General features: G+C 72.1%; 46 protein-coding genes and 3 pseudogenes (1 of these 49 only partly in view). 26 read left to right on the forward strand and 23 right to left on the reverse strand.

Annotated elements, in window-relative coordinates; translation table 11 throughout:
* Positions 1 to 535 precede the first annotated feature (535 nt).
* Positions 536 to 1,303, reverse strand: a complete 768-nt coding sequence (locus ACGFYV_RS20455) for a hypothetical protein (protein ID WP_393879809.1) — start codon at positions 1,301 to 1,303, stop codon at positions 536 to 538.
* A gap of 166 nt (positions 1,304 to 1,469) precedes the next feature.
* The gene (locus ACGFYV_RS20460) at positions 1,470 to 3,143 is read right to left on the reverse strand and encodes a PucR family transcriptional regulator (protein WP_393879810.1); all 1,674 of its coding nucleotides are present in this window, start codon (positions 3,141 to 3,143) and stop codon (positions 1,470 to 1,472) included.
* Positions 3,144 to 3,497: 354 nt separating this feature from the next.
* Between ACGFYV_RS20460 and ACGFYV_RS20465 the strand changes: the two genes are divergently transcribed.
* The 6 genes from ACGFYV_RS20465 (at position 3,498) to ACGFYV_RS20490 (ending at position 10,900) form a co-directional block, all read left to right on the forward strand.
* Complete coding sequence (locus ACGFYV_RS20465) at positions 3,498 to 4,391, forward strand: FAD binding domain-containing protein (protein WP_393879811.1); 894 nt, start codon at positions 3,498 to 3,500, stop codon at positions 4,389 to 4,391.
* Entirely contained in the window at positions 4,391 to 4,966 is a 576-nt protein-coding gene (locus ACGFYV_RS20470; RefSeq protein WP_393879812.1) for a (2Fe-2S)-binding protein, read from the forward strand. Before ACGFYV_RS20465 ends, ACGFYV_RS20470 begins: the two co-directional genes overlap by 1 nt.
* 1 nt (position 4,967) lies before the next feature.
* On the forward strand, positions 4,968 to 7,349 hold the full coding sequence (locus ACGFYV_RS20475; protein WP_393879813.1) for a xanthine dehydrogenase family protein molybdopterin-binding subunit: 2,382 nt from the start codon (positions 4,968 to 4,970) through the stop codon (positions 7,347 to 7,349).
* A 159-nt stretch (positions 7,350 to 7,508) separates the two neighbouring features.
* Positions 7,509 to 8,966, forward strand: coding sequence for an NCS2 family permease (locus tag ACGFYV_RS20480; protein WP_393879814.1), 1,458 nt, complete (start codon positions 7,509 to 7,511; stop codon positions 8,964 to 8,966).
* Between the two features lie 54 nt (positions 8,967 to 9,020).
* Positions 9,021 to 10,172 carry an XdhC family protein gene (locus tag ACGFYV_RS20485; protein WP_393879815.1) on the forward strand — a complete coding sequence of 384 codons (1,152 nt, stop codon included), beginning with the start codon at positions 9,021 to 9,023 and terminating at the stop codon, positions 10,170 to 10,172.
* 86 nt (positions 10,173 to 10,258) lie between these two features.
* Positions 10,259 to 10,900, forward strand: coding sequence for a LysE family translocator (locus ACGFYV_RS20490; RefSeq protein ID WP_393879816.1), 642 nt, complete (start codon positions 10,259 to 10,261; stop codon positions 10,898 to 10,900).
* Positions 10,901 to 11,044: 144 nt separating this feature from the next.
* On the opposite strand, the gene ACGFYV_RS20495 is transcribed toward ACGFYV_RS20490, so the two are convergent.
* Both ACGFYV_RS20495 and ACGFYV_RS20500 read right to left on the reverse strand, forming a co-directional pair.
* The gene (locus ACGFYV_RS20495) at positions 11,045 to 11,488 is read right to left on the reverse strand and encodes an SRPBCC family protein (protein WP_393879817.1); all 444 of its coding nucleotides are present in this window, start codon (positions 11,486 to 11,488) and stop codon (positions 11,045 to 11,047) included.
* Positions 11,489 to 11,557: 69 nt separating this feature from the next.
* Positions 11,558 to 12,420 (reverse strand): annotated as a pseudogene (locus tag ACGFYV_RS20500) (polysaccharide deacetylase family protein).
* 219 nt (positions 12,421 to 12,639) lie between these two features.
* On the opposite strand from ACGFYV_RS20500, the gene ACGFYV_RS20505 reads away from it, so the two are divergent.
* From ACGFYV_RS20505 to ACGFYV_RS20520, 4 genes and pseudogenes are all read left to right on the forward strand, one after another.
* Positions 12,640 to 13,293 carry a phosphoribosyltransferase gene (locus tag ACGFYV_RS20505; protein ID WP_393879818.1) on the forward strand — a complete coding sequence of 218 codons (654 nt, stop codon included), beginning with the start codon at positions 12,640 to 12,642 and terminating at the stop codon, positions 13,291 to 13,293.
* Positions 13,294 to 13,310: 17 nt separating this feature from the next.
* Complete coding sequence (locus ACGFYV_RS20510; RefSeq protein ID WP_393879819.1) at positions 13,311 to 13,799, forward strand: TIGR03668 family PPOX class F420-dependent oxidoreductase; 489 nt, start codon at positions 13,311 to 13,313, stop codon at positions 13,797 to 13,799.
* Positions 13,800 to 14,203: 404 nt separating this feature from the next.
* A pseudogene (locus ACGFYV_RS20515) lies at positions 14,204 to 15,181 on the forward strand (IS481 family transposase); the annotation flags it as partial.
* A 261-nt stretch (positions 15,182 to 15,442) separates the two neighbouring features.
* Positions 15,443 to 15,898 (forward strand): hypothetical protein, encoded by a 456-nt coding sequence (locus tag ACGFYV_RS20520; RefSeq protein WP_393879820.1) that lies wholly within the window; start codon positions 15,443 to 15,445, stop codon positions 15,896 to 15,898.
* Here the strand turns inward: ACGFYV_RS20520 and ACGFYV_RS20525 are convergent.
* The 5 genes from ACGFYV_RS20525 to ACGFYV_RS20545 all read right to left on the reverse strand — a co-directional run bounded on the left by ACGFYV_RS20525 (position 15,875) and on the right by ACGFYV_RS20545 (position 23,488).
* Entirely contained in the window at positions 15,875 to 16,717 is an 843-nt protein-coding gene (locus ACGFYV_RS20525) for a patatin-like phospholipase family protein (RefSeq protein WP_393879821.1), read from the reverse strand. The genes ACGFYV_RS20520 and ACGFYV_RS20525 overlap by 24 nt on opposite strands.
* Before the next feature lie 109 nt (positions 16,718 to 16,826).
* Complete coding sequence (locus tag ACGFYV_RS20530) at positions 16,827 to 17,984, reverse strand: magnesium and cobalt transport protein CorA (RefSeq protein WP_393879822.1); 1,158 nt, start codon at positions 17,982 to 17,984, stop codon at positions 16,827 to 16,829.
* Between the two features lie 340 nt (positions 17,985 to 18,324).
* Positions 18,325 to 19,116 carry a S1 family peptidase gene (locus ACGFYV_RS20535; RefSeq protein ID WP_393879823.1) on the reverse strand — a complete coding sequence of 264 codons (792 nt, stop codon included), beginning with the start codon at positions 19,114 to 19,116 and terminating at the stop codon, positions 18,325 to 18,327.
* Between the two features lie 204 nt (positions 19,117 to 19,320).
* On the reverse strand, positions 19,321 to 22,173 hold the full coding sequence (locus tag ACGFYV_RS20540; protein WP_393879824.1) for an AAA family ATPase: 2,853 nt from the start codon (positions 22,171 to 22,173) through the stop codon (positions 19,321 to 19,323).
* Positions 22,174 to 22,645: 472 nt separating this feature from the next.
* Positions 22,646 to 23,488 carry a response regulator transcription factor gene (locus tag ACGFYV_RS20545; protein ID WP_393879825.1) on the reverse strand — a complete coding sequence of 281 codons (843 nt, stop codon included), beginning with the start codon at positions 23,486 to 23,488 and terminating at the stop codon, positions 22,646 to 22,648.
* A gap of 163 nt (positions 23,489 to 23,651) precedes the next feature.
* On the opposite strand from ACGFYV_RS20545, the gene ACGFYV_RS20550 reads away from it, so the two are divergent.
* Both ACGFYV_RS20550 and ACGFYV_RS20555 read left to right on the forward strand, forming a co-directional pair.
* Positions 23,652 to 25,325 (forward strand): AMP-binding protein, encoded by a 1,674-nt coding sequence (locus tag ACGFYV_RS20550; RefSeq protein ID WP_393879826.1) that lies wholly within the window; start codon positions 23,652 to 23,654, stop codon positions 25,323 to 25,325.
* On the forward strand, positions 25,322 to 26,911 hold the full coding sequence (locus ACGFYV_RS20555; RefSeq protein WP_393879827.1) for an AMP-binding protein: 1,590 nt from the start codon (positions 25,322 to 25,324) through the stop codon (positions 26,909 to 26,911). The genes ACGFYV_RS20550 and ACGFYV_RS20555 overlap by 4 nt, the downstream gene beginning before the upstream one ends.
* Positions 26,912 to 27,003: 92 nt before the next feature.
* On the opposite strand, the gene ACGFYV_RS20560 is transcribed toward ACGFYV_RS20555, so the two are convergent.
* A complete protein-coding gene (locus ACGFYV_RS20560; protein WP_393879828.1) occupies positions 27,004 to 27,819 on the reverse strand; it encodes a hypothetical protein in 816 nt (271 codons plus the stop codon).
* A 194-nt stretch (positions 27,820 to 28,013) separates the two neighbouring features.
* Here ACGFYV_RS20560 and gcl point away from each other — a divergent pair, with 194 nt between their 5' ends.
* The gene (gene gcl / locus ACGFYV_RS20565; protein WP_393879829.1) at positions 28,014 to 29,801 is read left to right on the forward strand and encodes a glyoxylate carboligase; all 1,788 of its coding nucleotides are present in this window, start codon (positions 28,014 to 28,016) and stop codon (positions 29,799 to 29,801) included.
* Positions 29,802 to 29,897: 96 nt separating this feature from the next.
* Here gcl and ACGFYV_RS20570 read toward each other — a convergent pair whose 3' ends face one another.
* From ACGFYV_RS20570 to ACGFYV_RS20590, 5 genes are all read right to left on the reverse strand, one after another.
* A complete protein-coding gene (locus ACGFYV_RS20570) occupies positions 29,898 to 30,482 on the reverse strand; it encodes a TIGR04222 domain-containing membrane protein (RefSeq protein WP_393879830.1) in 585 nt (194 codons plus the stop codon).
* 161 nt (positions 30,483 to 30,643) lie between these two features.
* On the reverse strand, positions 30,644 to 30,877 hold the full coding sequence (locus ACGFYV_RS20575) for a hypothetical protein (RefSeq protein ID WP_393879831.1): 234 nt from the start codon (positions 30,875 to 30,877) through the stop codon (positions 30,644 to 30,646).
* Between the two features lie 403 nt (positions 30,878 to 31,280).
* On the reverse strand, positions 31,281 to 32,753 hold the full coding sequence (locus ACGFYV_RS20580) for a catalase (RefSeq protein ID WP_393879832.1): 1,473 nt from the start codon (positions 32,751 to 32,753) through the stop codon (positions 31,281 to 31,283).
* A 181-nt stretch (positions 32,754 to 32,934) separates the two neighbouring features.
* The gene (locus tag ACGFYV_RS20585) at positions 32,935 to 33,840 is read right to left on the reverse strand and encodes a 2-hydroxy-3-oxopropionate reductase (protein ID WP_393879833.1); all 906 of its coding nucleotides are present in this window, start codon (positions 33,838 to 33,840) and stop codon (positions 32,935 to 32,937) included.
* Positions 33,841 to 33,882: 42 nt separating this feature from the next.
* A complete protein-coding gene (locus ACGFYV_RS20590; RefSeq protein WP_393879834.1) occupies positions 33,883 to 34,722 on the reverse strand; it encodes a TIM barrel protein in 840 nt (279 codons plus the stop codon).
* Positions 34,723 to 34,904: 182 nt separating this feature from the next.
* Between ACGFYV_RS20590 and ACGFYV_RS20595 the strand changes: the two genes are divergently transcribed.
* The 7 genes from ACGFYV_RS20595 to ACGFYV_RS20625 all read left to right on the forward strand — a co-directional run bounded on the left by ACGFYV_RS20595 (position 34,905) and on the right by ACGFYV_RS20625 (position 40,696).
* Complete coding sequence (locus ACGFYV_RS20595; protein ID WP_393879835.1) at positions 34,905 to 35,156, forward strand: hypothetical protein; 252 nt, start codon at positions 34,905 to 34,907, stop codon at positions 35,154 to 35,156.
* 47 nt (positions 35,157 to 35,203) lie between these two features.
* Positions 35,204 to 35,515: a helix-turn-helix domain-containing protein gene (locus ACGFYV_RS20600; protein ID WP_393879857.1), complete on the forward strand. Its 312-nt coding sequence runs from the start codon at positions 35,204 to 35,206 to the stop codon at positions 35,513 to 35,515.
* 152 nt (positions 35,516 to 35,667) lie between these two features.
* Entirely contained in the window at positions 35,668 to 36,180 is a 513-nt protein-coding gene (gene uraD / locus ACGFYV_RS20605; protein WP_393879836.1) for a 2-oxo-4-hydroxy-4-carboxy-5-ureidoimidazoline decarboxylase, read from the forward strand.
* 4 nt (positions 36,181 to 36,184) lie between these two features.
* Positions 36,185 to 36,586: a hydroxyisourate hydrolase gene (uraH, locus tag ACGFYV_RS20610; RefSeq protein ID WP_393879837.1), complete on the forward strand. Its 402-nt coding sequence runs from the start codon at positions 36,185 to 36,187 to the stop codon at positions 36,584 to 36,586.
* A gap of 7 nt (positions 36,587 to 36,593) precedes the next feature.
* Entirely contained in the window at positions 36,594 to 37,517 is a 924-nt protein-coding gene (pucL, locus tag ACGFYV_RS20615; protein WP_393879838.1) for a factor-independent urate hydroxylase, read from the forward strand.
* A 127-nt stretch (positions 37,518 to 37,644) separates the two neighbouring features.
* Positions 37,645 to 39,024 carry an 8-oxoguanine deaminase gene (locus ACGFYV_RS20620; RefSeq protein ID WP_393879839.1) on the forward strand — a complete coding sequence of 460 codons (1,380 nt, stop codon included), beginning with the start codon at positions 37,645 to 37,647 and terminating at the stop codon, positions 39,022 to 39,024.
* Positions 39,025 to 39,370: 346 nt separating this feature from the next.
* Positions 39,371 to 40,696 carry a nucleobase:cation symporter-2 family protein gene (locus ACGFYV_RS20625; RefSeq protein WP_393879858.1) on the forward strand — a complete coding sequence of 442 codons (1,326 nt, stop codon included), beginning with the start codon at positions 39,371 to 39,373 and terminating at the stop codon, positions 40,694 to 40,696.
* 123 nt (positions 40,697 to 40,819) lie between these two features.
* Here the strand turns inward: ACGFYV_RS20625 and ACGFYV_RS20630 are convergent, their stop codons facing one another.
* Both ACGFYV_RS20630 and ACGFYV_RS20635 read right to left on the reverse strand, forming a co-directional pair.
* Positions 40,820 to 41,440 (reverse strand): hypothetical protein, encoded by a 621-nt coding sequence (locus ACGFYV_RS20630; RefSeq protein ID WP_393879840.1) that lies wholly within the window; start codon positions 41,438 to 41,440, stop codon positions 40,820 to 40,822.
* A 268-nt stretch (positions 41,441 to 41,708) separates the two neighbouring features.
* Positions 41,709 to 42,917: a pyridoxal phosphate-dependent aminotransferase gene (locus ACGFYV_RS20635; RefSeq protein WP_393879841.1), complete on the reverse strand. Its 1,209-nt coding sequence runs from the start codon at positions 42,915 to 42,917 to the stop codon at positions 41,709 to 41,711.
* An 81-nt stretch (positions 42,918 to 42,998) separates the two neighbouring features.
* On the opposite strand from ACGFYV_RS20635, the gene ACGFYV_RS20640 reads away from it, so the two are divergent.
* Positions 42,999 to 43,625: a winged helix-turn-helix transcriptional regulator gene (locus ACGFYV_RS20640; protein ID WP_393879842.1), complete on the forward strand. Its 627-nt coding sequence runs from the start codon at positions 42,999 to 43,001 to the stop codon at positions 43,623 to 43,625.
* A gap of 450 nt (positions 43,626 to 44,075) precedes the next feature.
* Here ACGFYV_RS20640 and ACGFYV_RS20645 read toward each other — a convergent pair whose 3' ends face one another.
* From ACGFYV_RS20645 to ACGFYV_RS20655, 3 genes are read right to left on the reverse strand one after another with little or no spacing between them, the layout of a single operon-like run.
* Positions 44,076 to 44,900 (reverse strand): hypothetical protein, encoded by an 825-nt coding sequence (locus ACGFYV_RS20645; RefSeq protein WP_393879843.1) that lies wholly within the window; start codon positions 44,898 to 44,900, stop codon positions 44,076 to 44,078.
* Positions 44,900 to 46,162 (reverse strand): VWA domain-containing protein, encoded by a 1,263-nt coding sequence (locus ACGFYV_RS20650; protein WP_393879844.1) that lies wholly within the window; start codon positions 46,160 to 46,162, stop codon positions 44,900 to 44,902. Before ACGFYV_RS20650 ends, ACGFYV_RS20645 begins: the two co-directional genes overlap by 1 nt.
* A 9-nt stretch (positions 46,163 to 46,171) precedes the next feature.
* Positions 46,172 to 47,686: an IucA/IucC family protein gene (locus ACGFYV_RS20655; protein ID WP_393879845.1), complete on the reverse strand. Its 1,515-nt coding sequence runs from the start codon at positions 47,684 to 47,686 to the stop codon at positions 46,172 to 46,174.
* Between the two features lie 259 nt (positions 47,687 to 47,945).
* Here ACGFYV_RS20655 and ACGFYV_RS20660 point away from each other — a divergent pair, with 259 nt between their 5' ends.
* The gene (locus ACGFYV_RS20660; protein ID WP_393879846.1) at positions 47,946 to 49,457 is read left to right on the forward strand and encodes an IucA/IucC family protein; all 1,512 of its coding nucleotides are present in this window, start codon (positions 47,946 to 47,948) and stop codon (positions 49,455 to 49,457) included.
* A gap of 128 nt (positions 49,458 to 49,585) precedes the next feature.
* Positions 49,586 to 52,652, forward strand: a pseudogene (locus ACGFYV_RS20665) (NPCBM/NEW2 domain-containing protein).
* Between the two features lie 96 nt (positions 52,653 to 52,748).
* Here the strand turns inward: ACGFYV_RS20665 and ACGFYV_RS20670 are convergent.
* From ACGFYV_RS20670 to ACGFYV_RS20680, 3 genes are all read right to left on the reverse strand, one after another.
* Entirely contained in the window at positions 52,749 to 53,129 is a 381-nt protein-coding gene (locus ACGFYV_RS20670) for a hypothetical protein (protein WP_393879847.1), read from the reverse strand.
* Positions 53,130 to 53,153: 24 nt separating this feature from the next.
* Positions 53,154 to 53,531, reverse strand: a complete 378-nt coding sequence (locus ACGFYV_RS20675) for a hypothetical protein (RefSeq protein WP_393879848.1) — start codon at positions 53,529 to 53,531, stop codon at positions 53,154 to 53,156.
* Positions 53,532 to 53,678: 147 nt separating this feature from the next.
* The gene (locus ACGFYV_RS20680) at positions 53,679 to 54,164 is read right to left on the reverse strand and encodes a hypothetical protein (RefSeq protein WP_393879849.1); all 486 of its coding nucleotides are present in this window, start codon (positions 54,162 to 54,164) and stop codon (positions 53,679 to 53,681) included.
* 408 nt (positions 54,165 to 54,572) lie between these two features.
* Between ACGFYV_RS20680 and ACGFYV_RS20685 the strand changes: the two genes are divergently transcribed.
* From ACGFYV_RS20685 to ispH, 3 genes are all read left to right on the forward strand, one after another.
* Complete coding sequence (locus ACGFYV_RS20685) at positions 54,573 to 54,860, forward strand: helix-turn-helix domain-containing protein (protein ID WP_393879850.1); 288 nt, start codon at positions 54,573 to 54,575, stop codon at positions 54,858 to 54,860.
* Positions 54,861 to 55,058: 198 nt separating this feature from the next.
* On the forward strand, positions 55,059 to 55,973 hold the full coding sequence (locus ACGFYV_RS20690; RefSeq protein WP_393879859.1) for a HipA family kinase: 915 nt from the start codon (positions 55,059 to 55,061) through the stop codon (positions 55,971 to 55,973).
* Positions 55,974 to 56,325: 352 nt separating this feature from the next.
* Positions 56,326 to 57,127 carry the 5' portion of a 4-hydroxy-3-methylbut-2-enyl diphosphate reductase gene (gene ispH, locus ACGFYV_RS20695; RefSeq protein WP_393879851.1) on the forward strand. 332 nt of this gene lie beyond the right edge of the window, so 802 of the gene's 1,134 nt are visible here — the first part of the coding sequence; the start codon lies at positions 56,326 to 56,328; its stop codon lies beyond the right edge, outside the window.

A 57,127-nucleotide genomic window follows, 5' to 3' on the forward strand; every position in this document is an offset into this window, starting at 1 on the left:
GTACCGCGACTCCTCAGGGGCGCGGGAAACCGCGCGATCGGCCCCCACCGGGCCGCACGGGCCGGACGACCCGCACCCGCACCCCGACCGCTTAGCCGTGCGCAGGCGTGAGGCCTCGGGGTCGGATTCCGTGTCGGCCAGGGAGACCAGGGCTGGGGCCGTGCCGGTGTGTTTCGTTTGTCCGCGCTCGCGGGGTGTACTCATCGCGGCGGGCGGTACCGCGACTCCTTTGGGGGCGCGGGGAACCGCGCGATCGGCCCCCACCGGGCCGCACGGGCCGGACAACCCGCACCCGCACCCCGACCGCTAAGCCGTGCGGAGGCGTGAGGCCTCGGGGCGGACTCCGTGTCGGCTAGGGAGACCGGGGCCGGGGCCGTGCCGGTGCGTTTCGCTTGTCGGCGCCCGTGGGGTGCCGCTGGGTACTTATTGCGGCGGGCGGTACCGCGACTCCTTTGGGGGCGCGGGGAACTACGCGATCGGCCCCCACCGGGCCGCACGGGCCGGACGACCCGCACCCGCACCTGCCCTTCGACCGCTACGCCGTAGCCGTGTCCGGTGCGTCCGGGGTCAGTTGGCGGGCCAGCCAGGTGGGGACGCCGCCGAGGAGACGGAAGAGGCGGCGGGCCTCCTCGCGCAGGCGTGAGGCCTCGGGGTCGGACTCCGTGTCGGCCAGGGAGACCAGGGCCGGGGCCGTGCCCACCAGGTAGCCGAGTTCCTCGCGGATGCGCAGGGACTCGGCGAAGCCGTGCCGCGCTTCGGCCAACTCGCCTTCGCGCAGGGCGAGTCCGGCGATGTGGCGCCAGGTGAAGGACAGCAGGAGCGGGTCGGAGTGGGCGGTGGCGCCCGCGTGGGCGCGGCGGTAGGCGGCGCGGGCCGCCTGGGGGGAGCGGGCCAGGTTCTCGGCGAGCAGGCCCCGGCGGAAGTCCAGGAGGGCTCGGCCCGCCGCTCCCGGAGGGATCAGGGCCGCCGCCCGCCCCAGTGCCGCGCGTGCCTCGTCCGCCCGGTCCCGCACCCCGTGCAGGGTCGAGGCGTAGGCGAGCTGGCCGCGCTCGCAGGCGGCGGCTCCGCGCTCCTCGTCGGTCCCCGCCCGCGCCTCCGCCGTACGCAGCGCGTCCTCCGCCTCCTGCCAGCCCCGCTCGGTGTACAGGCACCGTTCGACGAGGAGGACCGCCCGCTGGAGCGAGGCCGTCGGGGTGTCCCGTGGCAGCAGGGCCGCCGCGTCGGCCCAGCAGGCCCGGGAGCGCAGCCGCCACACCGCGATCTGGAGCGGATCGTCACCGGCGGTCGTTCCGTTTCCAGACATGGCGGAATACGCCACGTTGCCCTCCCCGAGCACGCCGTCGAGCTGTTGAGTGGTGGCGGCATTCCAGCACCAATATCGGCACCGGGCCAAGAGGGTGGGTGAAAGATTTCACAAAGTGTCGCAGGCCGGGAGCGAGCGGACCCGTCCGCCTCGCGTCCCGCTGACCTCAGCTCATGCGCAGTGCGAGGAAGAAATCGAGCTTGTCCTCAAGGCGCGACAGGTCCCGTCCCGTCAACTGCTCGATACGCCCCACCCGGTAGCGCAGCGTGTTGACGTGCAGGTGGAGACGGGTGGCGCAGCGGGTCCAGGAGCCGTCGCAGTCAAGGAACGCCTCCAGCGTCGGGATCAGCTCGGCGCGGTGGCGGCGGTCGTAGTCCTTGAGCGGGTCCAGCAGGCGGGCGGTGAAGGCGCGGCGGACGTCGTCGGGGACGAACGGCAGGAGCAGGACGTGCGAGGCCAGTTCCTGGTGGCCGGCCGCGCACACCCGGCCGGGGCGGGCCGCGGCGACCCGGCGGGCGTGCCGGGCCTCCTCCAGGGCGCCGCGCAGCCCCTCCGCCGAGTGGACGGCGGCGCTGACGCCGAGGGTGAGCCGGCCGTCGTCGTCCAGGCCCCCCGACAGCGGCTCGCGCACCGCCTGGAGCAGGGCGTCGGCGAGCAGCCCGGTCTCCGAGCCGTCGTGCTCGGAGGAGACGGCGGGCAGCGGGACCAGGGCGATCGCCTCGTCGCCGGTGTGCGCCACGGCGATGCGGTCGGAGGGCTCGGGGCCGGTGGCCAGCGGGTCGACCAGGATCTCCTCCAGCAGCGACTGCGCGACCGGACCGCCCTCCGACTCCGCGCCCTCCCACTCGACGCGGGCCACGACCACCTGCCAGTGCGGGGCCGCGCCCAGACCGGGCAGCAGGACCGGGGCCGCGACGCGCAGGCGTGCGGCGATCTCGGCGGGCGCGGCACCCGTCTGCACCAGTTCCAGCACTTCCTGCGCGAGCCGGCGCCGTACCGTGCGCGCCGCGTCCCTGCGGTCCCGCTCGACGGCGATCAGCTGGGTGACGCCCTGGAGCAGGTCGAGCCGCTCGGCCGGCCAGTCCCCGGCGTCCGCCTCGACGGCCAGCAGCCAGTCCGACAGGACCGTCTCGCGCACGTCCCGGGCGGCCTGCGGGGAGCGGCCGGAGGAGCGGATCGGGAACAGGGAGTACGTGCTGCCGTCCAGCAGGACTCGGTGAGGTCCGCGACGCCCGGCGCGGGTCGCCGAGAGGTGTTCGGCGGCGAGCTTCGCGCAGCTGTCCGGGGGCAGCGCCGGGCCCGCGACCTTGGAGCCCGCGATCAGCCGGCCGGTCGGCGAGAGCACCCAGGCGCGCAGGTCCAGGTCGGAGCCGAGCAGGTCGAGGACCACGTCCGGGCCGCCGCCCGCGGGGCCCGCGGTCATCATCCGCCGGTGCCGGTCCACCACCGCCGCGAGATCCCCGGCGCGCTCGCCGGAGACCTGCCGTACGACGTGCTCGGTGATCGCCGCGAACGCCACCGACTCGTGCACGGCGAACAGCGGCAGCCGGTGCCGGGCGCAGGCCAGTACGAGGTCCTCCGGCACGTCCCCCAGCTCGGCCTCACCGGCGGCCAGCGCGGCCACCCCGGCCTGCACCAGGAGTCGTACGAACGCCTCGGAGTCGTCGGCGTCCCGGCGCCAGGCCAGGCCCGTCAGCACGAGTTCGCCGCCGGAGAGGTAGCGGCTCGGGTCGCGCAGGTCGGTGGTCATGACGCCGCGGACCGAGCGGTCCAGCTCGTCCTCGCCGCCGAGCAGCCGCAGGCCCAGCGCATCGGTGTCCAGGAGTGCGCGCAGCCGCATCTCGTCGCCGCCGTTCTGTGTCTAGAAAACTACGATGGATCTTGGGTGGACGACGGGGAGCGGTCCGGCGCGGTGGTGGCCAGGCCTTCTCCGGGGACCTCTCCCAGGTCGTCCGGCTGTTTCCTGCGTTTCCCGAGGAAAACGGAGAGGTTACCGATGACCTCCGTTCATACGAATCTACAAGATGCCCGCCGTGGCCAGCCAACTCCTTCATGGTTTCGGTGACTGACCCTGCCGGAGTACTCGGCGGTGTACTGACTCCACTGCGCGTTAACAGGACATGAACGAGCCGGGCCCGCCGCACACGGATTGGCTCAATCCGAACGACCCACGAGACGAAGAAGAGAGCCGGTCATGGACTTCCTTCGCCCCGCCAGCTGGGAGGAGGCGCTCGCCGCGAAGGCCGAGCACCCCACCGCTGTGCCGATTGCGGGTGGCACCGATGTGATGGTCGAGATCAACTTCGACCACCGCAGGCCCGAGTACCTGCTCGACCTCGGCCGCGTCGGCGACCTCTACGAGTGGGAGGCCGGCGAGGACACCGTACGACTGGGGGCCTCGGTCCCGTACACCAGGATCATGCAGAATCTCCGTGCCGAGCTGCCGGGCCTCGCGCTCGCCTCGCACACGGTCGCCTCCCCGCAGATCCGCAACCGCGGCGGCGTCGGCGGCAACCTCGGCACGGCCTCGCCCGCCGGTGACGCCCACCCCGCCCTCCTCGCCGCCGGCGCGGACGTCGAGGTGGAGTCGGCCGCCCGGGGCACCCGCCTGATCCCGATCGACGCGTTCTACACCGGGGTCAAGCGCAACGCGCTCCAGCCCGACGAGCTGATCCGCGCCGTCCACATCAAGAAGGCGGACGGACCGCAGCAGTACTCCAAGGTCGGCACGCGCAACGCCATGGTCATCGCGGTGTGCGCCTTCGGTCTCGCGCTGCACCCCGAGACCCGCACGGTCCGCACCGGCATCGGCTCGGCCGCGCCCACGCCCGTCCGGGCGAAGGCCGCGGAGGAGTTCCTGAACGCGGCGCTCGACGAGGGCGGCTTCTGGGACAACGGAAAGATCATCACCCCGTCGGTCGCCAAGCAGTTCGCGGACCTGTGCTCCGCCGCCTGCAACCCGATCGACGACGTCCGGGGCACCGCGAGCTACCGCCGCCACGCGGTCGGCGTGATGGCCCGCCGGACGCTCACCTGGACCTGGGAGTCGTACCGCGGCGCCCGCCGCACCACTGAGGGAGCTGCGTGATGCGCGTCAACTTCACCGTCAACGGACGCCCGCAGGAGGCCGACGACGTCTGGGAGGGCGAGTCCCTGCTGTACGTCCTGCGCGAGCGCCTCGGCCTGCCCGGCTCCAAGAACGCCTGCGAGCAGGGCGAGTGCGGCTCCTGCACCGTGCGCCTGGACGGCGTCCCGGTCTGTTCCTGCCTGGTCGCGGCCGGCCAGGTCGAGGGCCGCGAGGTCGTGACCGTCGAGGGCCTGGCCGAGTACGCCAGGCAGCGTTCCTGCGGGGACTCCGGGGTGTGCGGCACCTCGCTGGACGAGGCCAAGGGATGGCAGGCCAAGGGCACCGACTCGCAGACCGGCGAGGGCGCCGGACTCAGCCCGATCCAGCAGGCGTTCATCGACGCCGGCGCCGTCCAGTGCGGCTTCTGCACCCCGGGCCTGCTCGTCGCCGCCGACGAGATGCTGGAGAGCAACCCGAACCCGACCGACGCGGACATCCGCGAGGCGCTGTCGGGCAACCTGTGCCGCTGCACGGGCTACGAGAAGATCATGGACGCGGTCCGCCTGGCGGCCGCCCGCCAGTCCGAGGGGGTCTGACATGCCGGCCAACGGCGCTCCTACGAAGATCACGCAGGGCACCCGGACCAAGGGCGGCATCGGCGAGTCCACGCTCCGCCCCGACGGCACCCTCAAGGTCACCGGAGAGTTCGCGTACTCCTCCGACATGTGGCACGAGGACATGCTCTGGGGCCAGATCCTGCGCTCCACCGTCGCCCACGCCGAGATCGTGTCGATCGACACCGGCGAGGCCCTGGCCACACCGGGCGTGTACGCGGTCATGACGTACGACGACCTGCCCACCGAGGTGAAGAACTACGGCCTGGAGATCCAGGACACCCCGGTCCTCGCCCACGGCAAGGTGCGCCACCACGGCGAGCCGGTCGCGATCGTCGCCGCCGACCACCCGGAGACGGCCCGCCGCGCCGCCGCCAAGATCAAGGTCGAGTACCGCGAACTCCCGGTGATCACCGACGAGGCGTCCGCCACCGCGCCGGACGCGATCCTCGTCCACGAGGGCCGCGACGACCACCACATCGGCCACGTCCCGCACCCGAACATCGTGCACCGCCAGCCGATCGTGCGCGGTGACGCCGACGAGGCCGCGAGGCGCGCGGACGTCGTCGTCAAGGGCGAGTACACCTTCGGCATGCAGGACCAGGCCTTCCTCGGCCCCGAGTCCGGCCTCGCCGTGCCCGAGGAGGACGGCGGCGTCCACCTCTACATCGCCACCCAGTGGCTGCACTCCGACCTGCGCCAGATCGCGCCCGTCCTCGGCCTGCCCGAGGACAAGGTGCGCATGACGCTGTCCGGCGTCGGCGGCGCGTTCGGCGGACGCGAGGACCTGTCGATGCAGATCCACGCCTGCCTGCTCGCGCTGCGCACCGGCAAGCCGGTGAAGATCGTCTACAACCGGTTCGAGTCCTTCTTCGGCCACGTCCACCGGCACCCGGCCAAGCTGTACTACGAGCACGGGGCCACACGCGACGGCAAGTTGACCCATATGAAGTGCCGGATCGTCCTGGACGGCGGCGCCTACGCCTCCGCCTCCCCGGCGGTCGTCGGCAACGCCTCGTCCCTGGCGGTCGGCCCGTACGTCGTCGACGACGTCGACATCGAGGCCATCGCCCTCTACACCAACAACCCGCCCTGCGGCGCCATGCGCGGCTTCGGCGCCGTCCAGGCGTGCTTCGCCTACGAGGCGCAGATGGACAAGCTGGCCAAGGAACTGGGCATGGACCCGGTCGAGTTCCGCCAGCTCAACGCCATGGAGCAGGGGACGATCATGCCGACCGGGCAGCCGGTGGACTCCCCGGCCCCGGTCGCCGAACTCCTGCGCCGCGTCAAGGCGATGCCCCTGCCGCCCGAGCGCCAGTGGGAGTCCAGCGAGGGCGCCGACGTACGGCAGCTGCCCGGCGGTCTGTCCAACACCACGCACGGCGAAGGCGTCGTCCGCGGCGTCGGCTACGCGGTCGGCATCAAGAACGTCGGCTTCTCCGAGGGTTTCGACGACTACTCCACCGCCAAGGTCCGCATGGAGGTCATCGGCGGCGAGCCGGTCGCCACCGTGCACACCGCGATGGCGGAGGTCGGCCAGGGCGGTGTCACCGTCCACGCCCAGATCGCCCGCACGGAACTGGGCGTCGCCCAGGTGACCATCCACCCCGCCGACACCCAGGTCGGCAGCGCCGGTTCGACCTCGGCCTCCCGCCAGACGTACGTCACCGGCGGCGCCGTGAAGAACGCCTGCGAACTCGTCCGCGAACGGGTCCTGGACATCGGCCGGCGCAAGTTCGGCACCTACCACCCCGCCTGGGCGACGGCCGAACTCCTGCTGGAGGGCGGCAAGGTCGTCACCGACGGCGGCGAGGTCCTCGGCGACCTGGCCGACGTACTGGAGGACGAGAGCGTCGAGATCGAGGCGGAGTGGCGGCACCGGCCCACCGAGGCCTTCGACCTGCGCACCGGCCAGGGCAACGGCCATGTGCAGTACTCCTTCGCCGCGCACCGCGCCGTCGTCGAGGTCGACACCGAACTCGGCCTGGTCAAGGTCATCGAACTGGCCTGCGCCCAGGACGTCGGCAAGGCGCTCAACCCGCTCTCCGTCATCGGCCAGATCCAGGGCGGCACCACGCAGGGCCTCGGCGTCGCGGTGATGGAGGAGATCATCGTCGACCCGAAGACCGCGAAGGTCAGGAACCCCTCCTTCACGGACTACCTCATCCCGACCATCCTCGACACGCCGACCATCCCGGTCGACGTCCTCGAACTCGCCGACGACCACGCCCCGTACGGGCTGCGCGGCATCGGTGAAGCCCCGACCCTGTCGTCCACCCCGGCCGTCCTCGCGGCGATCCGGAACGCGACCGGACTGGAGCTCGACCGCACACCGGTGCGGCCCGAGCACCTCACGGGCACCTGACCCTACGGGGTCCCAACCGGTGTTTTCCTGGGGGGACTTCGTCCCCCCGGCCCCCCAATGTTCGTCTCGGGCCGTCCCCCGGGTCGTCCATACCCCAAATCCCGTGCGCCGCCTGCGGCGTGCGCACGGGTGCCCCTGTGAACCTTGGGAGATGGCACCATGACCCAGCAGTCTGTGGAGCCCAGGACCGCGGCCGAGGACGCCGGCGACGGCAGTCGCGTCCCCGCGGGTCGGTCCTGGCTCGACCGGTACTTCCACATATCCAGAAGAGGATCCACGGTCTCGCGCGAGATCCGCGGCGGCGTCACCACCTTCATGGCGATGGCCTACATCCTTCTGCTCAACCCCCTCATCCTGTCCGGCAAGGACGCGGCGGGGGACACGCTCGGCCAGAAGGCCCTGATCACCGCGACCGCGTTCGCGGCGGCCCTCACCACGTTGCTCATGGGCTTCGTCGGCAAGGTGCCGCTCGCCCTCGCCGCGGGCCTGTCCGTCTCCGGTGTCCTGTCCTCGCAGGTCGCCCCCGCGATGACCTGGCCGCAGGCCATGGGCATGTGCGTGATGTACGGCGTGGTCATCATGCTGCTGGTCGTCACCGGCCTCCGCGAGATGATCATGAACGCGATCCCGCTCGCGCTCAAGCACGGGATCACGATGGGCATCGGCCTGTTCATCGCCCTCATCGGTTTCTACAAGTCCGGCTTCGTGCACCAGGGCAAGGCCACCCCGGTCACCCTCGGCCCCGCCGGTGAACTCGCCGGCTGGCCCGTCCTGCTCTTCGCCGGCACCCTGTTGCTGATCTTCATGCTCCAGGCCCGCAACGTCCCCGGCTGCATTCTCATCGGCATCATCTCCGGCACGGTCGTCGCCGCGGTCCTCAACGCCGCCGGCGTCGTCAGCGCCAAGGAGTGGGCCAACGGCGCTCCCGAACTGCACGGCGGCGCGGTCTCGATGCCCGACTTCTCGCTCTTCGGGCACGTCGAGTTCGGCGGCTGGGGCAAGGTCGGCGCCATGACCGTCGGCATGATCGTCTTCACGCTCGTGCTCGCCGGGTTCTTCGACGCGATGGCCACCATCATCGGCGTCGGCACCGAGGCGAAGCTGGCCGACGACAAGGGCCGTATGCCGGGCCTGTCGAAGGCGCTGTTCATCGACGGCGCAGGCGGCGCGATCGGCGGTGTGGCGGGCGGCTCCGGCCAGACGGTGTTCATCGAGTCGGCCACCGGCGTCGGCGAGGGCGCCCGCACGGGCCTGGCCTCCGCCGTCACGGGCCTGCTCTTCGCGGCCTGTCTCTTCTTCACCCCGGTCACCGCGATCGTCCCGCAGGAGGTCGCCTCCGCCGCCCTGGTCGTCATCGGCGCGATGATGCTGATGAACGCCCGGCACGTGGACTGGGCCGACCGCGCCACCGCGATCCCGGTCTTCCTGACCGTCGTCCTGATGCCGTTCACGTACACCATCACCACCGGTGTCGCCGCGGGCGTCATCTCCTACGTGGCCATCAAGACCGCCCAGGGCAAGGCCCGCGAGATCGGCGCCTTCATGTGGGGTCTGACGGTCATCTTCCTGATCTACTTCGCACTGCATCCGATCGAGGGCTGGCTCGGGGTTCACTAGCCGCCCCCATTCCCCAACGCCCTTCGTACGCAACCCCCGTGAGGAGACCGAGAGATGCTGGACATCGCCGAGGAGCTGAACCGGTGGGTCGAGCAGGGACGTGACTTCGCCGTCGCCACCGTGGTGGCCGTCGGCGGCAGCGCCCCGCGCCAGCCCGGCGCCGCCCTCGCGGTGGACGCCGACGGCACGGCGATCGGCTCGGTCTCCGGGGGATGCGTCGAGGGCGCGGTGTACGACCTGTGCCGACAGGCGCTCGAGGACGGCGAGACCGTGCTGGAGCGCTTCGGGTACAGCGACGAGGACGCCTTCGCCGTCGGTCTGACCTGCGGCGGCGTCATCGACATCCTCGTCACGCCGGTCCGGGCGGACGGTCCCGCCCGACCGGTGTTCGCGGCCGCGCTGGCCGCCGCCGACCGCGGGGACGCGGCGGCGGTCGCGCGGATCGTGGACGGACCGGCCGAACTGCTGGGCCGGGCCCTCCTCGTCCGCCCCGACGGCTCCCGGTACGGCGGCTTCGGCGCCCACCCCGAGCTGGACCGGACCGTCGCCGCCGAGGCCGGCGCCTTCCTGGACGCGGGCCGCACCGGCACCCTGGAGATCGGCGAGCAGGGTTCGCGCTGCGGCTCCCCGCTCACGGTCCTCGTCGAGTCCTCCGTCCCCGCACCCCGGATGATCGTCTTCGGCGCGATCGACTTCGCGTCCGCGCTGGTACGGGTCGGCAAGTTCCTCGGCCACCACGTCACCGTGTGCGACGCCCGCCCGGTGTTCGCCACCCGCACCCGCTTCCCCGACGCCGACGAGATCGTCGTCGAGTGGCCCCACCGGTACCTGGAGCGCACGGACGTCGACGCCCGGACCGTCCTGTGCGTCCTCACCCACGACGCCAAGTTCGACATCCCCCTGCTGCAACTGGCCCTGCGGCTGCCGGTCGCCTACGTCGGCGCGATGGGCTCCCGCCGCACCCACCTCGACCGCAACGAGCGCCTGCGCGAGGTCGGCGTCACCGAACTCGAACTCGCCCGCCTGCGGTCCCCGATCGGCCTCGACCTCGGCGCCCGCACGCCCGAGGAGACGGCGATGTCGATCGGCGCGGAGATCGTCGCCGCGCGCCGCGGCGGCAGCGGGGTGGCCCTGACGGGCGCGCACACCCCGATCCACCACGACATGACGTCGCGGCCGGCGGGCCGGATCGGGTCGGTGGCCTGAGGGCGGCACTCCATGGGGAGGGGGGCGGCTCGCGGTGCCGGAAAAGCGGTTGCCGCCAGGCCCGGCCCCCGTGCTTGCATGAGGCCATGTCCACCGACCGGCTGCCGGCCTTCGCGGCCCTGTCCTTCCTGCTGATCGTCGTGCCCGGCCCCAGTGTGCTGTTCGTGATCGGGCGGGCGCTCGCGCACGGGCGCCGGGCCGCGCTGACCACGGTCGTGGGGAACACGCTCGGTGCCTACGTGCTCGTCGTCGCCGTCGCGCTCGGCATCGGAACGATCGTGGAGCGCTCGGTCCTCGCCTTCACCGTCCTCAAGCTCGCGGGCGCCGCCTACCTCGTGCACCTCGGCGTCAAGGCCTGGCGGCAGCGCGGCTCGCTGCGGACCGCCTTCGCCGACTCCGGGCCCGCGGTGCACGGCGGGCCGCTGCGCACGCTGGGGGAGGGGTTCGCGGTCGGTGTGGCCAACCCCAAGACGATCGTGTTCTTCGCCGCCGTCCTGCCCCAGTTCGCCGACCCGGGCCAGGGGCACGTACCGGCCCAGATGCTGCTGCTCGGCCTGGTCTTCAACGTCATCGCCCTCGTGTCCGACAGCGTCTGGGGGCTGATCGCCTCCGCCGCCCGGAACTGGTTCGCCCGCTCGCCCCGGCGGCTCGCCGCCGTCGGCGGGGTGGGCGGACTCACGATGATCGGCCTGGGGGTGACGGTGGCGGCGACGGGGCGCAAGGACTGAGTCAGGGGCGGGCCCGGACGCTGGCGCTGTCTCCGGCGGGCCGGGACTCCAGCCCTGTCTCCGTCGGGCCGGGATCCCGGCGCTGTCTGCGCCGGGCCCGCACCCCGGCCGCCGGCGTGGTGGGCGGCGCCGTGGGCCGTCCGCTCACGGGCGTCGCCGCAGCAGCCGGTTCACCGCCCGCCCGAACATCCGGCGCGCCGCGACCTCCACGAGACCGTCGAGGAAGCGAGGGAGGGAGCGGACCCGCAGGTCCTCCCGCCACACCACGCGGGAGTGGCCGCCGGGAGCAGGCCGGACCTCGATCTCGGCCCAGCCCAGCACGACCCTCCCCTGTTTCTCCAGTCGGCACAGGCCGGGTTCGTCGTCGTCCGGCGGCAGCCAGACCGTGACCTCCATGGGGTCCTCGAAGCCGAGCGGGCCGATGCCCGTGCGGGCCGTGAAACGGGTGCCCGCGCCGGCCGGCCCGGGGGTGAGCACGGTGATCCGGGTCAGCGGGACGACGTCACCGTGGCGCGGCCAGTCGGTGAGCCGGCGCCACGCCTCGCCGGGAGGGAGCGGGACGATGCGTTCGAGGGTGAAGAGGGGCACGGCACGATCGTAGGCAACCGGCGCCCGTCACCTGCGCGTTCGCCCCCCGATGTCCCAGGTGTCGGGCCGTCAGCGGTACACCTTCCCGGGCTCCGCTTTTCCGGGCGCCAGCAGTTGAGGCACCGTCACGAAGACGTAGCCGCGTGCCTTCAGCGCGTCGATGATGCCGGGTACGGCGGGCACGGTGCCCGGGTAGATGTCGTGCAGCAGGATGATCCCGTCCCGGGACGACTGGTCGAGGACCCGCTTCTCTATCAGCGCGGAGTCGTTCGTCGTGTAGTCCTTGGCCGTCACGGTCCACAGCACCTCCGCCAGCCCCAACTCCTCGGCGATCCTGTGCGCATCGGCGTCCGTGCGGCCCTGCGGCGGGCGCATCAGCGTGGGCTTGTGCCCGGTGAGCCGTTCTCTCGCGTCGTCGGGCCGCTTCAGTTCCTCGCGGATCTTCGCGTCGGACACGCGGGTGAGGATCTTGTGGTCCCAGGTGTGGCTGGCCACCTCGTGGCCCTCGGCCGCCATCCGCCTGACCAGCTCCGGGTACTTCTCGATGTGCCGCTTGCCGAGCAGGAAGAAGGTGGCCGGGACCTCCTTCTCCTTGAGGATGTCCAGCAGCCTGGCCGAGTTCTCGCTGGGCCCCGCGTCGAAGGTCAGCGCGATGCACTTCGCCGCGCGGCAGTCGACGCTCCCGAACCGGGCCTGTGTCGTCCCGTGTGCCGCCGCGCCGCGCGCGCTGCTCGGTGAGGTCGTGTCGACCTCCGCGCAGCCGGACAGGGTCAGGCCAGGCAGGCCGCCGCGGAGACGAGCGCGGCCGGACGCAACCTCCGGGCCGCTCCGATCATCTTCCTGGGCGCGGACCGCGAGGTCCGTGCGGACCGCGAGGTCGGCAGGGCGGCGGGGTTCTTCTCGGTCGATCCGGTCGGTGTCAGCTGAGGCATGCCGGGACTATACACACAGTTTATAGTTCATGTGTGCGAATTTCTGCGGCGTGTCGATCGCGCCGCTCGCTGCTTGATGCTCGCCGCTCGCGCACCGCGCGGAAGCCACCTCCGTGCCGTCCCCGTGCCGCCTGCGCGCCGCGGCCCTCATCGCCGTAGCACCATGGAGATGCGACGGAGGAACACCCCTCCGCTGACCTCCGGCGAGAGGACGGACCCATGCGCTACCGGGACCGTGCCGAGGGTGGCCGCGCGCTCGCGGGTCTGCTGAAGGGCCTGCGCGACCGGGGCGAGCTGCCCGGCCCCGTCGTCGTCCTGGCCCTGCCGCGCGGCGGGATCGCCGTGGCCGCGCCCGTCGCCCGCGCCCTCGGCACCCCGCTCGACGTGCTGGTCGTCCGCAAGATCGGTGCCCCGCACCACCAGGAGTTCGCCGTGGGCGCCCTCGCCGCGCACGACCCGCCCCTCTTCGACACCGACACCCTCGGACACCTCGGCCTGACCGAGGGCCGGCTCGCCGACGCCGTGGAGCGGGAACGGCGGGAGCTGGAGCGCCGCGAGCGCCGTTACCGCGGCGACCGGCCGCCCCCGGAGGTCACGGGCCGTACGGTCGTGGTCGTCGACGACGGCCTGGCCACCGGCGCCACCGCCCGCGCCGCCCTGCGCCATGTACGGCGCGGAAGGCCCGCCCGGCTCGTGCTGGCCGTCCCGGTCGGCGCCCCGGACTCCCTCGACCTGCTCGCCGCCGAGGCCGACATGGTGCTCTGCCCGCTCCGGCCGGCCGGCTTCAGCGCCGTCGGCCAGTGGTACGACGACTTCGGCCAGCTGACCGACGCCGACGTGCTCGACGTGCTGCACGCGCTCCAGGCGCACTGAACCCCGAGGGAGCCGGCATGCCCGTACTGGACGCGGCCGAGGCGCGACGCCGGTTCACCGCGGCCCGCGTGGCCCGGCTCGCCACGCTCGACCCGGCGGGCCGCCCCCACCAGGTGCCGGTCGTCTTCGCCCGGCACAGCGCCGTCGGCGCCGACGGTGCTGACGGCGCTGACGGTGCCGACCGGATCGTCACCGCCGTCGACCACAAACCCAAGTCCACCGTCCGGCTGCGCCGGCTGGCCAACATCGCCGCACATCCCTCGGTGTGCCTGCTCGTGGACGTCTACGACGAGGACTGGGACCGTTTGTGGTGGGCCCGCGCCGACGGCGAGGCCCGGATCCTGCACCCGGACCCGGACGACCCGGACGTGTGGCGGTCGTACGCGACCGCCGTCGCGGCGCTGTGCGCCAAGTACCCGCAGTACCGGGACCGTCCACCGTCCGGACCGGTCGTCGCCGTCACCGTGGACCGGTGGAGCGGCTGGGAGGCCCGCCCGGACGGGTAGTTCATCGTGGTTCGCCAACTCCCCACGAAACGCTGGCCTTTGATGGAGTGTCATCGGGTCGCCCTCTGGCTCCTTTCCGCCCGTGACGACCTCGTGCACACCTGTGGTAACGGCACGACACACGGAGTAGCCTCGATTGACATGACGCGCACAGGGGAACGAGCCGTCACGTCGTGGCTACGGATGCCGCTCTGGATCGCCCGTACCGAGGCACCGGGCGGGCAGTTGTCGGTGCCGGGGTGCTAATCGGCCGTGATCGGGTGCTCACTGCCGCCCATGTGGTCCGTCCCGGCGCGCCCTAGGTGTATTGATCACGAGCGTTGTTGACAGGGTCGGGGTCTTGATCATGGGGAAGACCTCCGGTGTGGTGGGGGTGTCTAGGACTGCACCGCACGGAGGTCTTCTTGTCTCACCGTAATGCCCGGCTGACCGTTCACGGCAGGCGGCTCCTGGTCGAACGTGTCCTGTCGGGGCGTCCGGTCGCGCATGTCGCTGCAGAGATGGGCATATCGAGGCCCACGGCCCACAAGTGGGTCCGCCGCTGGCGGGCGGAGGGCGACGCGGGCCTTGCCGACCGCTCCAGCCGCCCCCTCACGACACCGCACCGCACCACGGCCACGTCCGAGGCGGCCGTGTGCCGACTGCGGACCGAGCGCAAGCTCGGGCCCGCGCGGATCGGGCCGATCCTCGATCTCCCCGCCTCGACCGTGCACCGGATTCTGGTCCGGCACGGCCTGAACCGCCTGGCCTGGCTGGACCGTCCCACCGGCGAAGTCGTCCGCCGCTACGAGCGGGCACGGCCCGGTGAGCTGATCCACATCGACATCAAGAAACTGGGCAACATCCCCGACGGCGGAGGCCACAAGGTCATGGACCGCCGCACCGCTATGGACAACAAGATCGCCACCACCGCGCAGCGCAAGAGCTGCAAGCCGGTGATCGGCTACTCCTACATCCACTCCGCGGTCGACGACCACTCCCGCCTGGCCTACAGCGAGATCCTCACCGACGAGCACAAGGAAACCGCCGCCGGTTTCTGGCAGCGGGCGAACGCCTTCTTCGCCGCCCACGGCATCGCCGTCGAACGGGTCCTGACCGACAACGGCTCCTGCTGCAAGTCGAAGCTGTTCGCCCAGTGCCTCACCGCGGCCGGCATCGTCCACAAACGCATCCGGCCCTACCGCCCGCAGACCAACGGCAAGGTCGAGCGCTTCAACCGCACCCTCCTCGACGAGTGGGCTTACCTGCGGCCCTACACCAGCAACAACGAGCGGACCGAAGCCCTGGCAGACTTCCTCCACACCTACAACCACCACCGCTGCCACACCGCACTCGGCGGCCACCCACCCATCAGCCGCGTGAACAACGCTGCGGGTCAATACACCTACGTCGTCCACTTCGTTGGTGCGGGCGACCGGCGGGGCGTGCGGCCCCCCAGCGTCGACGCGGGAGAGGGTGCCGTCTTCAGTGACATGAGTCCCACCGAGACCATCCTGAGCCATCTGCCGCAGGTGGCCGCCTGGACCGACGGCGCCGAGGCCGTCGACCCCAAGCTGCGCGGCGGCGCGACGGGCGCCCCGGGCCGGCTCGACCTGCCCCTCGCCACCGAACTCGCCTCCTGACTCCGGGGCGAGGGCTGGCCGGTGCTCGTCACCCACGTCTCCGCCCGTGGCAACCGCGCCTGGACCCTGGAGCGGGCGATCACCCTGGCCGACCGGGAGCTGCGCACGGCGCACAACACCAGCACCTACGGCCAGGGCCCGCCCGAGACCGTCCCGCCGGCCGGCGGCCTCGATCTCGCCCTCGATATAAGGAGCATGACGGTCACTCAGGTCATGCACCGCATCGCCGAACGGCTCGGCATCGAGGACGACCCCCGGCCCGAACGGCTCGGCGCCCTGCGCGTCCCGCTCTCCGCCGTCCTCGTCGGCATCGACCAGGCCACCGACCCCGACGCCCTGCTCGGCCTGCTGGACCGGCTGGCCCGGCAGGGGGCGCGGCTGCTCCTGGTCTTCCGCCAACGCGGGGCACGCCTCGACCAGGCCGGCGAAACCTTCGTCCAAGTGGCGGTTCACTCAGGCGCGGCTCCACAGCGGTAGCAGACCCCTGCCCTGGGACCGGCCCGCTTCGGCGGCGGGGTGGCGGGTGGTCGGGTCGAGGGCGTTGTCGCCGATCGCGGTGAGGGAGGCCTCGTCGGGGGCGATGACCGTCACCTCCGTGCCCTGGGCGCGGAGGTCCTCGACGGCCCGCTCCAGTGGCTGTTCGCTCGGGAACGGCTCGGCGCTGCCCATCGGCGCGATCACGAGCACCCGTGCGCAGCCGGCGGCCAGGTCGGCGTTGGCGATCGAGCGGACGCCGCCGTCGACGTACCGGCGCGCCCCGATCGTCACCGGCGGCCACACCCCCGGCACGGCGCAGCTCGCCGCGACCGCGTCGACCAGGGGCACGTCGGAGTCCCGGTCGAAGATCCGCGGTTCCCCCGTCTCCGCGTCCACGGCGACGACCTTCAGCGCACGCTCGGGCCAGGTGTGGGAGGGCAGCCGGGACTCGATCACCGCGCGCCGCTCCGGTTCCGGGACCGTCCGGGCCTCAAGGGCAACCCGTCCCACCGCGCGCCGCATCTCCGGTACCGACGCCGCGCTGCCCAGGGCCGCCCCGATCTGCTCGGCGAACTTCTCCAGGTCCATCTCGGCCATGATCTCGGCGGACTGCAGCGCGGGATCCACCTGCCGGGCGTACAGCTCCTCCAGGCCGAGTCCGCTGCCCACCTGCGCCGCGACCGCCGACCCGGCGGAGGTGCCGACCAGCAGCCCGGCGCCGGTCACGTCCTGCCCGGCGTCCGCGAGCCCCGCCAGCAGCCCGGTGATCCAGGCGATCCCGCCCACACCGCCGCCGCCCAGCACCAACGCGTCGGTCATGTCAGCTCCTCGAATTCCGTGATCCGCAAGGCACGTTCGTGATCCACAAGGGACAACGGCGGCCGGCCCGCGCGCGTTCCCCGGGCCCCGGGACCGGGTCCGAGTCCGGCTACAGCCAGTCCTTGCGCTTGAAGACGAGGTACAGGCTGACGCAGACCACACCCATCAGGGCGATCGCGAACGGGTAGCCGAGCACCCAGTGCAGTTCCGGCATGCTGTCGAAGTTCATGCCGTAGATCGTGCCGACGAGGGTGGGCGCGAACAGGATCGCCGCCCAGCTGGAGATCTTCTTGACCTCCTCGTTCTGCTCGAACCCCGCCTCCGCCAGCGCCCGCATCTCCGCGTTCTGCTGCTGGGTGACCAGCGTCGCGTTGACGGTGAGGATCTCGGTGAGGGCCTGGCGGAAGCCGTCGACGCGCTCGCTGGTGTGGGTGACGTGGTCGGCGACGTCCCGCAGATAGCGCTGGAGCTCCTCGTGCGTCTCGTACTTCGCGAACCCGGCGATCAGCCCGTGCAGCATGCCGACCAGGGGGCGGGTGGCGCGCTGGAACTCGACCGTCTCGCGGGAGAGTTCGTAGATGCGCCGGGAGACCTCGGGGTCGCCGCGGAAGACCTCCGTCTCGATCTCGTCGATGTCGTTCTGGACACCGGCGACGACCGGCGCGTACCCGTCGACGACCGCGTCGAGGATCGCGTACAGGACCGCCTCCGGGCCCAACTTGAGCAGGTCGGGCGAGTCCTCCATGCGGCGCCGCACCGCGGACAGGTCGGGCGCCGCCCCGTGCCGGACCGTGATGACGAAGTCGGGGCCGACGAAGACGTGCAGCTCGCCGAAGTCGACCTCCTCCGGCGCGTCCAGATAGCGGGCGGCACGCAGGACCACGAACAGGGTCTCGCCGTACCGCTCCAGCTTCGGCCGCTGGTGCGCCTCCATCGCGTCCTCGACCGCGAGCGGGTGCAGATCGAACTCGGCTGCCAGGGAGAGGAGTTCGTCCGCCGGGGGCCGGGCGAGGCCGATCCAGGCCATACCCGAGGGCTGCTCGCGCAGCTCGCGGAAGGTCTCGGCGAGCGTGGCGGGGGAGGAGACCCGGACGCCGTCCCGGTACAGGGCCGCCTCGACGACGCTCACCGGCACGGCCTCCTCGGGCTCCGGGCCGGGCGAGGTCCCGACGGCGGGGGCGGCCGGCGCGGCGGTGACGGCGCGGCGCCAGACGGACTTCCGGCCGCCGTTCCGGCCGCCGTTCCTGCCGCCTGGACGCTCAAGCATCGGGGCTGCCTCTCCGTCGAGCCTGGGTACGGCGTGATCACGATGCGGGGGTACGTGCAGGATAGCCGTGGCTTCCCGCTCCGTGTGCCCGGTGCCGGTCCAGGGTTCGGTGAGAGATCGTGCGCGCGGGTTCGTACCGCGCTGAACCGCCTGAGGACGGATCAGGGCCGTACGGCGCCGAACCACCCCCTGACGGATCAGGTTCGTACGGCGCTGAACCGCCCCCCCGGACGGTTCAGCGCCCCACGTATGGAGAGGGAGGCGTTGCGGGCCGCTCGTGGAGGCCCGCAACGCCTCCCTGGTATTCGCCCGAGCGCTGCTCAGGCGGTCTTCTTCCGGGTCACGAGGCGACCTGCGCGCTCACCAGGTCCGAGAAGGTGGCCAGCCGGGTGTAGACACCCGGGTAGCCGGCCTCCGCGCACCCCTCGCCCCAGGAAGTGATCCCTGCCAGGACGCCCCCGACAAGCAGGGGACCGCCGCTGTCGCCCTGGCAGGTGTCGACGCCGCCGGACTGGTATCCGGCGCAAACCATGTCGGACTGGACGAAGTCCGAGCCGTAGGAGCCGCGGCAGTCGCTGTCGGCGACGATCGGGACGGTCGCCGTCCGCAGCTGGTCGGAGGAACCGCCGCTCTCCGAGGTGGTGCCCCAGCCGAGGATCCGGGCCGTGGTGCCGGCCGTGTAGACATCCGTCCGGGACGAGGAGACGTACGACGCCGGTGTGTACGGCATCGGCGCCGACAGGGTCAGGACGGCCACGTCGCCGCCGCTGGTGGCGTCCGTGTAGTCCGGGTCGACCCAGATCCTGCTGACCTTGCCGACCGTACCGCCGGTGCCGTTCAGGTAGGTCCGGCCGCCGACCACACGGACACTGCCCGCCGACTCGCCGACCATGCAGTGCGCGGCCGTCACCACCTTCTTGGCGGCCACCAGGGTGCCACCGCAGAACTGGCTGCCGGACGCGTCGGTGATCTGCATCATGAACGGGTAGGCCGTCGTGGTGGTGGCCGTGCCGCCCACGATGGGGCTGGGTGCGGCGGTCGCCGTGGGGGAGGCGATCAGCGCGGTCGCCGCGGCGGCGGCGGTGGCCACCACCGCCGTGGCGGTCTTTCTTGCACGTCTGAGCCCGAACATGCGTCTCCTCGTGGGGGGTTGCCGGTGGGGGGTCGCACGGGCGGGAGGTACGGCACGGGGGTCTCGGGACAGACCCCCGTATGCCCGGGCGAGCGGCACGCCCATTACGCTAGGACCCGGAACTCCCGCCTCCCAATGAGGGAACCCCCTAGGGGGGCAGGTGAGGGAAAACCCTCGGTCCGGCTCAGTTAACTCGCGCCGCACTCAGCGCGCGCGCTTACCTGCGGCCAATCGGACGATGTCCACCCGCGACCGGATCCCCAGCTTGCGGTAGACCCGGGTCAGGGTCGCCTCCACCGTCTTGACGCTGACGAACAGCCGGGCGGCGATCTCCCGGTTGGTGGCGCCCTCCATGACCAGCGCGGCGACCTGACGCTCCATCGCGGCCAGCCCCGCCAGCACGTCCGGGGCGTCCGGGACGCCCTGGGTGTCCGGCACCGGGCGGGCGGGGACCGGCTCGGGACCGGTGACGGCCTCCTCCACCTGGCGCAGCCAGGGCAGCGCCCGGCAGCGCCGGAAGAGCCTGCCGGCCTCGTCGTACGCCGTCGCCCGGCGCAGGCCCGCCTCGGGGCGGCGCAGGCGCAGCCGGGCCAGGGCGAACGCGGCCCGGCCCTCCTCCAGGCCGTAGCCGAGCTTGCCGAGCCGGTCCTGAGCGGACGTCAGCTGGGCGACGGCCGCCTCATGGTCCCCGTGGGCGGCCCGCACCAGCGCCTCCGCCCGGTCCAGGACGGCGAGGACACTCTCCCGGCCGAGCCGGAGGGCGTGCTCGCGGCTGGAGTCGATGACGTCCTGCGCCTCGGCCGGCTCACCGACACGGACCAGCGCCTCGGCGAGGTCGCCGTGCCAGCGTCCACGTGCCGGGTCGGTGATGCCCAGGTCCTGCTCCAGCCGGCGCACCCGGCGCAGCGAGCGGACCGTGCCGGCCGGGTCGCCGGCCACCAGCTGGGCGTACCCGAGCGCGCCCAGCGCCCGCGACAGGTACATCTGGTCGCCGTCCTCCTCGGCGTGCCGCACGGCCTCCCGGGCCAGGGCCAGCGCCCGGTCCACGTCGCCGCCCGAGGCCTCGGTGAGCGAGGTCAGCATCGCCGAGGCGGTCCTGCCGATCCCGCAGTCCCGGGCCAGCCGCAGGCTGTCCCAGGCCAGTTCGAGGGCCCGGCCGCACTGCCCGGTGTGCAGCTCGACCTCGGCGAGGGCGCGCAGGAAGTGCACCTCGCTCTCCACCGAGCCGCGCCGGCGCACCTCGCGCAGCAGCACGGTGATCGTGGCGCGGGCCTCGGCCAGCTGGTCGCCCATGACCAGCCAGCGGAACCGGGCGCTGCCCGCGCCGTTGTGATGGAACGCCACCCGGGGGTCCTGGGGCTCCTGAAGGGCACGCTTGATGGTGTGGGGCGCCTCCGGGTGGCCCATCAGGGTCTCCGCCTGCGCCTGGAAGGCCAGCGAGAGCAGCTCGGTGCGCCGGTCGTCGCCGCGCGCGGCGAGGTCGGCGGCGTGCGCGGCGGCCTCACGGGCCTCGGTGAAGTCGCCCTCGACGATCAGCGCGCGCCAGGCCAGCTGGTAGTGCACGAGGGCCAGCAGCCGCGGGTCGTCGCCGGCGTCGGCGAGGGCCTGCGGGAAGAGGGCGTCGACCTCGACCATGGTGTGGCCCGCGGTGTCGATGACGATCATCCAGGCACGCACCCGCTCCACGGGCGCCGTCGCCCGGGTCAGCACCTCGCGGGCGATGTCCCGGGCCAGGTCCAGGTCCCCCGCCGTGATCGCGTCCTCGGCGGCCTGCAGGCGCCGCTCCTCCGGTCCCGGCAGGCTGTCGGCGGGGGTGTGCCGGGCGGCGAGCAGCCCCAGCTGGGCGGCCACCGACGGCGCGCCACGGTCCCGGGCGAGGGCCGCGGCCTCGGCGAGCCTGGCGGCCACCTCGGGGTCGGTGCCGGTGGTGGCCAGGGCCAGGTGCCGGGCGCGTTCTATCGGGTCGGAGGCGGCCGTGGACAGGGCGGCGTGCGCGGCCCGCCGTTCCGGTGCCGGTGTCTCCGCGTACAGGGCGGCGGAGATGAGCGGGTGCGCGAACCGTACGGCCGGGGCCTGCGTGTCGGTGGCGAGCAGTCCGAGTTCGGCGGCCTGGGCGCACTCGGCCTCGGCGTTCTCCCGGCCGGCCGCGCGCAGCAGCGCCGGGGTGGGGCGGGCGCCCGCGCTGGCGACCAGCAGGGTGCGGCGGGCCTCGACCGACAGCATGTCGAGACGACTGAGCACCAGGGCGCGCAGCGAGGTCGGTACCGGCAGCGGCTCGCCGGGCCGGGGCGGGGTGGGGCTGTCGCCGAGGGCGCGGCCGAGTTCCAGGGCGAACAGCGGGTTGCCGCCGCTGGTGCGGTGGATCTCGCGGACGGTGGAGCGGGACAGGGCGCCGTGGCCGCGGTGGTCGAGCAGCTGTGCCACCTGGGTCCGGCTGAGCGCGCCCAGCCGGAAGGAGACGGTGTCCGGCGGGCAGGCGCGCAGATGACGGTCGTACTCCTGGCTGTCCTGGCCCTCCGTGCGTACCGCGCACAGGAGTTGCACCGGGGTGCCCTCAAGCCGGCGGGCGGCGAAGCCGAGCAGTTCGGCGCTGGCGGGATCCAGCCACTGCAGATCGTCGGCGACGATCAGGACCGGCCCCTGGGCGGCGAGCGCGCGCAGCGCGGAGAGCACCGCGAGGCGCAGGGCGAGGCCGTCGCGCTGGAGACTGGACTCGCCGCGTCCGGTGAGGGCCGACTCCAGGGCGGTGCGCTGGGCGGCGGGCAGCCGGGGCGCGACCTCGTCGAGGACCAGGCCGAGGAGGTCGGCGAGGGCGAGGAAGGGCAGGTGCGATTCGGACTCGGTGGCCGAGCAGCGCAACACGGTCCGGGCCGTGCCACCGTATTCGTCGGCCAATGCCCGCAGGACGGTCGATTTTCCTATTCCGGCGGGGCCGTGCAGCAGCACACTGCCCCCGGAGGCCAGGTGGTCCCGTGCGCCCGCGAACAGTTCGTCGCGGCCGATGACCAGGTCGGGGCGGCATCGGGCAGGCTCCTGGAAGTCCCGTCGCACGGTCACCGCTCCCCTCGTGTGTCGTGTCCGGGCCAAATTCTAGGCAACGATCCATGGAATTCGGACGGAAGTCGTGGTGAGGGAAATAACAAACAGTCAAAGATGTGGGAATTCAATGCACCGTCCCATGAATGGGCAGGTTTCCTTACTGGCGCCGGGCTCCCTGGGAAGCGGGCCCGGCCAGGGGGTGTCGTTCGGATCAGGCCGGCTGGGACCGACAGTACGGACCGGCCGACCCGAGCGGGGCCGGGTGCGTGCGGCTGCCCGGCGGAGGAACGAGCCGACGCGATGAGGGTCCCCCCGCGCGAGCGGAGTCGGGCGTGGGGGAGCTGAGCGTGCGGGAGTCGTGCGTGCGGGACTTGTGCGTGCGGGAGTTGAGCGTGCGGGACTCGTGCGTGCGGGAGTCGGCGAGCGACGACAACGCCGCAGATGTGCGCGCCAGGCCCCGCGACGCCGGGGTGATCCATACGACCCCTCCCTAGGGCAGCAGTCCGGCTCGGCGTGCCGCGGTCACCGCCTCCCCTCGCGTGTGCGCGCCCAGCTTCCGCATCGCCGAACGCAGGTACCCCTTCACGGTCTCCGGGCGCAGGCCCAGCCGCTCGGCCACCACCGCGTTGGTGGCACCCGCCGCGACCCAGGACAGCACGTCCAGCTCGCGCGGCGCCAGGCTCGCGACCCCGGCGGTGTGCGGACCCGTCAACAACTCGCAGGCGGCGAGCAGTTCGGCACGCAGCCGCGGGTCGGCCAGCCGGGGCGCGAGGGCGCGCAGCGCGGCGTGCGCCTCACGCACCTGCTCCCAGTCGGCCCCCGCGCCCGGCTCCGGCCGCGCCGCCGCCAGCAGCCCGCGCGCCTCCTCCCGCACCACCAGCGCCTGTTCCACGTCCCGGGCCGCGGCCACCGCCGCCGACAGCGTGCGGTCGCCGAGCGGCTGGGCCGAGCGCAGCGCGCCGTACAGCACCCCGCGCACGCGCCGGCGCACCACCACCGGCACCGCGAGCACCGAGTGGATGCCCTCGGCCGCCACCGGGACGTCGTACTCGTGGCTGATCTGCCGGGAGCTGGAGTAGTCCGTGACGGCGCACGCGCGGGCCAGCGCGACCGCCTTGCCGCCCAGCCCGTTGCCCGAGGTCACCGCGAGCGAGCGCAGGGCCGCCGTGGTGGTGCCGCTCAGCTCGCTGATACGGATCTGCGGCCGGCCGGCCTCGACCAGCCCGCCGAAGGCGACCGGGAGCCCGGTCGTACGCCGCAGCCGGGCCAGCGCACCGCGGATCTCCACCGCCGCCACGGCCTCTGCTGCCACGTCATCGCTCCTTCGGCGCATCCTTCGATGCGGCTTTCTCGCTGCCACTACCCCCGTTCGGGGGTAGTGAGACCTGCATCACGGATTAGACGATGCGAAGGAGCCGCCCGGCAATGGCCGGGAACCGGGAGTGAGCCCCCGGGCGCGCCGGGGCGAACCACCGGAACGAGCGAGGAGGACGCTGATGACGACGGCGACGGAGCTGTTCCGCGGTGCGCGGGACTTCCTGCTGGAACACCGCGAGGACTACGCCACCGCCTACGAGGGCTTCGCATGGCCGCGGCCCGAGCGGTTCAACTGGGCGCTGGACTGGTTCGACGTGATCGCCGACGGAAATGACCGGATCGCGCTGCACATCGTCGAGGAGGACGGCGGCGAGACCAGGCTGTCCTTCGCCGAACTGGCCGAGCGCTCGGCCCGGGTCGCGAACCATCTGCGCGCCCGGGGCGTCGGAGCCGGGGACCGCGTCCTCGTCATGCTCGCCAACCAGGCCGAGCTGTGGGAGATCGCGCTGGCCGCGATGAAGCTGCGGGCCGTCGTCATCCCGGCCACCCCGCTGCTCGGGCCCGCCGACCTGCGCGACCGGGTCGAGCGGGGCGAGGTGCGGCACGTGGTCGTCCGCTCCGAGGACGCCGCCAAGTTCGCCGACGTGCCCGGTACCTACACCCGGACCGCCGTCGGGGGAGCGGTCCCGGAGGGCTGGGAGCCGTACGAGGACGCGTACACCGCGCCCGCCGCGTTCGAGCCCGACGGCCCCACACGGGCCGACGACCCGCTGATGCTGTACTTCACCTCCGGTACGACCGCCCGCCCCAAGCTGGTCGAGCACACCCACGTCTCGTACCCGGTCGGCCACCTGGCCACGATGTACTGGGTCGGCCTCAAGCCCGGCGACGTGCACCTGAACATCTCCTCGCCCGGCTGGGCCAAGCACGCCTGGTCCAACCTGTTCGCCCCGTGGAACGCCGAGGCGACCGTCTTCCTCTTCAACTACACGCGCTTCGACGCCGGCCGGCTGATGGCCGAGATGGACCGGGCGCAGGTGACCACCTTCTGCGCGCCGCCCACCGTGTGGCGCATGCTCATCCAGGCCGACCTCGGCCGGCTCGCCACCCCGCCCCGCGAGGTCGTCGCCGCGGGCGAGCCCCTCAACCCCGAGGTCATCGAGCGGGTCCGGCGGGCCTGGGGCGTCACCATCCGGGACGGCTTCGGCCAGACCGAGACCGCCGTCCAGGTCTCCAACAGCCCCGGCCAGCGGCTGAAGACCGGCTCCATGGGCCGGCCCAGCCCCGGCTACCGCGTCGAACTGCTCGACCCGGCCACCGGCGCGCCCGGCGCCGACGAGGGCGAGATCTGCCTCGACCTGTCCGCGCACCCGGTGGGCCTGATGACCGGCTACCACGGCGACCCCGAGCGCACGGCGGAGGCGATGGGTGGCGGCTACTACCGCACCGGCGACATCGGCTCCCGCGACGCCGACGGCTACATCACCTACGTGGGCCGCGCCGACGACGTCTTCAAGGCGTCCGACTACAAGATCAGCCCGTTCGAGCTGGAGAGCGCGCTGCTGGAGCACGAGGCGGTGGCCGAGGCCGCCGTCGTGCCCGCGCCCGACGAACTGCGGCTCGCCGTGCCCAAGGCGTACGTGGTCCTCGCCGAGGGCTGGGAACCCGGCCCCGACACGGCGAAGGTCATCTTCGAGCACTCCCGTGAGGTGCTCGCGCCCTACAAGCGCATCCGCCGGCTGGAGTTCGGCGCGCTGCCCAAGACCGTGTCGGGCAAGATCCGCCGCATCGAGCTGCGCGAGGCGACCGCCGCGGGCTCGGCCGGCGAGTACCGCGAGGAGGACTTCCGGTGAGCGAGTCGTCGTACACGCACGGCACGGGCACGACCGCGCTGCTCGGTGACACGATCGGCGCGAATCTCGACCGGGCGGTGGCCGCCTGGCCGGACCGTGAGGCGCTGGTCGACGTGCAGCCGGGGCGGCGCTGGACGTACGCCGAGTTCGGGGCGGACGTCGAGGAGCTGGCGCAGGCGCTCGTCGCCAGTGGCATCGCCAAGGGTGACCGGGTGGGCATCTGGGCGGTCAACTGCCCCGAGTGGGTGCTCGTCCAGTACGCCACCGCCCGCATCGGCGCGATCATGGTGAACATCAATCCGGCCTACCGCACCCACGAGGTCGAGTACGTCCTCGACCAGGCCGGGGTCTCGCTGCTGTTCGCCTCGCTCAGCCACAAGGCCAGCGACTACCGGGCGATGGTCGAGCAGGTCAGGGGCAACTGCCCCGCGTTGCGTGAGGTCGTGTACATAGGGGACCCGAGCTGGACGGCGCTGCTCGGCCGGGCGACCGGCGACGCCCCGTACGAACTCCTGTCCTGCGACGACCCGATCAACATCCAGTACACCTCGGGCACCACCGGCTTCCCGAAGGGCGCCACCCTCTCCCACCACAACATCCTCAACAACGGCTATTTCGTCGGGGAGTTGATCGCCTACACCGAGCAGGACCGGGTCTGCGTCCCGGTGCCGTTCTACCACTGCTTCGGCATGGTCATGGGCAATCTGGCGGCCACCTCGCACGGCGCCTGCATGGTGATCCCGGCCCCCTCCTTCGAGCCGAAGGCCACGCTGGAGGCCGTCCAGCAGGAGCGCTGCACGTCCCTGTACGGCGTCCCGACCATGTTCATCGCCGAGCTGAACCTGCCCGACTTCGCCTCGTACGACCTGTCGTCGCTGCGCACCGGCATCATGGCGGGCTCGCCCTGTCCGGTGGAGGTGATGAAGCGGGTGGTCGCCGAGATGCACATGGAGGAGGTCGCCATCTGCTACGGCATGACGGAGACCTCCCCGGTCTCCCTCCAGACGCGCCGGGACGACGACCTGGAGCACCGCACCGGCACGGTCGGCCGGGTGCTGCCCCACCTGGAGGTCAAGGTCGTCGACCCGGCCACCGGGGTGAATCAACCACGCGGCACGGCAGGGGAGTTGTGCACCCGCGGCTACAGCGTGATGCTCGGCTACTGGAACGAGCCGGAGAAGACCGCCGAGGCGGTCGACGCGGGCCGCTGGATGCACACCGGGGATCTCGCGCTGATGCGCGAGGACGGGTACGTGGAGATCGTCGGCCGGATCAAGGACATGATCATCCGGGGTGGCGAGAACATCTACCCGCGCGAGGTCGAGGAGTTCCTCTACGCCCACCCGGGGATCCGGGACGTCCAGGTCGTCGGCGTGCCGCACGAGACGTACGGCGAGGAGGTCCTCGCCTGCGTCATCCCGCACGACGGCACCGACCCGCTCACCCTGGAGGCGCTCCATGCCTTCTGCCGCGGCCGGCTCGCGCACTACAAGATCCCGAGCCGGCTGCAGATCCTCGACTCCTTCCCGATGACCGTGTCCGGGAAGGTGCGCAAGGTGGAACTGCGGGAGCGGTACGCGGGCTGAGGCGGGGGAGAGCTGCGCGGGCTGAGGCGCGGGAGGGGTGCGCGGGCTGAGCGTGGCCGTGGCCGATCGGCGGGAGTGCCGGGGGCGGTGGGTCAGGTGTCCGTGGTGTTCAGCTTCTCGGCCGGGTCGTTCACCGGCTGAGGGCTGCCCGTGAGGTCCAGCACGAACAAGGGGACGCCCAGCGTGTCGGCACGCGCGCGGGCGTCCTCGGTGTATCCGGCGAGGGAGAAGTAGACGCACACCGCGGACTCCGTCATGGCCGTCAGCCACAGGCACTCCACGTCCCGTACCGAGGCCGGGCGCACGGTGGGGTCCACCTGGGCGACCAGGCCCGGAGCGGCGATCCCGATGCCGGACGGGGGCCGCTGGTCGGCGCGGCGGACGGCGCCGTACCCGAGCCGGCGCAGATACAGAACCGCGGCGGTGACCGCGTCGCGGGCGGTGCGTATGGTGACGGGCCGGAACGCGGCCCGGCCGGCGGCGGCCTGTGAGGCGTCCGCGATCTGTGAGGCGTCCGCGATCTGTGAGGCGGCCGGGACCTGTGAGGTGCCCGCGATCTGTGAGGCGGCCGGGACCTGTGAGGTGCCCGCGATCTGCGAGGCGGCCGGGGCCTGTGAGGCGGCCTGGGTCGGCCGCGGCGGCGCCGGGGCGTCGGTCACCGCGAGGCGCAGGACCGTGCCGCACGGGCAGCCCAGCTCCGGGTGCGGCCAGTGGCTGGTGCGGCCGCAGCCGCCGCACCGCACGGTGACCCAGTCCTCGTCCCAGCTGCGGTGCTCCAGCACGGCGGGCCCGGTGGCCGGGTCCAGCCGCGGGGCGGCCGGGGTGCCGCAGGCGCACGGATACGGCGGCGCGGTGTAGAGGTGCGCCCGCCGACAGGCCGGACAACGCACCGGCACGCTCTCGGGCATGGCCCCTCCCGGCGTCATGGCGATACGGCGCTCCCATCGTGCTCCTGCCGGACCTTCCGTGTCCCTCTCTTGACGACCTTCGGCACCCCCCCTACATTGATTTCAGATAGCAGAAACTACTTTCCGCAATACGGAAGTACTCGCCGCGGGGCGCGACGGGAGTACGCATCCGACAGCCGAAGCAGGAGTACTCGATGGCTCGTATGACCGCTGCCCGAGCGGCAGTTGAGATCCTCAAGCTCGAGGGCGTCACCGACGCCTTCGGCGTGCCGGGCGCGGCGATCAACCCCTTCTACAAGGCGCTCAAGGAGGGGGGCGGCATCAGCCACACCCTCGCCCGCCACGTCGAGGGTGCCTCCCACATGGCCGAGGGCTACACCCGCACCAAGCCGGGCAACATCGGTGTCTGCATCGGCACGTCGGGCCCGGCCGGCACCGACATGATCACCGGCCTGTACTCGGCCATCGGCGACTCCGTCCCGATCCTGTGCATCACGGGCCAGGCGCCCACCCACGTGATCCACAAGGAGGACTTCCAGGCCGTCGACATCGCCTCGATCGCCAAGCCGGTCACCAAGATGGCGGTCACCGTCCTGGAGGCCGCGCAGGTCCCCGGCGTCTTCCAGCAGGCCTTCCACCTGATGCGCTCCGGCCGCCCCGGACCGGTCCTGATCGACCTGCCGATCGACGTGCAGCTCACCGAGATCGAGTTCGACCCGGAGACCTACGAGCCGCTGCCGGTCTACAAGCCCGCCGCGACCCGCGCCCAGATCGAGAAGGCCCTCTCCTTCCTGCTGGACGCCGAGCGCCCGGTCATCGTCGCAGGCGGCGGCATCATCGGCGCCGACGCGAGCGACCTGCTGGTCGAGTTCGCCGAGCTGACCCAGACCCCGGTCATCCCGACCCTGATGGGCTGGGGCGCGCTGCCCGACGACCACGAGCTGAACGCCGGCATGGTCGGCGTCCAGACCTCGCACCGCTACGGCAACGCCAACTTCCTGGAGTCCGACGTCGTCCTCGGCATCGGCAACCGCTGGGCCAACCGCCACACCGGCTACAAGCTCGACGTCTACCGCGAGGGCCGCAAGTTCGTCCACGTCGACATCGAGCCCACCCAGATCGGCAAGATCTTCCCGCCGGACTACGGTGTCGTCTCCGACGCCAAGGCCGCGCTGGAGCTGTTCGTCCAGGTCGCCAAGGAGCTGAAGGCCGAGGGCCGGCTGCCCGACCGCGCAGACTGGGTCGCCTCCACCCAGGAGCGCAAGGCCACCCTGCTGCGCCGCACCCACTTCGACAACGTGCCGATGAAGCCGCAGCGCGTGTACGAGGAGATGAACAAGGCCTTCGGCCCGGACACCCGCTACGTCACCACCATCGGCCTCTCCCAGATCGCCGGCGCGCAGATGCTGCACGTCTACAAGCCGCGCCACTGGATCAACTGCGGCCAGGCGGGCCCGCTCGGCTGGACCATCCCGGCCGCGATCGGCGTCGCCAAGGCCGATCCGGACTCCCCGGTCGTCGCCCTGTCCGGCGACTACGACTTCCAGTTCCTGATCGAGGAGCTGGCGGTCGCCGCCCAGCACCGGATCCCCTACGTCCACGTCCTGGTGAACAACGCCTACCTGGGCCTGATCCGCCAGGCGCAGATCGGCCTGGACATCAACTTCCAGGTCAACCTGGAATTCGAGAACGTCAACGCCCCGGAACTCGGCGTCTACGGCGTCGACCACGTCAAGGTCGCCGAGGGCCTGGGCTGCAAGGCGATCCGGGTCACCGAGCCCGAGCAGCTGGGCGCGGCCTTCGAGCAGGCCAAGAAGCTGGCGGCCGAGTACCGGGTGCCGGTCGTCGTCGAGGCGATCCTGGAGCGCATCACCAACATCTCGATGAGCCGGACGATGGACATCAGCGACATCTCCGAGTTCGAGGACCTGGCCACCGAGCCCGGCCACGCGCCGACGTCGATCAAGCCGCTGAAGGTCTGAGCATGCGAAGGTCTGCGCATGTGAGGGCCTGAGCATATGAAGGTCTGAGCACAGGCGCACGAGGGGCGGTTCCATCCTGGGGGATGGGGCCGCCCCTCACGCATGGACGTCCCCGCAGCCGAAGCCCCCGCCGCCCCCGCCCTCGCCGCTGCCCCAGGACGTGCGCAGTCCGCGTTCCGTGGTGCCGCCGCGGCCCGTCAGGCCCGCCTCCCGGGTGAAGCGGGGAGCCAGCAGGGTCAGCGCCTTGTCGCCGTGGAGGGCCACCAGCAGGAGCGTGTCGTCGGGGGACAGGCCGGAGCGGTGGGCGGGCAGCGGGTTGCGGGAGCGCAGGCGCCTGAGCACCCGGCGGGCGGCCCGGGTGGGGCCCGGGAGGGTGCGGCGCAGCATGCCCGCCGCGATCAGTTCCGCGCGCAGTCCCGCCAGGGCCTTGCGGACGCCCTGCCGGTCGAGCAACTGCCGTAGCCCGGCGGGACGGTAGAGGGCCGCGTGCACCGCTCGCGCGAGGGCCGGCACAGGGCCTCGCGGCGCCGGGCCCGAGGTCCGCATCGTGCCCGCGCTTCCGGCCTCCACGGCACCCCGCAGATGCAGCCCCAGCACGGCCACCGTCACCGCGGCGCGGGTTCCCCCGCGCAGCAGGGCGAGCGCGTGCGGGTCCGTCGGAACGTTCGTCTCACCGGCCATGTCACACCCCCCTGCGGGGCCCGCCGTCCCCGTGCCGACGGGCCCCGCTCAACGGTGTTGTGCCCGCCCGAACCGGCGGGCCAAGCCTCCTCGGCGGTAGTTCAGAGGTGGATCTGAGGGTTGCGTAGGCCCGGGTACGGCCGCTGCCGTACCCGGGGTCGTCACACCTCGTGCTCCGACAGTCCGGGCCAGTCGTCCGGGCCGCCGCCCTGCCATTCGACGACGTCGCTCTCCTCGACCTCGACCCGGTCCAGGTCGGCCAGCCGCAGGATCTCGATGACGTCGTCCAGGTGGGAGGCGAGCCCCAGGGTCACGTCTCCCTCGGTGACCCGCCGGGATCCGTCCAGGGCCGGGGCGTGGACCACGATGTGCGGGTACTGCGTCGGATTGCCCATGGCTTCAGCGTCCTGCGGATACGGCCGTCGCGCACGTCGTGTCCGGGACACCGGCCGGGGCATGCGAAAGCGCCCCCGGGCCGGGGGCGCTGCGGTGGTGCGTGGTGTCCGTCCGACGGCGCGAGGCTGGGCGCGACAGGTCGTTCGCGCCGCCGGACGGGGCATGGGGCCTCCTGCGGAGGCGGTGGCTGGGGACCGCGGCGCATGCGATGAGACCCGGGGCCCTTCCCTCTGGTCGAGAAGGGGACTCGGATCCTTCACCACCGCACTGGCTCGCACGGCGCCGCGGTCCTGCCCTGCCCGCACTGCCGGGCGATCACCCCTCATCCGGATCGCTCGGCGGCGGGTCCTGCGCGTCCGGAGACCCGACCTCCCCGTCGGGTCCCGGACGCAGTTCGTCGGCTCAGTCCTCGCGCAGGGCGCGGACCGCCTCCTCCACGCGCCTGCCGTACTCCGGGTCGGCGGCGTGGAAGTGGGCCAGGTTCTTCTCGATCACGTCGTCGCGCGAGACCTGGGAGAGGCCGCCGGCGATGTTCGCGACCAGGCGGGACTTCTCCTCCGCGGACATCAGGCGGTACAGCTCGCCCGCCTGGTAGAAGTCGTCGTCCTTGGTGTGCTGCGGGGCCACGTGGGTGCCGGTGTGGCCGGACACGGCGAGCGGGGCCGACAGCGGGCGGCCGGTCTCGGCCGGGCCGTCGTACGAGTTGGGCTCGTAGTTCTTGGCGTGGCGGCCCTGGGAGTTGGACGCCATGAGACCGTCGCGGCCGTAGTTCTGCGCGGTCGTCGCCTTCGGGGCGTTGACGGCCAGCAGGGTGTGGTTGACGCCCAGGCGGTAGCGGTGCGCGTCCGCGTAGGCGAACAGGCGGCCCTGGAGCATCTTGTCGGGGGAGGGGCCGATGCCCGGAACGAAGTTGTTCGGGGAGAACGCGGCCTGCTCGACCTCGGCGAAGACGTTGTCCGGGTTGCGGTCCAGCACGAGGCGGCCGACCCGCCGCAGCGGGTAGTCCTTGTGCGGCCACACCTTGGTCAGGTCGAACGGGTTGAAGCGGTAGTCGGCCGCCTCGGCCGCCGGCATGATCTGGACGTACAGGGTCCAGGACGGGTGCACGCCCCGCTCGATGGCCTGCAGCAGGTCCGTCTGGTGGGAGTTCGGGTCCTTGCCCGCGGTCTCCGCGCCCTGCTCGCTGCTCAGCGAGCGCACGCCCTGGTTCGTCTTGAAGTGGTACTTGACGAAGAAGGCCTCGCCCTCGGCGTTCGTCCACTGGTAGGTGTGCGAGCCGTAGCCGTTCATGTGGCGGTACGACGCCGGGATGCCGCGGTCGCCCATCAGCCAGGTCACCTGGTGCGTGGCCTCGGGGGCGTGGGCCCAGAAGTCCCAGACGTTGTCCGGCTCCTGCTTGCCGGTGAACGGGTCCCGCTTCTGCGAGTGGATGAAGTCGGGGAACTTGATCGGGTCCTTGATGAAGAACACCGGGGTGTTGTTGCCGACGAGGTCGTAGTTGCCCTCCTCGGTGTAGAACTTCAGCGCGAAACCGCGCGGGTCACGGACCGCGTCGGCGCCGCCGAGCGAGTCGGCGACGGTCGAGAAGCGCGCGAACACCTCGGTGCGCTTGCCGATCTCGCCGAGGAAGGCCGCGTGGGTGTAGCCGGTGACGTCGTCGGTCACCTCGAAGTGGCCGTAGGCGCCGGAGCCGCGGGCGTGGACCACACGCTCCGGGATCCGCTCACGGTTGAAGCGCGCGAGCTTCTCCAGGAGGTGCTGGTCCTGGAGGAGGAGCGGGCCGCCGACGCCGGCGGAGGCGGAGTTCTGGTTGTCTGCGACCGGGGCGCCGGACTCCGTGGTGAGAGTTCGCGCCGTGAGCACGCGCTTCGACATCGTGGACCTTCCGTGCGAGAGTCAGCGGAAACCTGTTTCCGCTTCGTGGAGCCTAGAAGTGGGGCGATCTGAGCGTCAACAGTTTGTTGAAGCAGATTCCGGGCCGCGGCGCCGCCTGGGCGCGACAGGACAGGTGTCGGCGGCGCCGCGGACCGGAGGTTCGGGGGTCGTCGGACCGTCGTCAGACCTGGGCGCCCGAGAGGCGCTCCACGGCCCGCAGCAGGGCCGAGTGGTCCAGGCCGCCGTCACCCTGCGCGCGCAGGGAGGCGACCATCTGGGCGACCACGGCGCCGACCGGCAGGGCCGCGCCGACGTTGCGGGCGGCGTCGGTGACGATGCCCATGTCCTTGTGGTGCAGGTCGATGCGGAAGCCCGGCTTGAAGTCGCGGTTCAGGAAGTTGTCCTTCTTGCGCGTCAGCACGGTCGAGCCGGCGAGGCCGCCGTTGAGGACGTCGAGGGCGGCCGCGAGGTCCACGCCCGACTTCTCCAGGAAGACCACGGCCTCGGCGCACGCCTGGATGTTCACGGCGACGATCAGCTGGTTGGCCGCCTTCACGGTCTGGCCCGAGCCGTGCGGACCGCACAGCACGATGGTCTTGCCGAGCGCCTCGAAGATCGGCTCGGCCTGCTCGAAGTCGGCCTGCTCGCCACCGACCATGATCGACAGCACGGCCTCGACGGCGCCGGCCTCACCGCCGGACACCGGGGCGTCCAGGACGCGGATGCCCTTGTCCTTGGCGGCGGCGGCCAGGTCGACGGAGGTCTGCGGGGTGATCGAGGACATGTCGATCAGCAGCGCGCCGGGCTTCGCGTTCTCCAGGATGCCCGAGGGGCCGTAGGCGATGGCCTCGACCTGCGGGGAGGCGGGCACCATCGTGATGACCACGTCGGCGTCGCGCACGGCCTCGGCGATCGAGGAGGCGACGGTACCGCCGGCCGCGGCCAGCCGGTCCAGCTTGTCCTGCTCCAGCGTGAAGCCGGTGACGTCGTAACCCGCCTTGATCAGGTTCTCGGACATGGGGGAGCCCATGATGCCGAGGCCGATCCAGGCGATCGCCGGGCGGGAAGAGTCCGCAAGGTTGCTCATGATTGGGGTGCCTCTCTCAACTGCTGTGCAAAGTCGGGGGGTTCAGCGCGCGGGGCGCGCTTCGCGCGGGAGCCACTCGAAGGCCTCGGCGCTGGGCTTGTCGCCCGGCTTGTACTCCAGGCCCACCCAGCCGTCGTAACCGGCCTTCCGCAGCTGGTCGAGCAGCTCCTCCAGGGGGAGCGAACCCGTCCCGGGGGCGCCGCGGCCGGGGTTGTCGGCGATCTGCACGTGGCCGGTCTTCGCCGCGTACCGCTCGATGACCGAGGGCAGGTCCTCGCCGTTCATGGACAGGTGGTAAAGGTCCATCAGGAACTTCGCGTTCCCGAGGCCCGTCGCCGCGTTGACCTTGTCGACGACCTCGATCGCGGCCGGTGCCGACACCAGCGGGTACAGGGGCGACTCGGGCCGGTTCAGGGTCTCGACCAGCAGGATCGCGCCGATCCGGTCGGCCGCCCGCGCCGCGAGGGCGAGGTTCTCCAGGGCGAGCGCGTCCTGCTCGGCCGCGTCCACGCCCTCCACGCGGTTGCCGTACAGCGCGTTGAGCGCCGTGCAGCCCAGGGAGGCGGCGAAACCGGCGGCCACGTCGATGTTGGCGCGGAACCTCTCGGACTCCTCGCCGGGCACCGACAGGGCGCCGCGGTCCGGGCCCGGCAGCTGTCCGGCGTAGAAGTTCAGCCCCGTGAGCTGTACGCCCGCGTCCTCGATCGCCTTCTTCAGGGCGTCGAGCTCGGACTGCTCGGGGGTGGGGGAGTCGACCCAGGGCCACCACAGCTCGACCGCGGTGAAGCCCGCCGCGGCGGCGGCCGCGGGACGCTCCAGGAGCGGGAGTTCCGTGAAGAGGATCGACAGGTTGACGTTGAAGCGCTGGTCTGCGAATCCCATGTGGGTCGGCGCTCCCTTCCGTGGGGCGTGTTTCCGTATTGCGGAAGTTCGTTTCTGCTTAATGGAAGATTGCCGCCGGGTGTCGCCGCTTGTCAAGGGGGTTGGGCGGCTGGACCTCGCAGGGGTGGCGGCCGGACCTCGCGGGGATGTCCGAAATCCGTGCCGCGCGTTAGGTTGTGCGCGTGCGATTGAGAGTGGAGTTCACGACCGAACCCTTCGACCTCGACGAGGCGCCCGCGCACGCCGTCGTGGCGCGACAGGTCCTTGAGGCCGCCGATCTGGAGGCCGTCGACGTCGGACCGTTCGGCAACACCGCGGAAGGGGGCGCCGACAGCGTGCTCACCGCCGTGGACGCGCTGCTGCGCCAGAGCCTGGAGGCCGGTGCCACCCGGATCTCGCTCCAGCTCAACGTGGTCGGGGAGGGCGATAGGTGATCGGGGAGGAGCCCTTCATCGCGGCCGTGAAGCCACTGGTCGACGCCATGGGCGGGGAGATGCTCCCGCCCGACGAGGCCGGGTCCGAGGACGTCGTCCTCGCCTGGGAGGGCGTCGACGTCGTCGCCGTGCGCCTGCCCCAGCTCGCCGACTCCCTGGACCACATCCTCGCGGCCATGGAGCGCCGGCAGGGCCGGCCGCTGGCCGACCTGGACCGCAGGACCAAGCAGGAGGTCGTCCGGTCGCTGGAGGCGCGCGGCGCCTTCTCCGTGCGGCACGGCGTGGAGACCGTGGCCGGCGCGCTCGGCGTCAGCCGCTTCACGGTCTACAACTACCTCAACCGGGAGAAGGAGGGCTGAAGCCCCCCGGGGGGAGGCGGGGCGGGGGCCCCGGGCGCGGGCGCTGCTTGTTACGCGGATTTTTCAACAAAGTGTTGACGCAGTGTTTCCGAGGGCGTTAGCTATCGGCAGCCCGTTCAGCACGAAGGCCCGACGCGGCCACGGAGGCTCCCGTGACTTCGACTTCCACGCCACCGGGTCTGGCCCGGTTCAACGTTCTGGAGGAGAGCGCGGCCCTCGCCGCACTCCACGAGGCGTGCGCCTCCACCGAGTGGGCCCGGCGACTGTCCGCCGCCCGCCCGTACCCCACCGTAGAGGACCTCTACGCCACCAGCGACGCCGCCATGGCCGAGCTGAGCACCGCGGACCTGGAAGAGGCCATGGCCGGCCACCCGCCGATCGGCCGCCCCAAGCCCGGAGACCCGACCTCCGCGCGGGAGCAGCGCGGCATGGCCGGCGCCTCCGAGGACCTCAGGGCCGAGATGCTCGAACTCAACCTGGCCTACCAGGAGAAGTTCGGCCACGTCTTCCTGATCTGTGCCACCGGCCGGACCGGCGAGCAGATGCGCGACGCGGTCAAGGAGCGGATCGGCAACGCGCCCGAGCGGGAACGCGAGGTCGTCCGCACCGAGCTGGGCAAGATCAACCGCATCCGACTGGCCCGACTCGTCGAAGAGGACGCCTGACACCATGAGCACCAGCACCACCGCCTCCGTGTCCACGCACATCCTGGACACCTCGATCGGCCGCCCCGCCGAGGGCGTCGCCGTCCAGCTCTCCGCCCGCGGCGGGCGCGAGGGGGACTGGCAGGCGCTCGGCGGCTCCGCGACCGACGCCGACGGCCGGTGCAAGGACCTGCCGGCCCTGCCGGAGGGGACCACACACGTACGGCTCGACTTCGCCGTCGAGACGTATTTCCTGAAGTCCGAGAACAAGCAAGCCGATGCGCAGCAGGACGCCCCCGCGAATCGGGACAGCGGTTCCGTGTTCTTCCCCGAGGTGGCGATCACCTTCGCCGTGAAGCCCGGGGAGCACTACCACGTACCGCTGCTGCTCAACCCGTTCGGCTACTCCGTTTACCGAGGGAGCTAGCAGAAACATGCCCACGATCCTGGGACAGAACCAGTACGGCAAGGCAGAGAACCGAGTCGTAAAGATCACGCGGGACGGCGCCACCCACCACATCAAGGACCTCAACGTCTCCATCGCCCTGAGCGGCGACATGGAGGAGGTCCACTACTCCGGCTCCAACGCCAACGTCCTGCCGACCGACACCACCAAGAACACGGTGTACGCGTTCGCCAAGGAGTACGGCATCGAGTCCGCCGAGCAGTTCGGCATCCACCTCGCCCGCCACTTCGTCACCTCGCAGGAGCCGATCAAGACCGCGCGGATCCGGATCGAGGAGTACGCCTGGGAGCGCATCGAGTCCTCCGACGCCAACTCGAAGTTCATCGGCGCGGACGACGTCAAGCACTCCTTCGTCCGCAAGGGCCAGGAGACCCGCCTCACCCAGATCACCTACGACGGTGAGAAGTGGGAGGTCATCTCCGGTCTGAAGGACCTGGTCGTGATGAACTCGACCAACTCCGAGTTCTGGGGCTACGTCAAGGACAAGTACACGACCCTCCAGGAGGCGTACGACCGCATCCTGGCCACCCAGGTCGCCAGCCGCTGGCGGTTCAACTGGACCGACGACGAGCAGAAGATGCCCCACTGGGAGAAGTCCTACGAGCAGGTCAGGAAGCACATGCTCCAGGCCTTCGCCGAGACGTACTCCCTCTCGCTGCAGCAGACGCTGTACCAGATGGGTTCGCGGATCATCAACAACCGCGGTGAGATCGACGAGATCCGCTTCTCCCTGCCGAACAAGCACCACTTCCTGGTCGACCTGGAACCCTTCGGGCTCAAGAACGACAATGAGGTCTACTTCGCCGCCGACCGGCCCTACGGCCTGATCGAGGCGACCATCCTGCGGGACGGCTGCGAGCCGAAGATCCCGCTGGACCTCACCAACCTCTGATCCTTTCCCTCTCTCGGCACCCGTGACCGGGGAGCGCGTTGCTCCGGGTCCCCGGTCACGGCACTCAAAACTTCTAGGGTCCTGCCGTGCCCTCCCACTTCAGTCCGCTGAGCGAAAAGGACGAATCATGGCAGCAGCCCAGCGCATCGTCATCGAGAACTGCGCGATCGCGACCGTCGACGCCGACGACACCGAGTACGCCTCCGGGTACCTCGTCATCGCCGGCAACCGCATCGAGGCGGTCGGGGCGGGCACGGCACCCGAAGGCCTGGAGAACGTCGTACGCCGTATCGACGCCTCCGGGCATCTCGTGACCCCCGGTCTGGTCAACACCCACCACCACTTCTACCAGTGGATCACCCGGGGCCTGGCCACGGACCACAACCTCTTCGACTGGCTGGTCGCGCTCTACCCCACCTGGGCGCGCATCGACGAGCAGATGGCCTACTCCGCGGCCCAGGGCTCGCTCGCCATGATGGCCCGCGGCGGCGTCACCACCGCCATGGACCACCACTACGTCCACCCCCGCGGCTCCGGCGACCTGTCCGGCGCGATCATCCGCGCCGCCCGGGAAATGGGCGTCCGCTTCACCCTGGCCCGCGGCTCCATGGACCGCAGCGAGAAGGACGGCGGACTGCCCCCGGACTTCGCCGTCGAGACCCTCGAAGGCGCCCTCACCGCCACCGAGGCCACCGTCAGGGAACACCACGACGCCTCCTTCGACGCCATGACGCAGGTCGCCGTCGCCCCCTGCTCGCCCTTCTCCGTCTCCACCGAACTCCTGCGCCAGGGCGCCGAGCTGGCCCGCCGGCTCGGGGTACGCCTGCACACCCACGGCTCGGAGACGGTGGAGGAGGAGAAGTTCTGCCACGAACTGTTCGGCATGGGCCCCACCGACTACTTCGAGTCCACGGGCTGGCTCGGCGAGGACGTGTGGATGGCGCACTGCGTCCACATGAACGACTCCGACATCGCCGCCTTCGGCCGCACGAAGACCGGCGTCGCGCACTGCCCGTCCTCCAACGCCCGCCTCGCGGCCGGCATCGCCCGGGTCCCCGACATGCTGAAGGCGGGCGTCCCGGTCGGCCTCGGCGTCGACGGCACCGCCTCCAACGAGTCCGGCGAACTCCACACCGAACTGCGCAACGCCCTGCTGATCAACCGCCTCGGCGCCCACCGCGAGGCCGCGCTGAACGCCCGTCAGGCACTGCGCCTCGGAACCTACGGCGGAGCCCAGGTGCTGGGCCGCGCCGCCGAGACCGGCTCCCTGGAGGCGGGCAAGCTGGCCGACCTGGTGCTGTGGAAGCTGGACACCCTCGCACACGCCTCCATCGCCGACCCGGTGACCGCACTGGTCTTCGGTGCGGCGGCCCCGGTCACCGCCTCCTTCGTCGACGGACGCCAGATCGTCGAGAACGGCCGTCTGCTGACCGTCGACGAGGACGCCATCGCCCGCTCCACGCGGGACGAGGCACAGCGCCTGGCACGGATCGCCGCCCAGGCCTGAGCCGCCCCTTCGACTCCGGCCGGGAGGGACGGCTCCCGGCCGGCAGCCATGGACCTTGCTCGGGTCCATGGCGGCCGTCCCCGGGGCGCGCGTGAGCGCGCGCGCTCCGGAACGGTCACCGTCCCGCGACCCCCACGGGTCTCACCGGTCCCTCCCCCACTCTCGACTTCGCTCGAGCGGGAGGTACCCCCATGTCCGCCGCGCACCACCTCCCTGACACCCACGTCCGAGACGACGTGTCTAACCGACCGGAGGAGCCGCCGTGTCCGCCAACCCCGTCGACGGGCCCCACCCCGTTGCAGAGAAGGCCGTCCACCCCGTGGACGAGAAACTCCCCGCACTGAAGATGGCGACCAGCGGCCTGCAGCACGTCGCCGCCATGTACGCCGGAGTCGTCGCCCCGCCCCTTATCGTCGGCGCGGCCGCAGGCCTGTCCGGCACCGAACTCACCTTCCTCACCGGCGCCTGCCTGTTCACCGCGGGCCTTGCCACGTTCCTGCAGACCCTCGGCATCTGGAAGATCGGTGCCCGGCTGCCCTTCGTCAACGGCGTCACCTTCGCCGGTGTCGCGCCGATGACGGCGATCGTCGCCTCCACGCACGACAAGTCCGACGCGCTGCCGATCATCTTCGGCGCGGTCATCGTCGCCGGTCTCCTCGGCTTCCTCGCGGCCCCCGTCTTCTGCAAGGCGGTCCGCTTCTTCCCGCCCGTCGTCACCGGCACAGTCATCACGCTGATCGGCGTCTCCCTGCTCCCGGTCGCCTTCAACTGGGCCCAGGGCCCCAACCCGGCCGCGCACGACTACGGTTCGCCCACCAACCTCACCCTGGCCGGCCTCACCCTGCTGATCGTCCTGCTGCTGCGCCGCTTCACCCGCGGCTTCGTCAAGCAGATCGCGGTGCTGCTCGGCCTGGTCGCCGGCACCCTGATAGCGATCCCGTTCGGCGTCACCGACTTCGGCCCGGTGGCGACGGCTGACCTGGTCGGCTTCCCGACCCCGTTCCACTTCGGCGCCCCGCAGTTCCACATCGCGGCGATCCTGTCGATGTGCGTGGTGATGGTGGTCTCCATGACCGAGTCCACGGCGGACATGCTGGCGCTGGGCGAGATCGTGGAACGCCCCGCGGACGAGAAGACCATCGCCGCGGGCCTGCGCGCCGACACCCTCGGCTCGGCGATCAGCCCGCTCTTCAACGGCTTCATGTGCAGCGCCTTCGCGCAGAACATCGGCCTGGTCGCGATGACCCGCATCCGCAGCCGCTTCGTGGTCGCGGCCGGCGGCGGCTTCCTGGTCCTGATGGGTCTGTGCCCGGTCGCCGCCTCGCTCATCGCCGTCGTCCCGCGTCCCGTCCTCGGCGGCGCCGGCGTCGTCCTGTTCGGATCGGTCGCCGCGAGCGGCATCCAGACCCTGGTGCGGGCCGGCCTGGAGAAGGACAACAACGTCCTGATCGTGGCCGTCTCCCTCGCGGTCGGCATCATCCCGATCACGGCCCCGGAGTTCTACCACGCCTTCCCGGAGACCGCGAAGATCGTCCTGGACTCCGGCATCTCCGTGGGCTGTGTCATGGCCGTCCTGCTCAACCTGGTCTTCAACCACCTGGGCAAGGGCCGCGACGCGGAGGACGTCACGCATCCCATGGAAGCGGGCGAGGAGCTGGCCCCGGCCCACTGACCCCTGGCCCACTGATCCCTGTTCGCGGTGGGCTGAGCGTCGTCCGCGCTCGGGGTACGGCGATCGCCGTACCCCGCGCGCGGACGAGGGCGTGAGGGCGGACACCCGTGCCGGGCAGGGGGTTCAGACGCGACGCGGTGAGGCCAAGAGGTAGCGCACCCGGGTCCGCGGCTCGGTGTAGGCCCCGGCCTGCCAGCCCGCCCGCTCCAGCGTGGCCGCGCAGGCGTCCAGGGTGCGCGCGTCCGGCGCGTACACGGCGACCGCCTCCGGCTGCGGGGTCGCCCGCACCCGGTAGCCGGCTCCGTCCGGGCCCTCGGGCCGGTGCCCCGCGGCCTCCAGCGCGAGCGCGGCGGCCCGCACCAGATGCGCGCGCTCCCAGCCGCAGGGCCGGTCCACGGCGCCGTCCGGGTTGGTCATCCGGCGCAGCTCCAGCAGCCCCTGCCAGGCACTGTGCACCTCGCGCCGGCGCGCGGGACCGGACGGGGGCGCCTGCTCCTCCCCGCCGACGCGCGCCGCGAACACCGCGGCCGACGCGGTGGTCTCCTCGCGGACCTCGGGTGCCGCCTCCCGTATCCGATGCCCTGCCGGGGTGAGGAAGTGGGCGTGCGGCGGGCGTGGGTGCCGGAACGCGAGCCCATGTCTCACCAGCGCCGCGAGCTGCGCCTCCGTGCCCCGCAGCCGACCGGTGACCGGATCCGCGGCATCGATCACCCGCCGCTGCGCGGCGGTCGGCGGTCGGGTCACGACGTACTCCCTGCGATGCGTCGAGGTGACGGAACCGCCAGGTGGCGGCCGTATTCGAAGAGTACGACCGGGGTCTGACAACGCCGTCCCGGCAGGTGAGCCGGTGGTGCGGGGTGGTGCGGGGGCGCGCGTGGTGGTGCGGGGTGGCCGTCCGCCGCCGCCCGGACCGGGAGGGTCAGCAGGAGTCCGAGGAGGGCTCCTGTGCGCTGGGTTCCCCCCAGGACGACTCCGTTCCAGCGCCCGGCGAAGCCGCCGGACGTACGGTTTCCTACTGGCGGTATCCGCTCAGGAACCGCCCGATCCGGCCGATCGCCGCCTCCAGATCCTCCGCGTGCGGGAGGGTGAGGATGCGGAAGTGGTCCGGGGCAGGCCAGTTGAAGCCGGTGCCCTGGACGACTTGGATCTTCTCACGGAGCAGCAGGTCGAGGACGAATTTCTCGTCGTCGTGGATCTTGTGCACCTTGGGGTCGAGGCGCGGGAAGGCGTACAGCGCGCCCTTGGGCCGGACGCAGGAGACGCCCGGGATCTCGTTCAGCTTCTCCCAGGCCACGTTCCGCTGCTCGTACAACCGGCCGCCCGGCGCGGTGAGTTCGCGGATGGACTGACGGCCGCCGAGCGCGGCCTGGATGGCGTACTGGGCGGGGGCGTTGGCGCACAGCCGCATGGAGGCCAGCATGGTCAGGCCCTCCAGGTAGTCCTTCGCGTGCTGCTTGGGGCCGCTCACCACCAGCCAGCCGGAGCGGAAGCCCGCCACCCGGTACGTCTTCGACAGGCCGCAGAAGGTGAGGACGACGAGGTCGGGGGCGAGGGCGGCGGCGCAGTGGTGGACGGCGTCGTCGTACAGGATCTGGTCGTAGATCTCGTCGGCGAACACCATCAGGCCGTGCCGGCGGGCCAGGTCGAGGATGCCCTCCACGACCTCCTTCGGATACACCGAGCCCGTCGGGTTGTTGGGGTTGATGATGACCACGGCCTTGGTGCGGTCGGTGATCTTCGACGCCATGTCGGCCAGGTCCGGGTTCCAGTCGGCCTGTTCGTCGCACAGGTAATGCACCGCCTGGCCGCCGGCCAGGGTGGTCACCGCCGTCCAGAGCGGGAAGTCCGGGGCGGGGATGAGGATTTCGTCCCCGTCCTCGATCAGTGCCTGGACGGCCATGGAGACCAGTTCCGAGACGCCGTTGCCGAGGAAGACGTCGTCGACGCCGACCTCCAGGCCCAGGGACTGGTAGCGCTGGGCGACCGCCCGGCGGGCGGAGAGGATGCCGCGCGAGTCCGTGTAGCCGTGCGCCCGTGGCAGCATCCGGATCATGTCCTGGAGGATCTCTTCCGGTGCCTCGAAGCCGAAGAACGCGGGGTTGCCGGTGTTCAGGCGCAGCACGCTGTGGCCCGCCTCCTCCAGCGCGTCGGCGTGCTCGATCACCGGGCCGCGGATCTCGTAACAGACCTCGCTGAGCTTGTTCGACTGCCGGAACTCCATGCGCCCCTCCAGGAACTCGTGTTGCTTGGTTTTACCAAGTGTGAGCTTGGAAAGTCCAACAACATGTCTAGACTGCGTCGCATGCCACCTCGCCGACGCTACGACCAGTACTGCTCCGCGGCCCGCGCCCTCGACCTCGTCGGGGACCGCTGGACCCTGCTGATCGTCCGGGAACTGCTGGCCGGCCCCCGCCGCTACACCGACCTGCACGCGGACCTGCCCGGGGTGAGCACCGACGTCCTGGCCTCACGGCTGAAGGACATGGAACGGGACGCCCTCACCACCCGGCGCCGGCTGCCCCCGCCGGGCGCGGCGAACGTGTACGAACTCACCGAGCGCGGACGCGCGTTGCTGCCGGTGCTGCAGGCGCTGGGGGAGTGGGGGCAGCCCGAACTGGGCGAGCGGCGGCCCACCGACGCCGTGCGCGCGCACTGGTTCGCGCTGCCGCTGCTGCGCGGCCTGGACGGTGAGGGGGTGGTGGAAGTCCGGCTGGAGGAAGGCGAGTTCCACCTGCGCGTCGGCGCCGAGGACGGGCCGGTGTACGGCGACGGACCCGCGCCCGGCGCCGCCGACGCACGCCTGGAACTGGACGCGGCGACCTGCGAGGCCGTGGCCCGCGGCGAGTTGAGGCTGACGGACGCCGTCCGGTCCGGGCGCGCCACCGTGACCGGGGACGGCACGCTCGCCAAGGCGCTGCGGGAGGCGTGAGAACGGACCGGCCGGCTCGGGTGAGCGAGCCGGCCGGGCGGGGGGCCGGCGGGTGGGTGTCGGCCGGGTGGGTGCCGGGCGCGGTGGGTGTCGGCCGGGTGGGTGCCGGGCGCGGTGGGCGTCGGGCGGGTGTGGGCCGGCCGGCCAGGTGTCGGGCGGGTGGGTGTCGGCCGGTCCGGTGTCCGGCGGGTGGGTGTCGGCCGGTCGGGTGTCGTGCGGGTGGGGGTCGGCCGAGCGGGTGTTGGGTGGGCGGGAGCCGAGTGGGGGAAAGACGGAAGGCCCGCCGTGAGGCGGGCGGGTTTGGGCCGGGTGGGTGTGGGCCGGGTGGGTTTCGGGCTCGGCCGGGTGGGAGTGGAGCGGGTGGGTTTCGGGCTCGGCCGGGCGGGAGTGGAGCGGGTGGGAAAGACGGAAGGCCCGCCGTGGGGCGGGCCTTCACTCACTCATGTCGGATCACATCGTGGGCGGCACCCGGGACGGGCGGCCCGAGCCGCGTGTCAGTGCGTATCCGCCGATGCCCGCGAGCGCGGCCAGGACACCGCCGAGCGCGGTCCACACCCAGCGGTCGGACCACCAGCCGGAGGCCCACCCGTCGTCCGGCTCGATGCTCGACAGCACCGCGGACTTCGTGCCGTCCTGCTCCGCCGCGGGCTTGACGGCGATTCCGGGGACGAGCGGCTGGGACAGCGAGCCGTCCACCGCGGCCGAGCCGCCGATGTCCTTGGAGCCGACACGCACCTCGGTGCTCACCGGCATGCCGAGGTCGGAGGAGTTCAGGTTCACGACCGTCAGCCGGACGTAGTACGTGCCCGGCAGCGGGTCGTTCGCCCACGGCTCCGACCAGGCCCGAACCGTGCGCAGCACACAGGTCAGTTCGGCCGAGGGCGCGTCCTGCGCGGCCGTGCGCGTCGCCGCGCCGTACTGGCAGGCCTGGCGGCGGCGCAGACCGTCGTACACGTCGATCTGCCAGGTCTGGGCGGCATGCGTCTGCGGCAGCTTCACGGACGCCTCGACCGTGGGGCGCTGCCCGGAGTCCGCCGGGAACGACCAGTACAGGTAGTCACCGGTGGAGCCGGACGCGGTGGCCCGCTGCCCCTGCTCGATCTCCGTCGCCGTACGGAACGAGGTGCCCGCCCGGGTGGGCGCCGAGCCGTCGGCCGAGGCGCTCGGCGACGGCGAGGAGTCGGCGGCGGCGAGCCCGGCAGCCGGTCCGGTGGCCACTCCCGCGGCAAGCCCGAGCGTCAGCAGGGCGCTGCTCAACACACGTGTCACACGCATCAGTTCGTCCTCCAGACCGCGACCCGCCAACGAGACAGCCAGCCCCACAGCAGACCGGCGACGAAGCCGGTCAGCACGAGCGCGCCCAGCAGCCACCAGCCGCGCCCGAGGCCGAACGCGGCCACGTCGCCGGCCTTGTTCGGACCGTCCACGACGTCGACCGTCAGCTCGACGGGCAGACCCGGCGTGCTCTTCACGCCCGTGGCCGCCGAGAAGGAGTTGGTGACCTGCAGGCACACCGTCTCCGGGGTCGCGGTGTCGTCGTCGCTCTCGGGCCTCGGGTAGCGCAGGCCCGTGGACAGGACGTCCGTACGGCCGGTGCCCGCCGCCTCGCCGCGCACGATCTCCCGGCCGTGCACGGTCACCGCCCGCAGCAGCACCCCGTAGTCCGGGGCGACCGCCCGGTCGTCCGCGACGCTCACCGAGGCGCGCAGCTCCTGGCCGGGCTTGACGTCCACCTTGTACCAGCGCTGCTGCCCGAACTCCTCACGGTCGGTGTACAGACCGGACGTGAGGGCAGGCGCGCTCGCGCACTGGTCGGTGCCCTCGGTGGCCACCGGAGTCACCACCGGGTCGGCCGCCCGGTCCACCAACTCCCCGACGCGGTCCGACAGTTCCTCCTTGTGCCGCACATCGGTGTACGTGCCGCCGGTCGCGTCCGCGATGCAGCTGAGCTGGTCGCGGGTCTTGGCGTTCGGCACCAGGCCCAGGGTGTCGATGGTCAGCCCGATGCCCTTGGCGGCTATCTCGCGGGCCACCTCGCACGGGTCGAGCGGCTGGCAGGTGTCCTCGCCGTCACTGATCAGCACGATCCGGCGGGTGCCGTCGCCGCCCTCCAGGTCCCCGGCCGCCTTCTGCAGCGCGGGTCCGATCGGCGTCCAGCCCGTCGGTGCCAGCGTGGCCACCGCGGTCTTCGCGTCGGTCCGGTCCAGTGGCCCGACCGGGTAGAGCTGGGCGGTGTCCGTGCAGCCCGTCTTACGGTCGTTTCCACGGTAGTTGGCGCCCAGGGTGCGGATACCGAGCTGGACCTCCTCGGGTGTCGCGTCGAGCACCTCGTTGAACGCCTGCTTCGCGGCGGCCATCCGGGAGCCGCCGTCGATGTCACGGGTCCGCATGGAACCGCTGACGTCCAGCACGAGTTCGACCTTCGGAGCGGGCCGCGCCGTCTCGTCGGCGGCGGCTCCGCCGGGAAACGCGATCCCGGCCGCCAGGGCGGCGAGCAGAGCACATACGCCTGCCGCCAGCCGTTGTCTTCTGATCATCGGCGGATCCTATTGATCAGATGCGCCCGGCTCCAAAACGAGCGGGTTGGGCAGGGCGGTCCACTGGTCGCCGGGAGTCTCCGGGGACAGGCGCATCAGCGTCAACGCCTTGGCCGGCAGGGGGCCTTCACGCAGCGCCACCAGATCCGCGGTACCGGGCAGATCGGGCAGCGCGGCCCGCAGCGCGGCGCCCAGCGCGGGCCCCGACCCCGCCACCCCCGCGAGCGCGCCCGCCACCAGGGAGCCGAACAGCTTGCGGCGCAGGGCCGTCTCGTCGTCCGTGATCAGACGGCCGGTCAGATCGGGCGGCGTGATGCCGTGACGGGCCAGGCGGGCGGGGCTGATCCGGATGTCGGCCAGGTCCCGATAGACGAGGCGCAGCGGGGTGTCGTCGGGCCCGAGGACGACGAGGAGGTTCTGGCCGTGGGCCTCCAGCGCGACCCCCAGGTCCAGCAGGCGCAGGCCGGCCGTGAGGGCGAGCCGGGTGAAGGCGGCCAGCCAGGCGGGGTCGCCGGGCAGCGGGGTGGTGGCGAGGGCGGCCACCGGCAGGACGCGTTCGCCGGGACGCGCGTACGCCTCGGGCGACTCCCGCAACAGCGCCGCCAGGTCGGGGGATTGGGCGCTCGCCGCGCCCAGGGTGCGGGTCACGTGCAGCAGACCGTCCGAGCGCGCGGCCAGTTCCGTGCCGAGCGCGGACAGCGCCGCCGACGCGGCCACGGAGTACGTGGAGATGTCCCGCACCGACGAGGTCAGCCGGGCGCTCAGCGCGGTCTTCACATGCGGGCCGCCGGGCAGCGCGAGGGTACGCAGCGACATCAGCGGATGCGCCGGGCGCCAGGGGTCGTACGACCGCTTGAGCACGTGGGCCGCCTGCCAGGGGTGCACCGGCAGCAACACGGCGTCCCCGTCCCGCAGTTCTTCCGGCCACTCGCCCGACACCAGGCACTCCGCCGCCGGCACCGCCACCGTGCCCAGCTCCACCACCGGCCGGTGCTCCGGTCCGTACGCCAGCTGGTCCGCGACGGAGAAACCCGGTCGGGTACGGCAGTTGGGATGGAACGGATGCCCGTCCACCACCCGCTGCTCCCACTCCCAGTCCCGCACGGGCTCCTCGCCTGCGGGCTCCGCGTCGGCCCGGGACAGCGCCAGCGAGGCGACGCTGTGCGCCAGTTCGACGGCGAAGGCCGCCGCGTGCGGTACCGCGAGGTCGCTCATCAGCCGCGCCGGGTCGTCGTAGCGCTCCCGGTCCAGATGGACGGCGGTGACACGGTCGCCGGTCGCGTACGGATCGGCGACCGGCCCGTGCAGCGTCCGGCCGCTCTCGAGGCGCAGGGCGAGCCGGTGCGCCCCCGGGGAACGGCCGGTGATCCACGGCAGCGGCTCGTGCGCGAGCGCCCGCCACAGCCGGGTCAGCACCGCCGCGCGGGCACCCGGCAGCTCGGCCGTGTACCGGGCGAGCAGCCCCGGCCGTACGGAGGCCAGCTCCTCGGCGACCTCGGCCTCGGCGGTGGGGGAGTGGGACACGTTCGGCTCCTCGGGGGCGGGTGACTCGGGGCACGATTGTCGGATACGCCAGACATACTGATCGTGAGGCCCCCCGCCCCGGACGCCGTACCGGCATCACGAAGAACGAGATCACGCACAACGGCATCAGGCACAACGGCATCACGCACAACGACATCACGAAGATCGCCCCGACGCAGAACGCCCCGTAGTAGATCGCCCCGGAGTAGATCGCGCCGACGCAGAACGCCATCACGCAGAACACCCCGACGAAGAACGAATGGATCGAGTGGACCTCAAGCCCCCCACCGACGCCGTCGATCGTGCCGCCGACGCGTACGCGGCCGCGCCGCTGCTCAACTGCCTGCTGCGCGAGGTGGCCAGGCCGCTCCCGGACGACGCCGGGGCCGGGGACCGGCCCGTCCACCGGCTGCCCGGCACCGGGCGGCTGCTGCGGGTGCGCCCCGGCCGGCGGCCCGCCGACCCCGAGGTGTACGCGAACGGCGCCTGGCACCGCATCGGCCACACCGAACTGGTCAAACTGGTCGCCGAGGAACTGCGCCGGCTCACCGGGCTGCCGGGCGGCGATCTGCCCGCCGAGATGATCGACAGCCGGGACGCCGTCGCCGCCCTGCTCACCGCCCGGCACCGGGCCGCCCCGCCCGAGGACCCGTACCTGCGCTCGGAGCAGTCCCTGATCACCGGCCACCCCTACCACCCGGCGCCCAAGGCCCGCGGCGGCGGACCGGTCACGGCCTGGCTGCCCTACGCCCCCGAGGCGCACGCCCGCTTCCCCCTGGTGCTGCTCGGCGTCCGCGAGGACCTCGTCGTCGAAGAGGGCGACACCCGCGCCCTCGACGCCCTCGGCACGGCCCCGCCCGGCTACCGGCTGCTGCCCGCCCACCCCTGGCAGCTCGACCTCCTCGCCCGCGACCTCGCCCCCGCCTTCGCCGACCGGCGCCTGCTGCGGCTCGGCACCACGGACTTCGCCGCCTGGCCGACGGCGGCGATCCGCACGCTGTACGCGCCCGAGCGCGACCTCTTCCTGAAGTTCAGCCTCGACGTCCGCATCACCAACGACATCCGCCGGCTGTGGCGCCACGACCTGCTGGACCTCCGGCGCACCGACACGGCCGCCACCCAGGCCTTCACGGCCATGGGGCCGCCCGCCGCCTGGCTGTCCGACCGCGGCTACCGCACCGCGGCCTTCGCCTTCGAGGAACTCGCCGTCCTCGTCCGCGACGGACTGCGCGACCACCTCCTGCCCGGCGCCACCCCGCTGCTCGCCGCCGCACTGGCGGAGGGCTTCGAGGGCAATCCGCTGCCCACCGCGGCCGATCCGCACGCCTGGTGGGAGGCCTACCTGCGCCAGGTCGTCCCGCCCGCCCTCACGGCGTTCGCCGACCACGGTGTCGTCCTGGAGGCGCACCTGCAGAACACCCTGGTCGCCGTCGACGCCGGCGGCACGCCCGTACAGGCGCTGTTCCGCGACGCCGAGGGCACGAAACTGCTGCCCGAGGTCTCCCGCGCGGCCGGCTGGGAGCGGCTGGTGTACTGCCTGGTCGTCAACCACCTCAGCGAGATCGCCGCCGCCCTCGCCGAACACCACCCCGGCCTCGACCCCTGGCCCGCCGCCCGCCGCGAACTCGCCCGCCACGACCTGCCCGAGATCCCCGCGCTGCTCGCCTCGCCCACCCTGCCCGGCAAGACCAACCTGCTGCTGCGCTGGACGGCGGCGGACGGCGCCGCCGCCCGCTACCTGCCCCTGCCGAACCCGCTGGCCACCGGCTGAACCTCCCCGGGGGTGAGCGCGCGTGCCCGGCGGGATTCCGGGGTGAGCGCGGGCACCCCCCTCCAGGATTCCGGGCCAGTGATGTCCTACCTCGGCCTCCGTGCGTGATTCTGCGCTAAAAGCGGTCTATGCAATCACCAATACGCAAGAGAGGGACGGTGATCGGAACGCTGCTGGGGCTCTTCGGGCTCCTCGCGGTCCTCTCGGGCCCCGGCGGCGCACAGGCGGCCGAGCCGACCGGGACGACGGTCGGCGACGTCACCGCCTTCTCCGCCGGCCCCGGCGGCTCCGTCTACCATCTGACGGCCGGGAAGGCCGAGGCCCGGATCAGCTTCGTCACCCCGGACACCTTCCGCCTCGAACTCGCCCCCGACGGGACGTTCACCGACCCCACGGGCGACGACATCGTGCTCCCGCAGGGCAAGCCGCCCACGACACACTGGAGGGACAAGGGCGACCGGTACGAACTGAGTACGTCGAAGGTCACGCTCCAGGCGTACAAGAGCCCGCTCCGCTTCGCCCTCCACCGCGCCGACGGCAGCCTCGTGTGGGCCGAGACCAAGGGCCTGACCTGGACCGCGGACACCACCACGCAGAGCCTGGCGCGCGGCGCGGACGAGCAGTTCTACGGCGCCGGGATGCAGAACGGCCGCGGCAGCACCTCGCACCGGGACAAGACCGTCCAGGTGAGCGTCGACTACGACTGGAACGACGGCGGGCACCCCAACTCCGTGCCGTTCTACCTCTCCACGGCCGGCTACGGCGTCTTCCGCAACACGTACGCCCCCAACACCTACACCTTCGGCGAGCCCGTCACGGCCGCCGCCCGCGAACAGCGCTTCGACGCCTACTACTTCACCGGCCCCGCCGGGGACGCCAAGGACGTCATCGGGCAGTACACCTCGCTCACCGGCAAGCCCTTCATGCCACCCGTCTACGGCCTCGAAGCGGGCGACGCCGACTGCTACCTGCACAACGCCAACCGCGGTGAACGACACACCCTCGACGCCGTGTCGGTCGCCGGCCAGTACGTCGCGCACGACATGCCGCTCGGCTGGATGCTCGTCAACGACGGCTACGGCTGCGGTTACGAGAACCTCGCCGACACCGCCCAGGGCCTGCGGGGCGACAAGGCGCAGCTCGGCCTGTGGACCGAGAACGGCATCGGGAAGGTCGCCGACCAGGTGAAGGCGGGCCAGCGCGTCGCCAAGCTGGACGTGGCCTGGGTCGGCGCCGGCTACAAGTTCGCACTGGACGGCTGCAAGGACGCCTACCAGGGCATCGAGGACAACAGCGACGCACGCGGCTTCACCTGGGCCCCCGAGAGCTGGTCCGGCGCACAGCGCTGCGGCGTGCAGTGGTCGGGCGACCAGAGCGGCAGCTGGGACTACATCCGCTGGCAGATCCCCACGTACGCGGGAGCGACGATGTCCGGCCTCGCCTACACCACGGGCGACATCGACGGCATCTTCGGCGGCAGCCCCAAGACGTACACACGCGACCTGCAGTGGAAGTCCTTCCTGCCGGTGACCATGTCCATGGACGGCTGGGCCGCCAGCGACAAGCAGCCCTTCCGGTACGGCGAGCCGTACACCTCGATCAACCGCACGTACCTCAAGCTCCACGAGTCGCTGCTGCCGTACCTGTACTCGTACGCCCACGAGGCCACCCAGACGGGTGTGGGCGCCGTACGGCCGCTCGCGCTCGAGTACCCGGACGATCCGAAGGCGGCGACGGACGCGGCGAGGTACGAGTTCCTGACCGGCGAGGACTTCCTCGTCGCGCCGGTCTACCAGGACACCTCCGTCCGCGACGGGATCTACCTGCCCAAGGGCACCTGGATCGACTACTGGAGCGGACGGACCTACCAGGGCCCGGCGACGATCGACGGGTACAGCGCACCGCTGGACACCCTGCCGCTGTTCGTCAGGGCGGGCGCGGCCGTGCCCATGTGGCCCGGCATCCGCTCCTACCAGGACCGCACCGCCGACTCGCCGCTCGCGTGGGACATCTACCCGCAGGGCACCTCGTCGTTCACCCTGTACGAGGACGACGGCGTGACGCGGCAGCACCGCACCGGCGAGTACAGCACCCAGCGCGCCGAGGTCACCGCACCGCGGCGGGGCGACGGTGACGTGCGCGTGCGCATCGGAGCGAGCCGGGGGCAGTTCGACGGCAAGCAGAGCGCACGGCCGTACGCGTTCACCGTGCACACCGGCGACGAGCCGGGCCGCGTCGATCTCGACGGGCGCGCCCTGCCGGAGTTCGCGGACAAGGACGCGTACGGCAAGGCCGCGCGGGGCTGGTTCTACGACCGCGACGACCGTGGCGGCGTCGTGCTGGTGAAGGACCGGCACCCGGTCGACGGCCGAGCCCTTCGAACTGGAACTGGGCGGCACCAGCGCGGTCGGCGGCGCCCCGCCCGGCGCCCCCGCCGTCGTGACCGCCCCCGCGGACCCGGAGCTCGGCGCGGGCGTCCCCGGCACGGTGAGCGTGGACGTCACCGCCGGCACGAAGGACGCCACAGGGGTGCGGGTCGGCCTCGACGCGCCCGCCGGCTGGCAGGTCACCGCACCGGCCCCGATCGGCAGCATCCCGGCCGGCACCACCCGCCGCGTCGACCTCACCGTCATCCCGGACAAGGACACGAGCCCCGGCGAGGCGACCCTCACCGCCACCGCCCGCTACCGGGCCGCCGGTCGCGAGCGCACCTCCACCCAGAGGTTCGCGGTCGCCGTGATGCCGCAGCCGCCGACCGCGGACACCTGGGCGAGCGACCTGGTGTGGCTGAAGTCGGCGAACGGCTGGGGGCCGCCCGAACGCGACCGCAGCAACGGCGAGTCCGGCGCCCACGACGGCCACCCCCTCACCCTCGCCGGGACGACGTACGACAAGGGCATCGGCGTACACGCCGACTCCGACATCGAGGTCTATCCCGGCGGGCGCTGCACCCGGTTCACCGCCGACGTCGGTATCGACGACGAGATCAACGGATACGGCGAAGTCGCCTTCTCCGTCGAGGCGGACGGCAAGGTGCTGTGGACCTCGCCCAAGGTGACCGGTGCCTCGGCCACCGTCCCGGTCGACGTCGACGTCACCGGGGCCCGGCACGTCCACCTCCGGGTCACGGACACCAACAACTCCAAGACCGGGGACCACGGCGACTGGGCCGCCGCCCGGTTCACCTGCGGCTGACGCCGTAGCGGAACACCGGCGGAACACCAGCGGGGCGGTGCGCCGCCGGCACTGTGCTGCCGGCGGCGCACCGCCCTCGTCTCCGTGCGAACGGGCTCAGTAGGCGTAGACCGATGTCGCCTTGATCTGCCTGTCCGTGCCCCATGTCGGGCACAAGGAGGTGCCGGACCTGTCGTACCGGGTGCCGTGCGCGACGATCCGCCAGCCCGGGTAGGCGACGAAGCCGCCGCCCTTCTTGTACAGACCGCCGTTGCCGCCCCTGGTGTAGCCCACCAGCAGGTAGTGGTACCCGGCCGCGGAACGCAGGTACACGCACCCGTCGGCCTGCTGGTAGGTGCCGTAGAACGTTCCTGTCCGGGACGCGGCCGCTGTCGCGGTGGGCACCTTCTGGACGGGGACGGCGGCTGCCGGCACCGCGGCACCGGCCATGAGGGCCAACGTGGCCGCGGCCAGGGCCGCTGTCTTCCTCTTGATCATGTTCCGTTCCCTGTCTTCTCCGGGTCAGCTGGTGCTGTCCCGCCTCCAGCTGCTGCAGTTGTCCCCGAAAGGCAGGCTCACGCAGACGCGGTACTTGATGGTCTGGCCGCCGGTGAAGCTGCGGTTGAAGTCCGAGTAGTGGTGGCAGCCCTGGGAGTTGCTCAGCTTCTGCATGCGCGCGCCGGCCCGCTGGTACTGGGCGTAGACCGAGTGGCCGTCGCAGAGGGTGTCGGACACCCTGAAGTCGTCGGTGCTGCTCCAGTAGGTGACGCGGGCCGCCTCCCTGCCCATGGAGTACGCCGAGGTCTTGCCGGATGCGGACGCCGAGCCGATCTGGAGGATCCCGAGGACGCCGATGGACGTCACGGCGACGGCCGCGCGAGAGAGGTTGCGGATGGACATGGTGGTGCTCCTTCGGTCTGCATGCGGGTGTGTGCCGAATCCCCACCGCACCCTCCGTGGCTGCGGTGGCCGGACGGCGACGTTCTGGTCAGGCGGTGGGGCCGACGATCCTGTCGGTGCGAGCGAGCGTGATGCGTTCTGCGCAGGTCAGCGCCACTGCGGATCGCACTTGCCGTCGGTGGTGCACGCTTTCACGCCGATCCAGCTGATCCGGCGGTCCGGCCCCGCACCGTAATCGACCTTGTGACCGGGCTTGCAGGCGCGGTCACTGGTGTAAGTGCCCCCGCCGCCGCTGGAGAAGACGACCTTGATCTTCGCGTAGGCGCAGCGCTGATCCGAGGCCTTGTCCCAGACGGTCCCCTGGATCCTGCCGTCGTAGACCTGTCCCGCGCTGTTCTCCTTCCACGAGATCCGGCCGGAGGTGTAGGCCCGCCCGCCGGGGCTGGTGCTACGGAACACGCGGCTGTGCGACTCGGCCGTCACGGCCGCCGCCGTATGTCCCAGTCGGGCATCGCGTGCCGTGTCCGGCACCGCCGTACCGGCGAAGGCGGGTGCCGCTTCCACGGCGAGTGGGGTTCCCGCGCCCATCGCGAGTACGGCCGTCACCGCGACAGCGCTGGTGCGTACTTTCATCGGTTCTCTCCCCCGTGAACGGTTCGGTGTGCGCGCGGCTCGCGCCGCGGCCGAGGTGGGTGTGCCGCGAAGGTGGTCGGCCTCGCGGCCTGGTGTGCACGATCCAGCGTTCCGTCAGGGCACCGGTCGCGTCATGAGCGAGCAGCGCAATCGACTTGGCGCAGGGCGCACTTCTCTCAGCCACCGTCCACCGGTGACGATCGTGTACGGGGCCGGTGGACGGGCAGCCTTGTCGCATCGGCGCCATCAGGAGGCACCAGGTACGCCATCAGGCGGCACCGCTTATGCCATCAGGCGGCACCACCCATGGGGGCGTCATGCTGACCACCATGTTCCCGGGAGCCCGAGGGGTGCTGCTGCAGTTCCCCGGCGCCTTCTGCCCCTGCCGGACAAGGCCGTGGCGCCGCTGTGCGGAACAGCTCTCCCGGGACGATCGGGCGTCGGGCAGCTCCTGAGCCGGCTACTGACCGGCCTCACCGACGCGCACGCCGAGCTCACTTCCGGCGACGACGCCGGCAGCAGCGCCTCGCCCGCTGCCGACGGGACCTGGCCGACCCTGCGCAGCACACCGTCCCCATCGGCGCCATCGGAATGCGCTGGGGATACCCGCGATCATCCGATTTCACCCGCGCCTTCCGCGCCGCCACAGGCACGACGCCCAGCGAGTACCGCGCCGCCGGCCGGGCAGGCCGGTGACCGGGCTCCGTCGTGCGGATGCTTCGACCGCGGGCTCGGGCACCCCCTCTCCGGCTGTCACGCCTGGTTACTATGCTCACTTCATGCCGAAGGCCGGAAGCAAGGGTCGCACCGCCCTCGACGGGCGTTTCCCCCGGAATGCGGCCCCTCGGATGTGACCGTGAAATGTAAGGTGGACGCGTGACGGAACCTTCGAAGATGCTGAGGGAGGTCACCGCCACCCGCTACCTGGAGCCCCTGCACTCCGGAGGCTCCGTGCCCGCCATCGTCGAGGCCGACGACCTCGGCACGTACGTCGTGAAGTTCACCGGCTCGGCCCAGGGGCACAAGGCGCTGGTCGCCGAGGTCATCGTGGGTGAACTCGCCCGCGCGCTCGGCCTGCGCTTTCCCGAACTGGTCCTGGTCCACTTCGACCCGGCCATCGCCGAGGGGGAGCCGCACCAGGAGGTGCGGGACCTGCACGACGCCAGCGCGGGCGTCAACCTCGGCATGGACTACCTGCCGGGAGCGAAGGACTTCACGCCCGAGATCGCGAAGGTCTTTCCCGTGGATCCCGTGGAGGCGGGCAGGATCGTCTGGCTCGACGCCCTGACCGCCAATGTGGACCGTACGGTCCACAGCTCCAACCTCATGGTCTGGCCGACCCTCGGCACCGTGCCCCCGCGCCTGTGGCTCATCGACCACGGCGCCGCCCTCGTCTTCCACCACCGCTGGGACACCACGACCCCCGGCAAGAAGTACGACTTCCGCCACCACGCCCTCGGCCACCACGCCCCCGACGTCCGGGCCGCCGACGCCGAGCTGGCACCCCGGGTCACCGAGGAACTGCTGCGGTCCGTCGTCGCCGGGGTGCCGGACGCCTGGCTGGCCGAGGACGCCGGTTTCGCCACGCCCGACGACGTCCGCGCCGCCTACACCGACTACCTCCTCGCGCGGGTACGGCTGTCGCGGGAGTGGCTGCCCACCGACTTCCCGAGCCGCGAGGAACTCGCGGCCGAGGAGGCCGCCCGCGCGGCGAGGACCCAGGCCGGCCGCCCGGCCTGGCTGAAAAGCGTCCCCGACCTGCACGGCAGGCCCGCGGCGGAACAGGACTGGTCGACGCACCTGGGCTGAACGCGGAACGTGGTGGCGGTCCGCGCCTCCGGTACGCCGGCCCCCCGGTACGCCGGCCCCCCGGTACGCCGGCCCTCCGGTACGCCGGCCCTCCGGTACGCCGGCCCTCCGGTACGCCGGCCCTCCGGTACGCCGGCCCTCCGGTACGCCGGCCCTCCGATACGCCGGCCCTCCGATACGCCGGCCCTCCGGTACGTCTGGCCTTCGGTATGCCGCGCCTCCGGTACGCCGGGTCTCTGGCGCGCCAGGCCGGTATGTCTGCCCTTTCGCGCAGGGGGCTGCTTCCGGTCATGGCTGGAATATGGCCATGATGCTTCGCTCGTTCCACGTGCGATCAGCTGTGGAGGGCGTGATGACGAGTACCGCCGGACGAGATGGCTCCGACAGAGGCAAGACCGTGCTCGTGGCCGCGCCGAGCGGCTTCTGCGCCGGTGTGGAGCGAGCCGTCACCACGGTCGAGCGGGCACTCGCACTGTACGGCGCGCCCGTGTACGTCCGTGGCCAGATCGTCCACAACCGCGTGGTGGTCGACCAACTGCGGCGTCAGGGAGCCGTGTTCGTGAGCGAGGTCGACGAGGTGCCCGAAGGGGCCGTCGTCATCCTGTCCGCCCATGGCGTGGCGCCACGGGTCCGGGCCGCAGCGGACAGCCGTGGACTGCTGACGATCGACGCCACATGTCCGCTGGTGTCGAAGGTCCACCGCGAGGCGCGGCGGTTCGCCTCGGAGGGCTACGACGTCCTGCTCATCGGCGAGCCCGGACACGACGAGGTGGTGGGAACCGTCGGTGTCGCGCCCGAACGCACCACCGTCGTCGCGGGGTTGGACGGCGTGGACGCCGTTCAGGTGGCGGATCCGGACCGCGTCGCGTGGCTCGCGCAGACCACGCTGACCGTCGACGAGACGACCCGTGTCGCGGCGGCGCTTCGCGAGCGGTTCCCGCGGCTCGTGGATCCGCCGAGCGACGACATCTGCTACGCGGCGCAGAACCGGCAGGCCGCGACGCAGCGGGTGGCCGCGGCGAGCGATCTCGTCCTGGTGGTCGGATCCGCGAACTCGCACAACTCGACCCGGCTCGTCCAGGTCGCCCTGGCCGCCGGCACTCCCGCGTACCTGGTCGAGGGCCCGGACGACGTCAGGCCCGAGTGGCTTGAGG

Source organism: Streptomyces sp. NPDC048297 (genome assembly GCF_043201585.1).
In the GTDB taxonomy this organism is placed as follows: domain Bacteria; phylum Actinomycetota; class Actinomycetes; order Streptomycetales; family Streptomycetaceae; genus Streptomyces.

Coding starts and splice junctions, on each gene's coding strand:
- ACGFYV_RS20570 (WP_393879830.1), bottom strand. CDS start 30,482: ATGGCCGGTGAGACGAACGTTCCGACGGACCCGCACGCGCTCGCCCTG.
- ACGFYV_RS20465 (WP_393879811.1), top strand. CDS start 3,498: ATGGACTTCCTTCGCCCCGCCAGCTGGGAGGAGGCGCTCGCCGCGAAG.
- gcl (WP_393879829.1), top strand. CDS start 28,014: ATGGCTCGTATGACCGCTGCCCGAGCGGCAGTTGAGATCCTCAAGCTC.
- ACGFYV_RS20545 (WP_393879825.1), bottom strand. CDS start 23,488: ATGCGCCGAAGGAGCGATGACGTGGCAGCAGAGGCCGTGGCGGCGGTG.
- ACGFYV_RS20480 (WP_393879814.1), top strand. CDS start 7,509: ATGACCCAGCAGTCTGTGGAGCCCAGGACCGCGGCCGAGGACGCCGGC.
- ACGFYV_RS20475 (WP_393879813.1), top strand. CDS start 4,968: ATGCCGGCCAACGGCGCTCCTACGAAGATCACGCAGGGCACCCGGACC.
- ACGFYV_RS20460 (WP_393879810.1), bottom strand. CDS start 3,143: ATGCGGCTGCGCGCACTCCTGGACACCGATGCGCTGGGCCTGCGGCTG.
- ACGFYV_RS20675 (WP_393879848.1), bottom strand. CDS start 53,531: ATGTCCATCCGCAACCTCTCTCGCGCGGCCGTCGCCGTGACGTCCATC.
- ACGFYV_RS20510 (WP_393879819.1), top strand. CDS start 13,311: ATGCCCGTACTGGACGCGGCCGAGGCGCGACGCCGGTTCACCGCGGCC.
- ACGFYV_RS20585 (WP_393879833.1), bottom strand. CDS start 33,840: ATGAGCAACCTTGCGGACTCTTCCCGCCCGGCGATCGCCTGGATCGGC.
- uraH (WP_393879837.1), top strand. CDS start 36,185: ATGAGCACCAGCACCACCGCCTCCGTGTCCACGCACATCCTGGACACC.
- ACGFYV_RS20650 (WP_393879844.1), bottom strand. CDS start 46,162: ATGATCAGAAGACAACGGCTGGCGGCAGGCGTATGTGCTCTGCTCGCC.
- ACGFYV_RS20690 (WP_393879859.1), top strand. CDS start 55,059: ATGCTGAGGGAGGTCACCGCCACCCGCTACCTGGAGCCCCTGCACTCC.
- ACGFYV_RS20590 (WP_393879834.1), bottom strand. CDS start 34,722: ATGGGATTCGCAGACCAGCGCTTCAACGTCAACCTGTCGATCCTCTTC.
- ACGFYV_RS20535 (WP_393879823.1), bottom strand. CDS start 19,116: ATGTTCGGGCTCAGACGTGCAAGAAAGACCGCCACGGCGGTGGTGGCC.
- ACGFYV_RS20635 (WP_393879841.1), bottom strand. CDS start 42,917: ATGGAGTTCCGGCAGTCGAACAAGCTCAGCGAGGTCTGTTACGAGATC.
- ACGFYV_RS20660 (WP_393879846.1), top strand. CDS start 47,946: ATGGATCGAGTGGACCTCAAGCCCCCCACCGACGCCGTCGATCGTGCC.
- ACGFYV_RS20490 (WP_393879816.1), top strand. CDS start 10,259: ATGTCCACCGACCGGCTGCCGGCCTTCGCGGCCCTGTCCTTCCTGCTG.
- pucL (WP_393879838.1), top strand. CDS start 36,594: ATGCCCACGATCCTGGGACAGAACCAGTACGGCAAGGCAGAGAACCGA.
- ACGFYV_RS20670 (WP_393879847.1), bottom strand. CDS start 53,129: ATGATCAAGAGGAAGACAGCGGCCCTGGCCGCGGCCACGTTGGCCCTC.
- ACGFYV_RS20485 (WP_393879815.1), top strand. CDS start 9,021: ATGCTGGACATCGCCGAGGAGCTGAACCGGTGGGTCGAGCAGGGACGT.
- ACGFYV_RS20680 (WP_393879849.1), bottom strand. CDS start 54,164: ATGAAAGTACGCACCAGCGCTGTCGCGGTGACGGCCGTACTCGCGATG.
- ACGFYV_RS20560 (WP_393879828.1), bottom strand. CDS start 27,819: ATGCCCGAGAGCGTGCCGGTGCGTTGTCCGGCCTGTCGGCGGGCGCAC.
- ACGFYV_RS20575 (WP_393879831.1), bottom strand. CDS start 30,877: ATGGGCAATCCGACGCAGTACCCGCACATCGTGGTCCACGCCCCGGCC.
- ACGFYV_RS20640 (WP_393879842.1), top strand. CDS start 42,999: ATGCCACCTCGCCGACGCTACGACCAGTACTGCTCCGCGGCCCGCGCC.
- ACGFYV_RS20525 (WP_393879821.1), bottom strand. CDS start 16,717: ATGACCGACGCGTTGGTGCTGGGCGGCGGCGGTGTGGGCGGGATCGCC.
- ACGFYV_RS20645 (WP_393879843.1), bottom strand. CDS start 44,900: ATGCGTGTGACACGTGTGTTGAGCAGCGCCCTGCTGACGCTCGGGCTT.
- ACGFYV_RS20580 (WP_393879832.1), bottom strand. CDS start 32,753: ATGTCGAAGCGCGTGCTCACGGCGCGAACTCTCACCACGGAGTCCGGC.
- ACGFYV_RS20505 (WP_393879818.1), top strand. CDS start 12,640: ATGCGCTACCGGGACCGTGCCGAGGGTGGCCGCGCGCTCGCGGGTCTG.
- ACGFYV_RS20625 (WP_393879858.1), top strand. CDS start 39,371: ATGGCGACCAGCGGCCTGCAGCACGTCGCCGCCATGTACGCCGGAGTC.
- ACGFYV_RS20600 (WP_393879857.1), top strand. CDS start 35,204: ATGGGCGGGGAGATGCTCCCGCCCGACGAGGCCGGGTCCGAGGACGTC.
- ACGFYV_RS20550 (WP_393879826.1), top strand. CDS start 23,652: ATGACGACGGCGACGGAGCTGTTCCGCGGTGCGCGGGACTTCCTGCTG.
- ACGFYV_RS20470 (WP_393879812.1), top strand. CDS start 4,391: ATGCGCGTCAACTTCACCGTCAACGGACGCCCGCAGGAGGCCGACGAC.
- ACGFYV_RS20530 (WP_393879822.1), bottom strand. CDS start 17,984: ATGCTTGAGCGTCCAGGCGGCAGGAACGGCGGCCGGAACGGCGGCCGG.
- ACGFYV_RS20455 (WP_393879809.1), bottom strand. CDS start 1,303: ATGTCTGGAAACGGAACGACCGCCGGTGACGATCCGCTCCAGATCGCG.
- ACGFYV_RS20620 (WP_393879839.1), top strand. CDS start 37,645: ATGGCAGCAGCCCAGCGCATCGTCATCGAGAACTGCGCGATCGCGACC.